Source organism: Serratia sp. 22264 (assembly GCF_052045345.1).
In the GTDB taxonomy this organism is placed as follows: domain Bacteria; phylum Pseudomonadota; class Gammaproteobacteria; order Enterobacterales; family Enterobacteriaceae; genus Serratia; species Serratia plymuthica.
This window is the reverse complement of sequence record NZ_JBQEOY010000007.1, coordinates 109,935-167,605: the sequence shown is the minus strand read 5'-3', so window position 1 is coordinate 167,605 and position 57,671 is coordinate 109,935. Positions and strand designations below refer to the sequence as shown.

At 57.9% G+C, this 57,671-nt stretch carries 51 protein-coding genes (2 of these 51 cut by a window edge); 31 read left to right on the top strand and 20 right to left on the bottom strand.

The genetic code is table 11. The annotated features are described in order from the left end of the window. The 4 genes from ACTJJ1_RS21160 to ACTJJ1_RS21145 all read left to right on the top strand — a co-directional run. Positions 1–736, top strand: partial view of a PqiB family protein gene (locus ACTJJ1_RS21160; protein WP_440835159.1) — the final stretch only. 914 nt of this gene lie to the left of the window's left edge; the window shows 736 of its 1,650 coding nt (coding positions 915–1,650); its start codon lies off the left edge, out of view; it ends in the stop codon at positions 734–736. Beyond that, positions 733–1,326, top strand: a complete 594-nt coding sequence (locus ACTJJ1_RS21155) for a PqiC family protein (RefSeq protein ID WP_421414397.1) — start codon at positions 733–735, stop codon at positions 1,324–1,326. The genes ACTJJ1_RS21160 and ACTJJ1_RS21155 overlap by 4 nt, the downstream gene beginning before the upstream one ends. Before the next feature lie 560 nt (positions 1,327–1,886). Then, the gene (locus tag ACTJJ1_RS21150; RefSeq protein ID WP_004951518.1) at positions 1,887–2,177 is read left to right on the top strand and encodes a hypothetical protein; all 291 of its coding nucleotides are present in this window, start codon (positions 1,887–1,889) and stop codon (positions 2,175–2,177) included. 70 nt (positions 2,178–2,247) lie between these two features. Further along, complete coding sequence (locus tag ACTJJ1_RS21145) at positions 2,248–3,153, top strand: arginase family protein (protein ID WP_440835156.1); 906 nt, start codon at positions 2,248–2,250, stop codon at positions 3,151–3,153. A gap of 5 nt (positions 3,154–3,158) precedes the next feature. On the opposite strand, the gene ACTJJ1_RS21140 is transcribed toward ACTJJ1_RS21145, so the two are convergent. Next, the gene (locus ACTJJ1_RS21140) at positions 3,159–3,581 is read right to left on the bottom strand and encodes an Lrp/AsnC family transcriptional regulator (RefSeq protein ID WP_004951514.1); all 423 of its coding nucleotides are present in this window, start codon (positions 3,579–3,581) and stop codon (positions 3,159–3,161) included. 134 nt (positions 3,582–3,715) lie between these two features. Here ACTJJ1_RS21140 and ctlX point away from each other — a divergent pair, with 134 nt between their 5' ends. Continuing rightward, on the top strand, positions 3,716–4,642 hold the full coding sequence (gene ctlX / locus ACTJJ1_RS21135) for a citrulline utilization hydrolase CtlX (RefSeq protein WP_440835153.1): 927 nt from the start codon (positions 3,716–3,718) through the stop codon (positions 4,640–4,642). A gap of 12 nt (positions 4,643–4,654) precedes the next feature. On the opposite strand, the gene ACTJJ1_RS21130 is transcribed toward ctlX, so the two are convergent. The 9 genes from ACTJJ1_RS21130 to ACTJJ1_RS21090 all read right to left on the bottom strand — a co-directional run bounded on the left by ACTJJ1_RS21130 (position 4,655) and on the right by ACTJJ1_RS21090 (position 13,551). Beyond that, entirely contained in the window at positions 4,655–5,266 is a 612-nt protein-coding gene (locus ACTJJ1_RS21130; RefSeq protein ID WP_062789831.1) for a helix-turn-helix transcriptional regulator, read from the bottom strand. Between the two features lie 2 nt (positions 5,267–5,268). After that, positions 5,269–6,903 (bottom strand): Wzy polymerase domain-containing protein, encoded by a 1,635-nt coding sequence (locus ACTJJ1_RS21125; RefSeq protein WP_440835151.1) that lies wholly within the window; start codon positions 6,901–6,903, stop codon positions 5,269–5,271. A gap of 24 nt (positions 6,904–6,927) precedes the next feature. After that, complete coding sequence (locus ACTJJ1_RS21120) at positions 6,928–7,455, bottom strand: fimbrial protein (protein WP_440835149.1); 528 nt, start codon at positions 7,453–7,455, stop codon at positions 6,928–6,930. 10 nt (positions 7,456–7,465) lie between these two features. Beyond that, entirely contained in the window at positions 7,466–8,410 is a 945-nt protein-coding gene (locus ACTJJ1_RS21115) for a fimbrial protein (protein WP_004951500.1), read from the bottom strand. Continuing rightward, positions 8,388–9,002 carry a fimbrial protein gene (locus ACTJJ1_RS21110; protein WP_166729185.1) on the bottom strand — a complete coding sequence of 205 codons (615 nt, stop codon included), beginning with the start codon at positions 9,000–9,002 and terminating at the stop codon, positions 8,388–8,390. Before ACTJJ1_RS21110 ends, ACTJJ1_RS21115 begins: the two co-directional genes overlap by 23 nt. An 11-nt stretch (positions 9,003–9,013) precedes the next feature. Continuing rightward, positions 9,014–9,760, bottom strand: a complete 747-nt coding sequence (locus ACTJJ1_RS21105) for a fimbrial biogenesis chaperone (protein WP_440835146.1) — start codon at positions 9,758–9,760, stop codon at positions 9,014–9,016. A 22-nt stretch (positions 9,761–9,782) separates the two neighbouring features. Beyond that, the gene (locus ACTJJ1_RS21100; RefSeq protein ID WP_440835144.1) at positions 9,783–12,284 is read right to left on the bottom strand and encodes a fimbria/pilus outer membrane usher protein; all 2,502 of its coding nucleotides are present in this window, start codon (positions 12,282–12,284) and stop codon (positions 9,783–9,785) included. A gap of 98 nt (positions 12,285–12,382) precedes the next feature. Then, positions 12,383–12,934 carry a fimbrial protein gene (locus ACTJJ1_RS21095; RefSeq protein ID WP_004951489.1) on the bottom strand — a complete coding sequence of 184 codons (552 nt, stop codon included), beginning with the start codon at positions 12,932–12,934 and terminating at the stop codon, positions 12,383–12,385. Between the two features lie 86 nt (positions 12,935–13,020). Then, a complete protein-coding gene (locus ACTJJ1_RS21090; protein WP_004951488.1) occupies positions 13,021–13,551 on the bottom strand; it encodes a fimbrial protein in 531 nt (176 codons plus the stop codon). Between the two features lie 764 nt (positions 13,552–14,315). On the opposite strand from ACTJJ1_RS21090, the gene ACTJJ1_RS21085 reads away from it, so the two are divergent. The 5 genes from ACTJJ1_RS21085 (at position 14,316) to fetB (ending at position 17,842) form a co-directional block, all read left to right on the top strand. Then, entirely contained in the window at positions 14,316–14,729 is a 414-nt protein-coding gene (locus ACTJJ1_RS21085; protein ID WP_122289964.1) for a hypothetical protein, read from the top strand. A gap of 2 nt (positions 14,730–14,731) precedes the next feature. Continuing rightward, positions 14,732–15,895 (top strand): FKBP-type peptidyl-prolyl cis-trans isomerase N-terminal domain-containing protein, encoded by a 1,164-nt coding sequence (locus ACTJJ1_RS21080; protein ID WP_440835141.1) that lies wholly within the window; start codon positions 14,732–14,734, stop codon positions 15,893–15,895. A gap of 21 nt (positions 15,896–15,916) precedes the next feature. Further along, positions 15,917–16,198, top strand: a complete 282-nt coding sequence (locus ACTJJ1_RS21075; protein WP_020439943.1) for a FaeA/PapI family transcriptional regulator — start codon at positions 15,917–15,919, stop codon at positions 16,196–16,198. Between the two features lie 206 nt (positions 16,199–16,404). Beyond that, complete coding sequence (fetA, locus tag ACTJJ1_RS21070; RefSeq protein ID WP_197929295.1) at positions 16,405–17,082, top strand: iron efflux ABC transporter ATP-binding subunit FetA; 678 nt, start codon at positions 16,405–16,407, stop codon at positions 17,080–17,082. After that, entirely contained in the window at positions 17,069–17,842 is a 774-nt protein-coding gene (gene fetB, locus ACTJJ1_RS21065) for an iron efflux ABC transporter permease subunit FetB (protein ID WP_006328625.1), read from the top strand. The genes fetA and fetB overlap by 14 nt, the downstream gene beginning before the upstream one ends. Positions 17,843–17,883: 41 nt before the next feature. Here the strand turns inward: fetB and ACTJJ1_RS21060 are convergent, their stop codons facing one another. Beyond that, positions 17,884–18,720: a TIM barrel protein gene (locus tag ACTJJ1_RS21060; protein ID WP_202291003.1), complete on the bottom strand. Its 837-nt coding sequence runs from the start codon at positions 18,718–18,720 to the stop codon at positions 17,884–17,886. A 31-nt stretch (positions 18,721–18,751) separates the two neighbouring features. Beyond that, complete coding sequence (locus tag ACTJJ1_RS21055) at positions 18,752–20,194, bottom strand: sugar porter family MFS transporter (protein WP_004951469.1); 1,443 nt, start codon at positions 20,192–20,194, stop codon at positions 18,752–18,754. Positions 20,195–20,752: 558 nt separating this feature from the next. Between ACTJJ1_RS21055 and ACTJJ1_RS21050 the strand changes: the two genes are divergently transcribed. Together ACTJJ1_RS21050 and iolB are read left to right on the top strand one after the other, a co-directional pair. Continuing rightward, positions 20,753–22,258 carry a CoA-acylating methylmalonate-semialdehyde dehydrogenase gene (locus tag ACTJJ1_RS21050; RefSeq protein WP_004951467.1) on the top strand — a complete coding sequence of 502 codons (1,506 nt, stop codon included), beginning with the start codon at positions 20,753–20,755 and terminating at the stop codon, positions 22,256–22,258. Positions 22,259–22,372: 114 nt separating this feature from the next. Continuing rightward, positions 22,373–23,194: a 5-deoxy-glucuronate isomerase gene (gene iolB, locus ACTJJ1_RS21045; RefSeq protein WP_330764322.1), complete on the top strand. Its 822-nt coding sequence runs from the start codon at positions 22,373–22,375 to the stop codon at positions 23,192–23,194. Positions 23,195–23,236: 42 nt separating this feature from the next. Here the strand turns inward: iolB and ACTJJ1_RS21040 are convergent, their stop codons facing one another. Together ACTJJ1_RS21040 and ACTJJ1_RS21035 are read right to left on the bottom strand one after the other, a co-directional pair. Further along, a complete protein-coding gene (locus ACTJJ1_RS21040) occupies positions 23,237–24,073 on the bottom strand; it encodes a MurR/RpiR family transcriptional regulator (protein WP_004951463.1) in 837 nt (278 codons plus the stop codon). Between the two features lie 197 nt (positions 24,074–24,270). Continuing rightward, complete coding sequence (locus ACTJJ1_RS21035) at positions 24,271–26,199, bottom strand: bifunctional 5-dehydro-2-deoxygluconokinase/5-dehydro-2-deoxyphosphogluconate aldolase (protein ID WP_004951462.1); 1,929 nt, start codon at positions 26,197–26,199, stop codon at positions 24,271–24,273. Between the two features lie 86 nt (positions 26,200–26,285). On the opposite strand from ACTJJ1_RS21035, the gene ACTJJ1_RS21030 reads away from it, so the two are divergent. Genes ACTJJ1_RS21030 through iolE form a run of 5 tightly spaced genes read left to right on the top strand, consistent with a single transcriptional unit; the run spans position 26,286 to position 31,560 of the window. Further along, positions 26,286–26,633, top strand: coding sequence for a hypothetical protein (locus tag ACTJJ1_RS21030; RefSeq protein ID WP_440835136.1), 348 nt, complete (start codon positions 26,286–26,288; stop codon positions 26,631–26,633). A 48-nt stretch (positions 26,634–26,681) separates the two neighbouring features. Further along, positions 26,682–28,622 (top strand): 3D-(3,5/4)-trihydroxycyclohexane-1,2-dione acylhydrolase (decyclizing), encoded by a 1,941-nt coding sequence (iolD, locus tag ACTJJ1_RS21025; RefSeq protein WP_004951460.1) that lies wholly within the window; start codon positions 26,682–26,684, stop codon positions 28,620–28,622. A gap of 48 nt (positions 28,623–28,670) precedes the next feature. Continuing rightward, entirely contained in the window at positions 28,671–29,684 is a 1,014-nt protein-coding gene (locus tag ACTJJ1_RS21020; protein ID WP_004951458.1) for a Gfo/Idh/MocA family protein, read from the top strand. 38 nt (positions 29,685–29,722) lie between these two features. Beyond that, positions 29,723–30,607, top strand: coding sequence for a sugar phosphate isomerase/epimerase family protein (locus ACTJJ1_RS21015; RefSeq protein WP_440835133.1), 885 nt, complete (start codon positions 29,723–29,725; stop codon positions 30,605–30,607). Positions 30,608–30,663: 56 nt separating this feature from the next. Beyond that, the gene (gene iolE / locus ACTJJ1_RS21010) at positions 30,664–31,560 is read left to right on the top strand and encodes a myo-inosose-2 dehydratase (RefSeq protein ID WP_006328609.1); all 897 of its coding nucleotides are present in this window, start codon (positions 30,664–30,666) and stop codon (positions 31,558–31,560) included. Between the two features lie 61 nt (positions 31,561–31,621). On the opposite strand, the gene ACTJJ1_RS21005 is transcribed toward iolE, so the two are convergent. Then, positions 31,622–32,800 (bottom strand): P1 family peptidase, encoded by a 1,179-nt coding sequence (locus ACTJJ1_RS21005; protein WP_440835131.1) that lies wholly within the window; start codon positions 32,798–32,800, stop codon positions 31,622–31,624. Further along, a complete protein-coding gene (locus ACTJJ1_RS21000) occupies positions 32,793–33,314 on the bottom strand; it encodes a GNAT family N-acetyltransferase (RefSeq protein ID WP_440835129.1) in 522 nt (173 codons plus the stop codon). The genes ACTJJ1_RS21005 and ACTJJ1_RS21000 overlap by 8 nt, the downstream gene beginning before the upstream one ends. A gap of 389 nt (positions 33,315–33,703) precedes the next feature. Between ACTJJ1_RS21000 and ACTJJ1_RS20995 the strand changes: the two genes are divergently transcribed. The 4 genes from ACTJJ1_RS20995 to gntK all read left to right on the top strand — a co-directional run bounded on the left by ACTJJ1_RS20995 (position 33,704) and on the right by gntK (position 37,950). Further along, positions 33,704–34,399 carry a pirin family protein gene (locus ACTJJ1_RS20995; protein ID WP_004951443.1) on the top strand — a complete coding sequence of 232 codons (696 nt, stop codon included), beginning with the start codon at positions 33,704–33,706 and terminating at the stop codon, positions 34,397–34,399. Between the two features lie 149 nt (positions 34,400–34,548). After that, the gene (gntR, locus tag ACTJJ1_RS20990) at positions 34,549–35,544 is read left to right on the top strand and encodes a gluconate operon transcriptional repressor GntR (RefSeq protein WP_006328604.1); all 996 of its coding nucleotides are present in this window, start codon (positions 34,549–34,551) and stop codon (positions 35,542–35,544) included. A gap of 385 nt (positions 35,545–35,929) precedes the next feature. After that, positions 35,930–37,246, top strand: a complete 1,317-nt coding sequence (gene gntT / locus ACTJJ1_RS20985; protein ID WP_004951440.1) for a gluconate transporter — start codon at positions 35,930–35,932, stop codon at positions 37,244–37,246. Between the two features lie 173 nt (positions 37,247–37,419). Beyond that, positions 37,420–37,950 (top strand): gluconokinase, encoded by a 531-nt coding sequence (gene gntK / locus ACTJJ1_RS20980; protein WP_004951437.1) that lies wholly within the window; start codon positions 37,420–37,422, stop codon positions 37,948–37,950. A gap of 45 nt (positions 37,951–37,995) precedes the next feature. On the opposite strand, the gene ACTJJ1_RS20975 is transcribed toward gntK, so the two are convergent. Beyond that, a complete protein-coding gene (locus ACTJJ1_RS20975) occupies positions 37,996–38,589 on the bottom strand; it encodes a YhgN family NAAT transporter (RefSeq protein WP_004951434.1) in 594 nt (197 codons plus the stop codon). Between the two features lie 239 nt (positions 38,590–38,828). Here ACTJJ1_RS20975 and asd point away from each other — a divergent pair, with 239 nt between their 5' ends. From asd to glgP, 6 genes are all read left to right on the top strand, one after another. Then, a complete protein-coding gene (asd, locus tag ACTJJ1_RS20970) occupies positions 38,829–39,932 on the top strand; it encodes an aspartate-semialdehyde dehydrogenase (RefSeq protein ID WP_004951431.1) in 1,104 nt (367 codons plus the stop codon). Positions 39,933–40,442: 510 nt separating this feature from the next. Next, entirely contained in the window at positions 40,443–42,629 is a 2,187-nt protein-coding gene (gene glgB, locus ACTJJ1_RS20965; protein WP_004951427.1) for a 1,4-alpha-glucan branching enzyme, read from the top strand. Beyond that, a complete protein-coding gene (gene glgX / locus ACTJJ1_RS20960; protein WP_440835125.1) occupies positions 42,626–44,608 on the top strand; it encodes a glycogen debranching protein GlgX in 1,983 nt (660 codons plus the stop codon). The genes glgB and glgX overlap by 4 nt, the downstream gene beginning before the upstream one ends. 15 nt (positions 44,609–44,623) lie before the next feature. Beyond that, positions 44,624–45,901 carry a glucose-1-phosphate adenylyltransferase gene (gene glgC, locus ACTJJ1_RS20955; protein ID WP_004951423.1) on the top strand — a complete coding sequence of 426 codons (1,278 nt, stop codon included), beginning with the start codon at positions 44,624–44,626 and terminating at the stop codon, positions 45,899–45,901. Between the two features lie 116 nt (positions 45,902–46,017). Continuing rightward, positions 46,018–47,451: a glycogen synthase GlgA gene (gene glgA / locus ACTJJ1_RS20950; protein ID WP_122289988.1), complete on the top strand. Its 1,434-nt coding sequence runs from the start codon at positions 46,018–46,020 to the stop codon at positions 47,449–47,451. A gap of 142 nt (positions 47,452–47,593) precedes the next feature. Further along, positions 47,594–50,041 carry a glycogen phosphorylase gene (glgP, locus tag ACTJJ1_RS20945; protein ID WP_020439938.1) on the top strand — a complete coding sequence of 816 codons (2,448 nt, stop codon included), beginning with the start codon at positions 47,594–47,596 and terminating at the stop codon, positions 50,039–50,041. A gap of 193 nt (positions 50,042–50,234) precedes the next feature. On the opposite strand, the gene glpD is transcribed toward glgP, so the two are convergent. The 3 genes from glpD to glpG form a co-directional block, all read right to left on the bottom strand. Continuing rightward, on the bottom strand, positions 50,235–51,743 hold the full coding sequence (gene glpD, locus ACTJJ1_RS20940; protein ID WP_004951411.1) for a glycerol-3-phosphate dehydrogenase: 1,509 nt from the start codon (positions 51,741–51,743) through the stop codon (positions 50,235–50,237). 264 nt (positions 51,744–52,007) lie between these two features. Then, a complete protein-coding gene (locus ACTJJ1_RS20935) occupies positions 52,008–52,766 on the bottom strand; it encodes a DeoR/GlpR family transcriptional regulator (RefSeq protein WP_004930797.1) in 759 nt (252 codons plus the stop codon). A 36-nt stretch (positions 52,767–52,802) separates the two neighbouring features. Further along, positions 52,803–53,639, bottom strand: coding sequence for a rhomboid family intramembrane serine protease GlpG (gene glpG / locus ACTJJ1_RS20930; RefSeq protein WP_006328580.1), 837 nt, complete (start codon positions 53,637–53,639; stop codon positions 52,803–52,805). 407 nt (positions 53,640–54,046) lie between these two features. On the opposite strand from glpG, the gene rbsK reads away from it, so the two are divergent. The 4 genes from rbsK to ACTJJ1_RS20910 all read left to right on the top strand — a co-directional run. Continuing rightward, positions 54,047–55,258 (top strand): ribokinase, encoded by a 1,212-nt coding sequence (gene rbsK, locus ACTJJ1_RS20925; RefSeq protein ID WP_004951403.1) that lies wholly within the window; start codon positions 54,047–54,049, stop codon positions 55,256–55,258. Positions 55,259–55,313: 55 nt separating this feature from the next. Then, positions 55,314–56,237 (top strand): dihydrodipicolinate synthase family protein, encoded by a 924-nt coding sequence (locus ACTJJ1_RS20920; RefSeq protein WP_440835122.1) that lies wholly within the window; start codon positions 55,314–55,316, stop codon positions 56,235–56,237. 96 nt (positions 56,238–56,333) lie between these two features. After that, positions 56,334–56,816 (top strand): YhcH/YjgK/YiaL family protein, encoded by a 483-nt coding sequence (locus ACTJJ1_RS20915; protein ID WP_020439936.1) that lies wholly within the window; start codon positions 56,334–56,336, stop codon positions 56,814–56,816. Beyond that, a protein-coding gene (locus tag ACTJJ1_RS20910; protein WP_325987423.1) for an MFS transporter crosses the window boundary here: on the top strand, positions 56,813–57,671 show its 5' portion. It continues 434 nt past the right edge of the window; only the first 859 of its 1,293 coding nucleotides appear in the window; it begins with the start codon at positions 56,813–56,815; its stop codon lies off the right edge, out of view. The genes ACTJJ1_RS20915 and ACTJJ1_RS20910 overlap by 4 nt, the downstream gene beginning before the upstream one ends.

Sequence of the window (57,671 nt, the reverse complement as noted above, 5' to 3'; positions counted from 1 at the left end):
TGCGGCGGTCGAGTTCTCCAGCATCAAGATTGGCCGGGTGGTCTCGGTCGATCTGGATTACAGCCCCCAAGGCTACCGTTTCCCGTCGGTGGTCGGTATCGAGGTTTACCCGAACCGGCTTGGCAACGTGTTGAGCAAGCTGCCGAAGCAAAATCGGGGCCTGGAGCAAGAGACGGCGGCGTTTACCCGCGATCTGGTGGAGCACGGCCTGCGCGCTCAGGCCACGCCGAGCAACCTGCTCACCGGGCAGCTTTATATCTCGCTGGATTTTGTACCCAATGCCGCCAGGGTGCCGTTTGATATTCATGCCCGCCCGCTGGTGCTGCCGACCATCAACGGCGGTTTCGACCGGCTGCAGGAGCAGATCGCCAGCATCGTCAGCAAGGTGGATAAAATGCCGCTGGCGTCGATTGCGCAGAACCTGAACGCCACGCTGGCCGGGGTGGATAACAGCCTTAAGCAGGTCAATGGCCAGACGTTGCCGGCGGCGAATCAATTGCTCAGGCAGATGAGCCAAACGGCGCAAACCGCACAAGATCTGCTGGCGGAAGACTCGCCGCTGATGCTGACGTTTAGCCAGTCTTTACAGGAAGCGCTACGCGCCCTGCGTGCGGTACGCAACCTGGCTGACCAACTTGATCGCCACCCCGAGTCGCTGTTGCAAGGCCGAACTGAGGATCCCCCTCTGCCCAATCCAGGCAGCCATGACTCTTCTCTGCAAGGTTCGAAAAAATGATGTCACCGTCGCGGCTTTGTTTTTTGATGCTTATGGTTTCGCTGACCGCCTGTTCTTCCCCGTCGGTGCATTACCACACGCTGGTGGCGCCGGCAGCCGATCCGCCGCCGGTGCAGCCTGCACCCTTTCTGATTGCCGTACTGCCGGTCGGCATTCCGCCGCAGATTGACCTGTCGCAGCTGGTGGTGCGTCAGGGGCAAAGCGGCGCGCTGGTGCTGGAAAATGAACGCTGGCTCAGCCCGCTTGGCGATGAGATCCGCACCGCGCTTTCCGCCGAGCTGGCGCAGCGTCTCGGTACGCAGGACGTTGCCGGGTTGGCTAAAGCCGGGGAGACCCCCACGGTGAGAATACAGCTTGAGATACGGCGTTTTGACGCCTGGCCGGGACGAGCCGTTGAGTTAGACGCCGGTTGGAGCCTGAATGTACAGGGGCGAAGGCTGGTGTGCCGCAGCCGCCTGACGCAGGCCGTTCAGCCGGGCTATACGGCGATGTTGCTGGGGCAGCAGCAGGTTATCGGCAATCTTGCAGGGCGGATTGCCGCCACGGCCCGGCATTGGGCGATGGACGATCGGGGCCGCTGCGCGCCCTGACCACATGACCACAGGACAACTCCGCTAATCAGAGCGACAGAGACATTGTCTTGACAGTTGGATGAAATCAATGCAAAACTAAACCGTACGGTACCGTTATGTGTCGATACGTTCATCTGTGCGGATGTCATGGGAGAAGCTATGAAAAAGTGGGTTTTACTGGGCTGCGGTATCGCTTCGGTGTTTTTACTGAGCGGTTGCCTGTCCATAGGTTGGTAATGAATTGTCTGGATAAGCCGGTGGCCGGCACTGATGGGGCCACCGCTTTTTAATACCTTTTACCGTTGATGCCTGGGGAAAGAAAATGAAGAAAATGTTTGTTCTGAGCTGTATCGCCGCGGCGTTTTTATTAAGCGGCTGTATTTCCCTCGGGAAACATAGCCATCATAACCGCTCGTATTACGAGGGGGCGCAATATGGCCCATCGCAATACGACAGAGATAGCGCTTATCGCTACGAACATGGTGATTATCGAAGAAATTGACCCTGATTGACATCGCCGTCCCAGAGCTGCAGGCGGCGCGAATCACGCTGATAATCCACCTCCGTAGGGCGTAATCATGAAAACTGCGCTTCCTGAATTGAATACCCTGATCGCCACCTTCGCCGAACAACCGTTCCAGGCAAACAGCGACGATAACCTGATTCGGGCGGCAAAAGCCGCACAGCAACTTCTGCCGTTTATGCAACAAGCCGGCATCGTTGAACCCGAGCTCGGCATTGCCGCGTTTATCGCTGATTTACTGCATTTACAACACTATCTGCACCTCAATAATCAAAGTGAACATACGATTGACCGGGTGGTTCAGCTGGCGTTCCTGCACTTTGACGTCGATACGCGGCAGCCGTAGGCAAAACTCAGGCCCGGTGCAGCCGGATAGGCTAAGCTGATTTTTAGAGGGCTTATCCGGGGTATTCACCATGCATATCATTCTTGCACCTACCAATCTGGGGCTGAGCCCCTTGCGACCGGGCCATGTTCCCGGAACCTGGCGAGCGCCGCAGGCGCTGATGGCACAGGGTTTGGCGCAGAGGTTGGGAGCGGGGGCCGTCACCGAGTTGCCGCAACCGACTTATTCGCCGGCAGCGCAGCCCGGCACCCGCATACGTAACGGTTATGCGATTCGCGCTTTCACTATCGCGTTGGCCGCAGAAGTTGCTGCGGCGCAGGCGCGCGGCGAGTTCCCGCTGGTGGTCGGCGGCGACTGTTCGATTCTGTTGGGAGCGCTGGCCGGTTCACGCCGTGCGGGGCCGCTTTCGCTGGTACATATCGACGGGCACAGCGATTTTCGTCATCCCGGCAACTATGATCCGCAGCAGATGTTGGGCGCGGTGGCGGGGATGGATTTGGCGTTGGCGACCGGGCGCGGGGAACCGCTGCTGGCCGAATGGCCTGGCGTAACGGGGCCGCTGGTGCCGGAACGGCAGGTTTTACAACTGGGCGAGCGTGAGTGCCGGGACGCGGATTTTGCCTGGCCGGATATCAATCAAACGGCAATTGCGCGCATTGACGTCTTCGCCGCCAACCGGATGGGCAAAGCGGAAATTGTGCGGCAAATCGAACAGATGCTGGCCACCGAGCCGGAATGGCGCTTTTGGCTGCATCTGGATGTGGACGTGCTCGACCAAACCATTATGCCGGCGGTGGATTCCCCCGGTAGCCCCGGTATCGATCGCCTCTGGCTGGAAAATATCGTGGCGCGGTTGCTGCAAAACCCCATGTGCTGCGGCATGACGCTGTCGGTATTCGACCCCGAGCTCGATCCCGACGGCCGGTACGCGGCGCTGATAGTGGAAATGCTGGAGGCGATGTTCCGCTCCCGCTGACGGCGCTATGCCTTGTGCGTCGATAGCTGGATGCTGGTTTCGGTGTTGGAAATGCCGGCGATGCGCCGGATGCGCCCCAGAATTTTATCGAAACTCTCCAGGCTGTCGGTGCGGATCTCCAGCAGAATGTCCCACTTGCCGTTGGTGGTGTGCAGGGTGAACACCGCCGGTTCACCGCGCAGCTGTTGCAACACGTTTTGCGCCTTGGTGCCTTCCACCGCCACGCACATCCAGGCGCGAATGCGGTTATGTTCAACGCCCGGCTTCACGCGAACGGTGTAGCCGGTAATGATCCCCTGCGCTTCCAGCGCCTCAATTCTTTTTTGCACCGTAGCGCGCGAAACCCGGACCTTGCTGGCTATCTCGGTCACCGAGCTGCGGGCGTTTTCGCGCAGCAGCGCGAGGATGTGGCGATCGGTATCATTCATGGTGGCAAAGTGTCGGCTGGCGGTGGCGATTTGTAAAAATATAGAGCAATTTAGTCATTTTTCACACTGCCTGGTGTCAAATTGATTTTCCATAATAGGGTCGCGTTATTCCCCCGATCCCTGTGAGAAATATCATGCAAACCACCCAATCCGTTTTTATGATCCGGCCTTCCGGCTTTGCCGCGAATAAACAGACCCAGCACAGCAATTTTTTTCAGAAGGTCACGCAGCACCATGAACACCACGCAGCCAGGGCATTAATCGCCTTTAACGGTTACGTTGACGCCCTGCAACAGGCCGGTGTCGACGTGAGGGTAATGGATGATATCGACGGGCAGGAAACGCCGGACGCATTATTCCCGAATAACTGGATTGCGCTGCTGGGCGACGGCAGCCTGTTCACTTTCCCGATGGAAGCGGAAAACCGACGACGGGAACGCCGCCAGGATATTATCGCGCAGCTCGCCAATGATTTCGTGATTGAACGGCGTATCGATCTTTCCGCCCACGAACTGGCCGGGCGTTTTCTGGAAGGCACAGGTTCGCTGATCCTGGATCACCCGAACAAATTGGCTTATTCCTGCCTGTCGTCACGCAGCTCTCCAGAAGTGGGGCGCGAATTTGAGCGCCATTCCGGCTATAAAATTATCTGGTTCGACGCCGTAGATCGCCATAATCAGCCGATTTATCACACCAACGTGATGATGAGCGTCGGCGCGCGCTACGCCATTCTCTGCCTGGAAAGCTTGCGCAACCCGGAGCAAAAGCGCGCGCTGATCGCCACCTTGCAAGGTAGCGGCAAAACCCTGATTGACGTCAGCTACGCTCAGATGGAGGCGTTCGCCTGCAACGTACTGGAACTGCGCGCCAAAGACGGCAGCCCGGTTTACGCCATGTCGACCCGCGCCTGGGCCAGTTTTACGCCGCCGCAGCAGGCGCTGATTGGCGGCTACGCCCGGCTGGCGCTGGGGCCGATCGACATTATCGAAGATCTCGGCGGCGGGGGCGCGCGCTGCATGCTGGCGGAGATCTTTTTGCCGAAGAAAGGCGCGCTGGTCTGAGCCCGCGCCTTTTCAGTTCAGCCCCATCTGATTGAGCAGCATTTTGTTCAGCTCGGTGCTTTTGCGCACGTCCAGTTTACGCATCGCCGAGCGCTTATGGGCGCTGATGGTCTTCTGGCTGCGGTGCAGCATTCCGGCGATGGTGCAGGCGGACATGCCGGTGCTCATCAGCTTCAGCACCTTTTTTTCGCAACTGCTCAGGGCGGCGATGCGGCACTGCCGGCATTTCCAGAGGGTGCTGGCGTGCAGCGCCACCCAGGGTTGCTGGCAAAAACGTTCCAGCGCCATGTGCAGTTTGTTGCGGACGGTGGGGAGGGCGTCGCGCCGGTTAATGCTGAACAACGCTGGGTGGGCGTGCAGATAACGGGTGTCGCGATCGTCGAGGATCAGCACGATCATTTGCCGGTGGCGCGGCGTCTGGTAAGGGCTTTGGTAGCAACTGGCGCAGCCGCATGGGTCTTCCAGAGTGCGGAACACGATCTCGATCGGCTCCAGATTGCGCAGCTCGTGCAGATGTCCGCGGCGGCTCTGATTCAGGTCATGCAGATACTCTTCCAGCAGCCGCCGTAACCCCTGTTGATAAAAATTATCGCTGCACAGCAGGGTGAACCGAATATTAAGCATAGTTACTCCTTAAAACGCGCATCGTGCGGGAACAGTCGGCGCGCCTGACGGTGCAGATCCTCCGCCCGCTGCGGCTGTTGCAGCAACCGGCTGGTCACCATCAGGTTGACGTAGATATTGGCGTCCGGCCGCACGCGGATTTCATTTTCCGCCCAACGCTGGTAGCTCAGCAGCGCGGCCGGATCGCGGGTGTGCGGGTATTGCAGCAGCCGTTGCAACTGGACGTCGTAGTCGTAACGCACCTGCCAGGGCGTCGGCGTCATCACCCGGCTCATGGCGGCAAATTGTTGCAGACCGGTTTTTTCCACGGCGGTCACGATCAGGGCGCTGTGCAGGCCGTTAAGCAGGTACGGCAGCGCCAGCGCGGCCAAACCGGCGGCGAGCAGCCGCAGGGTGAGTTGCGGGCGCGGTGACAGGCGCAGGCGGCAACGCACATCGCCGGCGCGCAGAATCGCCAGCAGCAGTACGCCGTGTGCCGCGGAGAGATAAAGCGGGTACTCCACCATCATGTGCAGCAGGATCGGCAGCGCTGCCAGCCAGGGGACAGGCCGCAGCGGCAGGGCGCGGGTGCGTCGCAACAGGCGCCATAACCCCCATAAAATCAAGGCGATGCCGCTCAGGCTCAGCAGGCCGCCTTCGATGCCCCACAGCAGAATTTCGTTGTGCGGATGGCTGATGCTGACGCTTTCCATGCCGCTGCTGTGGGTGGAGTAGAAGTGATGCAGGAAGTCGTGCTGAAAGTGGCCGTAACCCCAGCCGAGCCACGGGCGTTCGGCGATCATGCGCAGCGCTTCCTGCCAGTAGGCCAGGCGGTAGAAAATCGGCTCCGCCACGGTGAGCGCCCGCGTTGCGCCGTTGAGCATGACCAGCAGCAGCCCGGCGGCTATCCCGGCGAACAGCAGCAACAGGGCGGCGGCAGCGCGGCGACGATTAAGGCGATACAGCATAAACAGTTGCAGCGGCGACAGCAGAGCGGCCGCCAGCAGGCCAACGCGTGAGGCGATCACGATCAACAACAGCGGTGCCAGCACCAGCATACCGCCTGTCAGCCATTGCACGCCCCGGTGCAGCGGGTGCCGGTTGCTCAGCAGATACAGCGCCAGCGCCAGCCCGGTAGCCATAAAGCTGGCCATCAGGTTCCACTGCTGGAAGATGCCGTAAGGGCGGTTTTTCAGGGTGTTGTAGCCCATGGCGTTACCCGGCGCCAACAGGCCGTACTGCACCAGGCCCAGCAGCGCCTCGATCACCGTCGCCGCCAGCAGTAAAATCAGCAGTCTGCGCCGCCGCAGCCGGTCGAGCGGTATCTGCAACAGCGCGAAATAGGCGGCGACGCCCAGCGTCAACCCCAACAGGCGCGGCAGAGCTTCTCCTAGCCAGGGGTTTTTCGTCCACAGCAGCGGCAATAATAAAATCAGAGCGCCCGGCACCAGCCGGTTAAAAAAGCCGGATACGGCCAATGGCGGACGGCTCAATAGCATCGCGCCGAGAATAAACAGGGCGATAAATATGCCGCCGACCAGATTCCACGGCAAATAAAAACCGCTGCCGCCGCGATTGGGCCAGTAAACATGCATGGCGATCAGGCAATAGCATGCCGCCAGCCCGAATAACCCGGCCGTTTTGTTGTTGGATATCATCACTGCTTCCTGAAGCGCCCGGCCTTATTGGTAAGCCAGCACAAAATTGGCTACCGAGCTGAATTCACCCTCGGTAATGGTTTTATTCTGTATCGCGCTGGGGTGGCCCTGCACATAGGCGGTGAAATTCAACACAGTGGCGCCGTCCTGCAATGCCACTACGCTGGTGGCCTGATTCAACGCAATATCGGCACCCTTGCTGTCAAACAGCGCGATGGCGGCGCCGTTGGTGCCGTTATTGATCGCCAGTTTGCCCGGCAGCTCGCTGTCCTCGGTGCCGCTGAAGGTGACATTGACGGATTTGAACACCGCCGTTTTGCAGTCGGTCAGTTTGATGTTGAACGGCACCGGGTTGCTGTGGCCATAGCGGTACAGGGTTTTGACGATCACGGTATCCATCTCCACCACCTGATCGGCCGATTGCGGCTCAATATTGCACGGCCGGTTCACCACGGTGCCGAAAAAATCAATTTCCTTATCGGCCGCGGTCGCGATGGCGGGAAATAAATAACCGGCGCCGCACAGCGTCGTTAAAATAATGAGTTTTTTCATTTTCCTGCCATTAAATATAGTTAATCAGCAATATGATGGTTTTACGGAAATCCCCCTCTTGCCCCTCACCGGTTGCCTGTAATGATGCTGTATAGGATTTCTGTACCTGATCGCGGCCATTCATATCGGCAAAGCTGGAAAACTGGTTGTACTTAATCCATTTAGGATTGGAATTGTCGAAAATGCGCAAGGCCGAACCGTTGTCCATATTTAAACCGGTGGCGTCGACCAATGAGCCATTTTTCACCATAAAGTTAGCGTTCAGCGCGAAATTATCGCTACAGCCGTTTTTACGGATCAGCACGGTAAAATCTTTGCTCGCCACGGTACCGGCGTTGGCTTTCCAACTGGGAATATTGCCAAAATCAACGCCTTCCGGCGTGGTCAACTCTACCGATGCCGAGCACTGGATCACCTGTATTTTGTCCATTCCGGTCAGGGTGAAGCGGTAGTTTTTGCCCGGCTTATTGTTGATGCCCTTCACGCCATCGAGCTGGAAGACCGAAATCTGGCTGGCGCCACCCGGCGTGATCTCGCCGGTTTTCTGCAAATAAACCTGATAGTTCACGTAGCCCAGTTGCTGCTGGTTTGGCTTGCGGAACATGTCGGTTTGCGCCCTGGTATTCAGGATGCCGAGATCGGTACCGTTATAAATGACGCCCATCGAAATACCGGCGGCGATCGGTTTGTTGTCCGGATTGGGGTAGAAATAAACCCATTCCCCTTGCGGTACGCTCGGGTACCCCCAGCACACCACGCCACGGCTCATCGGCTGCGAAGTCCACAACCGGCTGCCGATCGGCAGAGTTGCGGGGATCTTCAATTGACCAATGTCTTCGTTTTCTTCGGTAATGCCATTGGCGGTGTTCAGGTGGCACTCCAGCGCCTGGGCGCTGAGCGGGCCTAGCAGGCAGGCCAGCAACAGGCCGTGTTTATAAATAGACCAGTTGAACATGTACCACTCCTTGAAATTGGCTTGCCTGCGTGTATTTTTGTGTCGATTCGATCTGCGCGTTGAACCACAGGGTATTGCTGCCGGGCTGCAGGATGTAGGGGCGACTTTGCTGATTAAGCGACAGCGCGCGGCCCTGTTGATCGGTCAGCCGCAGGCCGATGCCTTGCACGCCGCCGTTGAGTTTCAGCAAGTCAGGATTATTCGCATCGCTGTCGCCGAGAAACACCAGCGTAGCGGCCTGCTCACCCTGTAAATAGAGCCGCCCGGCATCGCCGTTACGTTGGCCGGCGGGGTTATCCGCCAGCGCTTTGGCCCCCAGCAGGCAGTTGCGGAAGGAGAGGCGAAAGCGCACCGGCGTGCTGCGATCGCCTGCGTTTTGAAAATCACGCGCGCTGACCTCACCCAGATCGATGGCCTGATCCCGGCTGTCCGGCACCAGGCTGCAAGGGGCACTGAGCAGGCCACCGAAAAAACTGACGGTGCCGGTAGTGCCTTCAATCACGTCAAAAGGCGTTGCCGCCGCCGCGCTGCCGCCCAACAGCAACACGCCGAGCAGCAGAGGCCGCAGGTGGCGACCGGTAGATTCAGCCATGCGGTATCTCCTTATTTTTTCGCGTCCGGCGCGGCGGTGCAGAGGGTGCCGTTGCACTGGAACCGCAGCTCGGGGTGGCCGCCGTAGTCATTGATGTAGGTGACGACAAAGCTGCTCAGGCCGTTGTCGCGCAGCTTCACGCTTTCGCTGGATTTCGGTTTCAGCATCACGGGTTCGAAGTCGTTTATCGCGCCGCCGCCCTGTTTCTGCGGCTGGCGGGTGATACCGGTCAGGGTGATATAAAACGGCGTGGGGTTTTCGATGGTGAACCCACCGGCGCTTTTACGGAACACCAACTTCTCCTGCCACACTTCGCCTTTGGGCGCGACGATGGCCTTCGGCCGGTAAAAAAGCTTGATCTGGGTCTGCAAAGCCAGCTGCATCACGTTGGTTTTGCTGCTTTTCGGTGGGATTTCACGCAGATTGAAATAGAACACCGATTCGCGATCCTGTGGCAGGTGGTCGGCCTCCGGGGTCTTGGTGATGCGCACTACGCTACGTTCGCCGGCCTCTACCCGCTGCAACGGCGGCAGCACCACCAGCGGCGAGGTGATTTTCTGATGCTGTTCGTTTTCCAGCCAGGATTGCGCCAGGAAAGGCAGCTCCTTGTTTTCGTTAACGATATTCAGGCTGATGGATTTCGCGTCACCGACGTAGATGGCGCGGGTACGATCCAGCGATATCGCCGCATGGGCGGCGGGAATGGCGGTCAGCAGCGCCAGGCCAATGGTTGCTGTCAGATTTTTGTTCATATTCATCAACTCGTTAAAATGTTACGGATTACAGTTTGGCGCAGGGGAGCAGCAACTGGTCCAGCGGCTTGGCAGCGCCCGGTATCACGATGCGGCACTGGCGCTGGCCCTCCCAGGCGACGTCCAATTTTTCCTGCGGTTGCACACCGGTCAGATAAACCGACCCACCGTCGTTCACCACCGCCACTTCGCGGCCTCGTTCGCTCAGCACCGTAGCGCCGAACGGCGGTTCGCTGCCGTCGGCCAGTTTGATGGTGGCCAGCAGCTTGCTGCCTTTCACTACCTCAAAGTGGCGATAGCCGATGGCTCCTTCGGTCAACGTGCCTTGCACCACCGAACGGGTGGCTTCCACGTCGTCAGCCAGCTTGTTGACGTCGATGCGGGTATCGGTGTTGTAGTAGCTGGTGATGTCGGAAATCACCGCCAGCCCGAACCGGTTGCTGTAGGCGCGGCCGTTGTTGATCGGCACCCCGGCGATACCGTCGGTATCCAGCATCATCCGGCTGCCGCCATTGCTGGCGTTCTGGTGCGCCGCTATACCGTACCGGGTAGCGGTGATACCGCTGCGGAAAGTACCGCCGACGGAGGAGTAGCTGTCTTGTTGGTACGAAGCGTTGGCGTTGAGTGAGCCGAACGAGGCGTTATGGGTGTAGTAGCCGCTGGTCAAGGTTTTGCCGGACTGGTTAAAGCCGCCGCTTAGCTGCCAGGTGTTGTTCGGATCGGTGTAATCGTTGTAGGACGCAGTTTGCGTCACGTCGCTGTTATTGGTCTGCAACGCGTAACCCATGCGGCGATGATCGCCAATCGGCACGGTGAAATTCAGCATCACGCTGTCATCGGTGCGCCCTTGATAGGTCGAACGGTAGGCCGACAGCGAGGCGGTGATGTTGCTGATGTTACCGACGTTGAACAATTTGCTGGCGGACAGCCCGTAGCGATCCTGCGCGCGCTTGTCCCAATAGGTTTGGTGCGAATAGGTCAGGTAGGCGGTGATCGCTTTGGCGCTGTCTTCCGCCATAAAGGTTTTGCTGGCGGTGATGGTGTACAGCTCTTTTTCACGACCGCTGTAGCGATCGTCATAGTCGCTATAACGCGCCTGCAGATACTGCGACATGCTCATGAATTTGCGCTGCGAAAAACGGTAGCCTGCGAAGGTGATCTGGCTATTCAACTCGTCGAAACGCTTGGCGTAGTTGACCTTGAACGACATGCCGCTGGCAGTCGGCTGGTCTGGCAGACGAGCGATTGACTGCGTCATGTCCACCGACATGGCACCGAAGATATTCAGGTCGCGGCCCAGACCGAGCGCCCAGGCGTTGTAATCGTCGCCAAGCAAGGCGCCGCCGTACAGTGACCAGGCACTGGTCAGCCCCCAGGAAAAATCGCTGGCGGAGAACAGCGGCCCTTGCGTGCGGTGATCGTAAGCCGAGGGTTTGCCCAGGGCGACGTTGTAGCGTACATAGCCGGGGCGGGTCAGATAAGGGATGGTGGCGGTATCGACCTGGAAGGTGGAGACGCTGCCGTCCTGTTCTTCAACCTTCACGTCCAGCCGGCCACGTACCGAACTGCTGAGATCCTGGATCACAAACGGCCCGGCAGGCACGGTGGTTTCGTACAGCGTGCGGCCTTCCTGGGAAACGGTGATTTTGGCGTTGCTCTTGGCGATGCCGCGCACTTCCGGAGCATAGCCCTGCAGGTTCGGCGGCAGCATGCGTTCGTCGCTGGCCAGATTGATGCCGGTAAAGCGATAGGAATCGAACACGTTCGAGTCGAGATAAATTTCGCCGAGCGTCAGTCTGGCTGCTTGCATTGGCAGCGCGCGATAGGCGTAGATCTGGTTCCAGTCAAAGCCGCTGTCGCGTTGGCCGGCCTGCTGGTTGTAATTGGCCTGATAATCGGCGCGCAGGCGCCAGGCGCCCAGGTTGGCACCCAGGGTGCCGTAGCTGCTGAGATTTTCCGACGTGTTGTTATTGTGACTCTGCTTGCCGACCTGGCCGCTGAGGCTGTAATCCAGCAGCAGGCCGGGAATGCCGTCGTCCCATTGTTCAGGCGGGGTCCAGTCCGGATCGGAATATTTCATCCATGCCTGCGGGATGGTGATCGTCAGTACTCCGCCGCCGATGCGATCGGAAAGGGTCGCCCCTTTGATCCCGCTGATATCGGCGCACTGGTTGTCGTGCCACAGGATGATTTTTTTGGCGGCTTCTTCTTTCAGCGCCATTTTTTCCACCAGATCCGGCGGCAGACAGGCGCGGGATCGGTCCTTTTTATCCGCTGACGGATAATACTGGATGCGGCGCTGCGGCAGGGTTTTCTGGTTGATCTTGATATCCAGCAGATAGGTGCCGGGCATGACGTAATCGGCGTCGGAAAAACGCGATAAATCCACTTTGCTGCGATCGCCGATATCCAATACGTCAGTATTGAATTCCGTGGCGGAAAAAGCCGAATGCGCCCAGAGGAAAGATAGAATGACGGTAAGGGGTCTTTTTTTCCGTGTCAGTAATGACGTCATAGAATAATCACTCATGGCAAATCCGCGCCCAATAGCAGGTCATCCTGTACGACCTGAATACGTAATACGTGATGTCATTCGGTACCTGATGCCGGTACCCGCCTAACGCGGCGTTACAGATAAGACAGAGTGAATTTCGCCAACGAGCTGAATCCGCCGGCTCGGGCCTTATCAGGGTGAATGCGTAATCGGGCACCGAAGCGCAGCGTATTGTCGCCGGCGACGATCTGGTAATCCGCCGTGGTGGTGCCCAGCGGGATAGGGGTACCGGCTGCGGTCAGCAGTTCAATGGCCACGCCTTGCGCTTCGCCGTAAACGCCCAATAGCTCGGGATCCCGGCTGTCTGCGGTGCCGTCGAAGGTGACGGTAGCCGCGCGATAAATAAAGTCGGGCTTCACGACGCTTGCCAGTTCACAGTTCACCAGTTTGATCTCAAAGTTGCGGTGGCTGCCGATCAACGCCGGCTGTGCACCCAATGCCGCGTCGGTCATGGAGATCAGCCCGAAATCAATGGTTTGGTCGAGGCTTTCGCCGGCAATCCCACAGGGGGTCTCGACGATCTCGCCGCCCAGGCTGACCGTGCCGTGACCCTGATTTTTCGCCGTCGCCTCTGCGCTGCAAACGCTGAGCGCGATAAGCAGTGCGCCCCAAATTCGGGTTGTCATGCTGGCGTCTCCCTGTTGCCGTCTCTGTCTCGTTACCTAATCCGTACAGGTAAAAGCGGGGACGCCGAATGGCGCCCCCACGGGGATTACAGGTAAGCCAGGGTGAAGTTCGCCACGCTGGTGAATTCGCCTGGGACCACGGCGGCAGACGCGCTGCTGCCTTGCAGGTAAGCGGAGAATTTCAGGGAGTTGTTGCCGTCGTTCAGGCCCTGACCGTCGGTCGCGGTGCCCAGCTCAACGTCTTTGGAGTGCAGATTGTCATAAATCACGATGCCGGCACCGCTGGCGGAACCGCTCAGGGCCAACAGCTTGGCGTTGTCAGGGTCTGGCGTACCGGTGAAGGTCACTTTGACGTTTTTCATGGTGGTCAGCGCGCAGTCTTTCAGCTCAATGCTGAACGGCTGAGATTCGGACTTGCCTTGCTTAGCCAGCAAACGGCTGCTGATCTGGCCCATTGGCACTGTCTGATCGGTAGATTCCGGCGCTACGCTGCATGGCGCATCGATGATTTCACCGGTAAAAGTCACTTTACCGCTGCCCTGGTTAGATGCGGCGTGAGCAACAGATGCGGAAGCGAAAGCAATCATGGTTGCCAGCATTAATTTATTCAGTTTCATTTCTCAAGTTCCTGTAGAGAGTATTTAAATAAAAAGAAAAGCACATCTAAATCCCCCACGACGCCGGCAACATCATGTCGCCGGCCTCGAAGTTGGAGCCAGATCCTTTTGCTCTGGGCAATACGCCACCCTCCGTTATTTTCTCAGCAATAACGAAAGTTTTTGGAAGGCGTAAAAACGCATTCCATTAAAATGAAAATATGAATATCACCCTGGCGTCTTGGTGAGAATATTCTTGCAAATAATAGGCGTTGTTGGGAATAGCTTTTATTAAGTTAGGTCAAATACAGAATATAAAACCAAAAGGAAAAAGAAATATATATAATTGAAAATCAATAGATCGTATACAACTATTATTCAGAATAAATGACTATATAATTGGCGATGTGCGAGATTTTAGATCGCCAGATATGCCGTTGACACTACAATTCACAATATTGTTTTGATAATATCGCCATCAGACAGCAGATGATGAATTGCGGCCGTTAATCGGCGGTGAAAAGTTAACTCATTGTTTTAAAAGACAGGTAAAACGATATTGCTGGCTTGGAAGGCGGCTTTCAGACATAACGGCGGCGGTAATTTCTTTCGCGGCATTAACAAAAAAATAACAATATCGACGCGTGCCGGATTATTATCGGTACAGGCTGATATTGCGCGTTTTTTGTTATTTAACTCGTTCGGATTAATCCAAAACGGTGAGTTCTCGCTGGGCGCCGCGACATAATAATGACCTAAGTGATAATTAAGGGATGATAAACGGAATGATTACCATAATTAATGATTCAACTCGCCGATCCGCCGTCGCTTTGGCGGCGCTGATAATGACAGGTTTAATGTTGTCGGGCTGTGCGGGGAAGAATGGCGCGGGCGTTAGCGCCGTGAAAAAAGTCTCACAGAATAATCCTAATGAAAAGACTGATGAGCAGCGCATCGTACTTTGTCAGCAGCGGGTGAATTCACTTAAGAATATTAATCCACAAAGTTACCAGAAACGGATTGCTTATTTTAACGGACTGCTTGCCAACGCCTCCGGATATGCCGGTATTCGCAGTCATGTCGATGAAAGTACCCGTAAGGCTATAGACGCGCTTTATAAATATAAAACTGAAAAGTTCTGTGCCGACGTCGAGCATGAGCTGATGTCCGATCTGTCCAGCCGGGTGGAGAGCCTGTAGCCATGAAAAAGTGCGCGGAAGGAGCCGCAGCCTTTCTGTCGTTGCTGGTGGCAGGCAGCGTGTTGGCGGCGGGCAAAACGCCGGCCGATGACGGCATTCCCGCGTTGCTGAAATTTGCCGAGCAGCAGCAGGTGGCGGCCCCGGCCCCCTCAGTGGCAGAAAAGGCGCCGCCGGTTACCGTCAAACCCAAGCCCGGCACTGTGCCGCGAGGGGATACCGCCCGGCTGACGACGCTGAATCAGACCCTGCGTCAACAGGCCGAGGTGATTCAGCAGCAGGCCGAGACAGTTCGTCGGCTGGAGCGGCAACTGGCGATTCAAGCCGCCGAGCCGGTGGTCAGTGTGCCTGAGGTTGTCGATATCCGGCCGCTGGCGGCAGCGCTGAAGGGTATCCGACGGGCCATCGCGCCGCCGCCGGATCTGCTCGCCATGGCGGCATCGTTGGCGCGGCAACAACGGATAGTCGGAGAACAAAAACAACGGCTACAGCAGCTCGGCCGACAGTTGGCGCAGTTGCAACAGCCGCCGGCGCTGGTCAGCGATGCAGATAAACAGGCTTACGCCGCCGGAGTTTCGCTGGGGCGCGACATCCTGCAACTGCAGGAGCAAAACCGGCAACTGGGTATTGAAGCCGATCGGCCGCGTTTGCTGGCGGGCATCGCCGATACGCTGAACGGTCGGCTACGGTTGGACAACGCCGCCATCGACGGCGCGCTGCAAGCCGCAGACCGCGCTTTGCAGCAGGCTCATCGGCAACGGCAGCAGACCTTGCAGCAGGACGGTAAAGCCTATCTTGCCGATTTCGCCACACGGCCGGGGGTTCATAAGGACGCGCTCGGGTTCTATTACCGCGTGGATTACGCCGGCAGTGGGCGGATAGGTGCGGGCGACAACGTCAGCGTCGTGGTGCGTGAAAGCTTGCCCGACGGCACGGTGATTAAGGATATGGAGCCGGCCGGTACGACTATCACGCTACCGCTGGCGCAATACCCGCCGCTGTTTCGCGCAGCTATCGGCAAACTCGACAAGCACGGGTCCATTACTCTGGTAGTGCCACCGGAGCTGGCATATGGCGAGAAGGGCAGCCCACCCGCCATTCCGCCAGGGGCCACCATGATTTACGCCCTGCGCGTGGCCGACGTGCTGCCGCCGGATAAGGACAGGTAAAAGTAACCCCAGGAGGACGTGATGGCGAAGGCGCCGATAACCTATGAAATCAGGAAGTCGCATATGCTAAACGTGTTACGAAAACTGTGTATGGAACGCGCGGCGGGAACAGAGAGGCACCACCCGCCACCGCCGGAACAGTGGCCTAAAACAAGGGAGCTGGCAGACCAATGCGGCGAGAATATTTACACCACACGCACGCTGTTGTTGGCGTTGGAAAAAGAGGGAAAAGTTCGTTGTACCCACCGCAGCATCAATAATTCGTTACGCTGGTATATTTGTACGTCGTCCCAAAAAGCGTAATGCCTTTTCTGTCTGAAATGTTGGACTTTCTTTCACAGCGCATCATGATAAGGCTGAGGGATGACAATTCCCTCAGCCCTGTTGTTCGTCGCCGGGCGCACTGCCCTGATTGGGGATGAGCGAGCAGGCCGCCTGCTGCAACTTGAAATCCATAGGGTATACTTGCCGGCTGATTGAAACGCGTTTTATGGCGATGCGGATATATTATGAAGGAAAGCAAAGAAATACTTTTATTGGATGATATTCATTATCAAATAGACGATCAGGTTATTTTGGATTCCGTCTCTTTCGGCCTAAAACAGGGCGAATTCAAACTGATTACCGGGCCGTCCGGCTGCGGAAAAAGCACCTTGCTTAAAATTGTGTCTTCGCTGATCGATCCGACCCGCGGAAAAATTATCTTCGACGGTAAGCCCATCACCGATATGTCGCCGGAGGCATACCGTCAACAGGTCTCTTACTGCTTTCAGACTCCGGCGCTGTTTGGCGATACGGTCTATGACAATATTGCGCTGCCTTACCTGATCCGTAAGCAAAAACCGGACGAGCAAAAAATGAAAGCCGATCTGGCGCGTTTCGGGCTGGCGGAAAATAAGTTGAAAAAAAGCGTTAACGAATTATCGGGCGGGGAGAAGCAGCGTATTTCCTTGATCCGCAACCTGCAGTTTATGCCCAAGGTGCTGCTGTTGGACGAAATCACCAGTGCGCTGGATGAAGAAAATAAACGTAACGTCAACGAGATTATTCATCAGCTGGTATCGCAACATGGCGTAGCGGCGTTGTGGGTCACGCACGATAAAGATGAAATCAAACATGCGGACGATGTGATTACCCTGAGCGCCCACGGCGCACGGGCACAGGAGAAAACCGATGAACCAGCATAATATCACCAATGAATCTTTAGGGTTGTCGATGATACTGGTGGTTATCGCTATTTTGATCAGCCATAAAGAAAAGCTGGCGCTGGAAAAAGACATTATCTGGAGTATTTGCCGCGCGGTAGTGCAGCTGATTATTGTCGGCTACGTGCTGAAATACATTTTTGACGTGAACAACGCCATTCTGACGGTGTTGATGGTGCTGTTTATTTGTTTTAACGCCGCTTATAACGCGCAAAAGCGCAGTAAATATATTGAGCATGCGTTTATTACCTCATTTATCGCCATTACCACGGGCGCGGTACTGACGCTGGTGGTGTTGGTGCTGACCGGTTCGATAGAGTTTACGCCGATGCAGGTGATCCCGATTTCCGGCATGATCGCCGGCAATGCCATGGTGGCGGTTGGGCTGTGTTACAACAATCTGGGGCAGCGTTTCAAAGGCGATCAACAGAAGATTCAGGAGATGCTCAGTTTGGGCGCGTCGCCGAAGTTTGCCTCGACGGCGTTGATCCGCGACAGCATTCGCGCGTCGTTGATTCCGACGGTCGATTCCGCCAAAACCGTCGGGCTGGTCAGCCTGCCGGGCATGATGTCCGGTTTGATCTTCGCGGGCATTGATCCGGTCAAGGCGATCAAGTACCAGATCATGGTCACCTTTATGCTGCTTTCCACCGCCAGCCTGTCGACCATTATTGCCTGCTATCTGGCCTACCGTAAGTTCTATAACGCCCGCCATCAGCTGGTGGTCAGCAAACTGAAGTAGCGTTGAAAAAACGGCCTCCGAAGAGGCCGTTATGCTCTCTGCTACCCTTGCAGCAGGGCGATGCTCTGGCGGATTTCACGTTCTATATCCGCCTCTGACCAGCTATCCAGTTGCGAAGAGAACGGCTCGAAGGCGTAAATGCCGGTATAACCTAGGCGCTCCAGATTCTGCACCTGCTTTTTGCTTTCCAGCCGATCTTGGTCGCTCAGCATGATGCGTTCTTCGTCGCTGAGCGCGCTTTTGCTTAGCGGGTCTTCCACCCCGGAAAGGTGCACCAGGCCAATGCCATCGATGTTAATCTGCGCATCAAACTCGGGCTGCGCCACCTCGCTTAAATAATGGTGGAAGGTATCCAGCACGATTTTGTAGGGCGCGCCGGAATCCCCGATCAGCGACTGCGTCAGCAGCGACGAGCGCAGTGAACTGATGCCGAAGCCCAGCGGTTCGACATAGCCCTGCACGCCGTATTGTTTAAACAGCGGGGCCAGCAGCTTCAGGGCCGCCAACGTATCCGTCTTTTTCTGCTCTTCGCTGCGGCGATCGTCCGCGCTGCAATGCGGGCACAGTACCAGCGCCTTGCTATGGATGGCCTGGGCTTGCGACAGCAGCGCCTCGGCGTTTTTCAGCAGTGCGCGCTCGTCGTCCAGCAGGTTAAACCTGCCAAGGGCGTTGATAGTGATGATCTCGATGCCGTATTTTGCCGCCAGCGCATTGAGTTGCTCATTGCTCAGGCTGTCGGTCACCTTGCCGCTCGGCATATCGTTGCGCAGCTCAACTTTGCTGAGCCCGCACTTTTTCACCAGACGGAAAAAGGACTCCAAATCGAGATTCGGCGCGATCTTGCGGTTGATGCAAAAACGCTCTGGCGCAATGGTCATGATGCATTACTCCTGAAGGGGTTGAGAAAGCTTAGGGCTTGCCGTCTTGCAACGGCACCGGCTGTGTTTCGGATAAGGGCAGGCGATAGCGTTTCGCCATCACCACGTCTTCCATTTTCTCGAGGGAGACGCCCCGGGTTTCCGGGATATAACGGCTGACAAACCAGTAACTGAACAGGCAGCACGCCGCGAAAATCCACATCGGGAAGGCGCCGTGGAACTGGGAGAACAGATACGGATTGTCGTTGATCATCGGGAAGGTTTGCGAAACCACAAAATTGGCCAGCCACATGCAGCCGACGGCGATGCTCATGCCCTGCGACCGCATGCGGTTGGGGAAAATCTCCGACACCAGCACCCAGGCGCCGACGCCCCAGGACAACGCGTAAAACACCATGAAGAACAGCATGCCGAACAGCGCGAAATAGCCGGTAGCCTCGGTATACAGCGCATAAGAGGTGATCAGCAGCCCGGCGATGACCCCCAGCGTGCCCCAGCGCATCAACGGGATACGGCCCATGCGATCCATCAGCATGGCGCCAATCACCGAGCCGACCAACTGCATCACGCCAATCCAGATGGTCTGGAACAGCGCTTCCTGCGCATTCTCGGTGACGGTTTTCAGCACCACCGGCGCGTAATACATCATGACGTTAACGCCGGTGACCTGTTGCAGCATGGCGATCATGCAGCCGACAAACAGAATGAAACGCACGCGCTTGTCGGCGTAGCTGAGTTTTTGCTTGCTGGATTGTTGATCCTGCCGTATCGAGTCCTTGATCTCCCTCAGTACGTTTTTGGCATGCTCGGCGTTAGAGACGCGGGTCAGCATTGCCAGCGCCTGATCGTCACGGCCGACCATCACGCTCCAGCGCGGGGATTCCGGAATGATGAACACCAGAATGCAAAACAGGATGCAGGGAAGCACGCCGGAGGCGAACATCCAGCGCCAGCCCATCTCCACCAGCCAGGCTTCGCTGGCGATGCTGGCAATCTTGAAATTAACGTAAAAGATCACGATCTGGCCGAACACGATGGCGAATTGCTGCATGCTGAGTGCGCGGCCGCGCATGTCTTTCGGTGACACTTCAGACATGTACATCGGTGAGACGGTGGCGGCGATACCCACAGCCAGCCCGCCGATAATGCGGTAAATGACGAACCAGGTGAAGGTCGGTGCCAACGAGGAACCTATGGCCGAGACGGTGAACAACAACGCCGCCAGCATCAGGGCCTTCTTGCGGCCATAACGCCCCGCCAGCGGCCCGGCGGCAAAGGCGCCAACCACGCAGCCGATCACCACGTTGGATACCGCCCAGCCGGTTTCGGCCGGGCTGAGGTCGAAATAGGTTTTCAGGGATTCGATCGCGCCGGAGATCACGGCGGTATCGTAGCCGAACAGCAGGCCGCCCAGAGCGGCGACCCCGCAAATTTTCATGATGTAGCCGGTATTGCGCTTACGCTGATATGACATTTATTGCTCCGATTTTTATCCTGGCTTCTGCCCGCATGTTGCGTGGTAGGTAAAGGGGGGCAGAAGAGTGAACCGTGCCTGTCATCAAGGCGGTGATATTTGTGCAGTTCTTCCTTAAACAAGAACATTTATTTCATAATTAGTGAATAATGAAATATTGATTTTTAGATCCAGTTCAAAAAAAACCGCAAACGGACAGCCGACGTTGCCGAAAGATTTACGTGCGCCCGGCGCCGTTGCGTTGACCGACTGCCGCTATTTTTCTGTATAAAAGTCAGTGGTCATTGCCGCCCACCGCCGGGCAAGCCGGTGGCGCGTTTTTTTACCGCGATGCAATGACCCTGTATGACGACAGGGTAAAATTGCGACCTTCCGCACTAAAAACAAAATTTCTAAAATAATTTATTTGAAACTTTTTTTTCAATGAAATAGAGTTTGCTTTATCCGGTCAGGATTTAGCCTGCTTGCGGGCATGAGCTGGCAGTGTGATTCAAACGCCACGGCGTGCGGCAGCCCCGCATGCGGCCAGGCGACAGCGGACTTAAAAGAGGGTGAGACATGAAAACCGTGGGTAACTTTATTGGCGGGCAGGAGTGCCTGAGCAGCAGCAATCAAACCGTCGACGTGCATAACCCGGCTACCGGGCAGGTTGAACGTCGCGTCACGCAGAGCACCGCCGCCGAGGTGAAACAGGCCATCGATGTCGCCCATCAGGCGTTTACCGATTGGTCGCGCACCACGCCGCTGCGCCGTGCGCGCATCATGTTCAATTTTAAGGCGCTGCTGGAACAGCATCGCGAAGAACTGGCGCAGCTTATCGTCAGTGAACACGGCAAAGTCTATTCCGATGCGCTGGGCGAACTGACCCGCGGCCTGGAAGTGGTCGAGTTTGCCTGCGGCATTCCGCATTTGATCAAAGGCGAATATTCGCCGGACGTCGGCAGCGGTGTCGACAGCTTCTCGCTGATGCAGCCGCTGGGCGTGGTGGCGGGCATCACCCCGTTCAACTTCCCGGCGATGGTGCCGATGTGGATGTTCCCTATCGCGATCGCCTGCGGCAATACCTTCGTCCTCAAGCCGCCGGCGCTGGTGCCTTCGGCCTCGGTGCGGCTGGCGGAGCTGCTGAAAGAGGCCGGCCTGCCGGACGGCGTATTCAACGTGGTTCATTGTTCTAATGAAAACGCCGCCCAGCTGTGCACCGATCCGCACATTCAGGCGGTGAGTTTTGTCGGCTCGTCGGCGGTGGCGGAACACATCTACACGACCGCCAGCGCCCACGGCAAGCGGGTACAAGCCTTTGGCGCAGCGAAAAATCAGGCCATCATCATGCCGGACGCCGATCTGGACGCGACCGTAAATGCCCTGATGGGCGGCGCGTTCGGTTCTGCCGGCGAGCGTTGCATGGCACTGCCGGTGGCGGTGGTGGTGGGTGACGACACGGCCGACAAGCTGATCGCCAAGCTGAAACCGCTGATTGCCCAGTTGCGCGTTGGCCCAGGGATTCAGCAGGGCGGCGAAGAAAACGAAATGGGACCGCTGGTGTCTTCGGCGCACCAGAAGAAAGTTTTGGGTTATATCGATCTGGGTGTGGAAGAGGGCGCAACGCTGGTGGCCGACGGCCGCAACTATCAGGTAGCGGGCTACCCGGAGGGCTATTACGTTGGCGGCACTCTGTTTGACCACGTGACCTCCGACATGCGCATCTATCGTGAAGAGATCTTCGGGCCGGTGCTGGGCATTGTCCGCGTACCGGATTACCAAACCGCCATCAACACGGTGAACAGCCATGAGTTTGGCAATGGCAGCGCCATTTTCACCAGTAACGGCCACTATGCGCGCCAGTTCGTGCAGGAAGTGCAGGCCGGCATGGTGGGGGTTAACGTGCCGGTGCCGGTCCCGATGGCGTTTCACAGCTTCGGCGGTTGGAAGCGCTCGGTGTTCGGCGCCCTGAACGTGCACGGCACCGACGGCGTGCGTTTCTACACCCGCATGAAAACCGCCACAGCGCGCTGGCCGACCGGGCAGCAGACGGTGTCGGAATACAGCATGCCGACGCTGGGCTAATCCCCGTACCGACAGACCAGGGCCGTTACTTCATTGGAGTGACGGCCGCTGCATTTGTAACGCTATAGGTTAAACGCTATAGGTTAAACGCTATAGGTTAACAGGAGAATAATCATGTCCTCATTGCTCGCCAAATGTCAGCAGCCGAACGCCGAGGGTCGCATCCAGCACGTCACCCCAGAGAATGCCGACTGGCGCTTTGTCGGGTTCGATGTCTATCGCCTCGAAGCCGGCCAGACGCTGCAATTGGAAAGCGGCGATAAAGAGCTGTGCCTGGTGCTGGTCGCCGGCATTGCCTCCGTCGCCACCCTGCGGGCGGAATATCCGCATATCGGCAAACGCATGAGCCCGTTTGAGCGCACGCCGCCTTATGCGGTCTACGTGCCGCATCACGACAAGATTACCGTGCGGGCGGAAAGCGATTTGGAGCTGGCGGTGTGCAGCGCACCGGGCAAAGGGCATCTGCCGTCGCGCCTGATTACGCCGGCGGATGTGGGCGTCGAGCGGCGCGGCAAGGGGCGCAATCAGCGTTTGGTGCACAACATTCTGCCGGACAGCGAACCCGCCGACAGCCTGCTGGTGGTGGAGGTGTACACCGATGAAGGCAATACCAGTTCATACCCCAGCCACAAGCACGACCAGGAGGATTCGCCGGATGAAACCTATCTGGAAGAAACCTACTATCACCGCATTCAGCCTGAACAGGGCTTTTGTCTGCAGCGAGTCTATACCGACGATCGCGAACTCGATGAGTGCATGCCGGTGTATAACCGTGACGTGGTCAAAGTGCCGCGCGGTTACCACCCGGTGGCGACGCTGGCCGGTTACGACAGCTACTATCTCAACGTGATGGCCGGGCCGGTGCGGCTGTGGAAATTCACCTGGGAAAAAGACCACGCCTGGATTAACAGCGACGGTTATCCGGCGGCGAAATAAGCGTTATCAGGCCCGGCATGCCGGGCCTGATGTTATTCAGCGTTATTCGTCTTTGGCATTATTCAGCGCCAAGGATACCGCCAGGGTTTGCGCCAGACACATTGAGGCGACCTGCGAGCGGAAACCGTCCACCTGCGCTTCGCGCACCACAAAGCACACGTCGCTGAAGGCGGCCAGCGGGCTGACCTGGCTGTCGGTGATGGCGATCTGTTGCGCGCCGCGTTTGGCACCCAGTTCCACCAGCTCCAGCGCTTCTTGCGCATACGGCGAGTAGCTGATGGCAATCACCACGTCTTTGGGTTTCACCATGCTCAATTGCTCGGTGAACATGCCGCCCAACCCGTCGATCAGGAACGCCCGGCGTTCAAGGTGGCGCAACGCATAGGTAAGGTAGGAGGCGACGCTGAAAGAACGGCGCAGGCCAATCACGTAGATGTTCTCGGCGTTGTTCAGCAGTTCAACGGCACGGTCCAACTGCTCTGAGCTGGTTTGCATCGCCAACTGTTGCAGCGCCTGAGCGTTGACCATGGTGAACACGTTGAGAATTTCCGCCGGTTTTTCCGGTGCGACGTTGCCGTCGGTCGAGGTCTGGCGAAACAGGCGGGCGCGTTCGGTGTAGTTGACCGTTTCTTCCATCAGGTGCTGGCGAAAAACCTGTTTCATTTCGTTGAAACCGCTAAAGCCAAACGCGTTGGCGAAGCGGATCAGCGTGGAAGGCGGGACGCTGGCCTGGGCGGCAATGGAGGCAACGGTATCGAAAGCAATGCTGTTACTGTTATCCAAAATGTAACGCGCCACCTGTTTCAAGCGCTTGCTTAGCGTTTCATAACGGTGGCGAATCTCGTCCTGTAACAGCGAAAGTTGAGTTGGGTTGTTCATCCATTCGGCTCGCAGTGGGGGCTAAGGCGTATCGGCCTGACGCCTGAGTTGTTGACAGGCCATTCTAACAGATGGAGCGGAAATTTCATTTCATCTAAAAGCGATTTATTCGATTGCAAGTTGCGTTACTTCACAGAAAATCGGCAAAAAAATCCCCTTAAAGCGGCGAAAATCGCTGTAAGGGGAGCCTTTGTCGATTAATTTGCGTCGTGGCCGGGGCGATATTGGCGCCAGAAACCGATCAGCGTCAGGTATTTTTGTTTCACCTGTTCGATTAAGCCGGCGTCATCCAGTTCGCCCTGCAACCAGCGGCGTGAGGGCTGGCCGAAAATGGTGCGGCCAACGGCAAATCCTTTCACCCAAGGTGCATCGGCAGCGGCGGCGAAGCCGGCCTTCAGCGTTTCCTCCGGGGAATCCAGCCCCAGGATCAATACGCCACGGCAGAAGGGATCGTTAGCCTCGATCAACGCGCCGACCTGCCGCCAGTTCTCGGCACTCAGCGGCGGCAGTTTCCACCAGTCCGGCTTCACGCCCAACCGGTAGAAATGTTGCAGCATGTCCAGATAGTAGCGCTCGTCTTTGTCGGCGTTGCTTTCCGGCAAAATCACCTCGAGCAGCAGCTCGTGGCCCGATTTACAGCAGCCGCGATAGACGTCGCCGATCAGTTCATCCTGTTCGCGGCGCAGTTCTGCGGCGTCATGCGGATGGTAAAACACCAGGCATTTCACTACGTGTTCCTGCGGCCAGTCGATCAGTTGCGAGCCGATATTGCCGTGCTCCAGCCGCAGCGGGCGCGAGCTGGGCAGCTCGACCGGCCGGCCAATCCACCAGCCCTGGCCGGTGATTTCGTTCAGCGCCGCCTGGCCGTAAGTGGTGTCGGCCAGAATGCCGCTGTTGCCCTGCAGCCCGGCATCTTCTGCGGCCCGTTGCGCCGCCGCCAGCAGCAGGGTTTTCAATTGGGGGATACGTTCTTCACTGACGTTGGCTTCGCGCGCCATATCCGCCAGTTGCTTGCGGTGATCGAAGGCGAACACGCACAGTTCGGGCCACTGTTTTTTGCGGGTCGTTACCCGATGCAGATGGTTGAGCCGCGGGTCGCGGTCCGGGCGTTTCACTTCCCGTTCGCGTTGCAAATAGTCATCCAGCTCCAGTTTGGTGGGCATCGCCGGTGCGCAACCGTGGCGCGAAACCACCAGCGCACCGCAGGCGTTGGCATAGCGGCAGGCCTGATCCCAGCCTTCATCGTTCAGGTAACCGCGCAGCAGGCCGGACATAAAGGCATCGCCGGCGCCCAGCACGTTCAGTACCTCGACCCGTACGCCGGAATGCAGTTTGACCTGCTGCCAGTCGGCGGCGATCTCGCCTTCGAAGACCGAACAGCCCTGCGCTCCTCGTTTGCAGACCAGCGTGGCCTGGGTAGCTTTGCGTACATTGCTCAGCGCGGTCAGCGTGTCGGTGCTGCCGCCGGCAATGTGAAACTCTTCTTCGGTACCGACGATTAAATCAAAGTGGTGCAGCACTTCTTGCAGTTCGCGGGTCACCTTCTCGGATTCGACAAAGCGGGTTTCACCGTCGCCCAACGAGGTCAGGCCCCACAATACCGGGCGGTAGTCGATATCCAGCGCGGTACGCAGGCCGTGGCGGCGGGCGTACTCCAGCGCCTTCAGCACCGCAGCGCGGGTGTTCGGGTGCGACAAATGGGTACCGGTAATGGCCAGCGCGCGTGACGACGCAATATAGGATTCGTCGATATCGTCCGGCGTCAGAGCCATGTCGGCGCAATTTTCACGGTAGAAAATCAGCGGGAAGGTTTCCTGATCCTTGATACCGAGGATCACCAGGCCGGTCAGGCGCTCTGGGTCGACGATCAGGCTCCGGGTGTCGGCGCCGACGCGTTGCAGCTCTTCGCGCAGGAAGCGGCCCATATGCTCGTCGCCGACGCGGGCCAGCATGCCGGACTTCAACCCCTGAATGGCGGTGCCGTAGGCTACGTTGCCGGAAGAGCCGCCGAGATACTTGGAGAATGTGCTGGCATCTTCCAGGCGTGCGCCGATCTGTTGTGCATAGAAATCGACGGCGATACGCCCGAGACAAATGACATCAAGTTGTTTTTCTTGTGTAGCCATACCCGTTTCCTTCTGTATTAAGCCAAACCCCGACTGCGAAGCATATTTTGGAGTATGAGGAATAAAAATTTCAATTTCAAGATTGAATGAAATTTACACCCCAAAAATGTGATGCATTTAAAAGCGTGATGAAAGCGGGGATGCAGGGGGCAAAAACCGCGCTCTGCCTGAGAGGAAAACGTGCTGCAACGGGTGTTGATGCTTGCGCGTTACAGGCCGATGGCACCGGGTGCACAGGCGGGTTTGACGCGGTTGGGATGGGGCCGCGCCGACGGGAAAGGGCGGCTAAGTCGGTGAATTCTAAAGGCATGGATGAAATGGGGTTTTCATCATTATGCGATCTTTATCGCAAAATGAAATGTTTCTTCTGTAATGTGATTTTATGGAAAATATATTTGTTTATAATCGCTTCACGTTTCACGTTGTCGGTTTAGTGAGCGGCACCGCTGGAAAGCCATAGGCATAATGTAGAGGGTGGAGAAATGGGCAAGATCAGATTAACCATGGCACAGGCGCTCGTCAGGTTCCTCGACAACCAGTATCTGCTGGTCGACGGCGTGGAAACCAAATTCGTAAAGGGCATCTTTGCGATTTTCGGTCACGGCAACGTCCTTGGCCTGGGGCAGGCGCTGGAACAAGACAGCGGCGAATTGGTGGTGCACCAGGGGCGCAATGAGCAGGGCATGGCCCATGCGGCGACTGGTTTCGCCAAGCAGAAGCTGCGTCAGCAGATTTACGCCTGCACCTCTTCCGTCGGCCCCGGTGCCGCCAATATGATCACCGCCGCCGCGACAGCTACCGCCAACCGCATTCCTTTATTGCTGCTGCCGGGCGACGTCTATGCATCGCGCCAGCCGGACCCGGTGTTGCAGCAGATCGAACAGTCCTACGATCTCAGCATCAGCACCAATGACGCTTTCCGCGCGGTCAGCAAATACTGGGATCGCATCGTGCGGCCGGAACAGCTGATGAGCGCCTGCATCAACGCGATGCGCGTGCTGACCGATCCGGCGGAAACCGGCGCGGTCACGCTGTGCCTGCCGCAGGACGTACAGGGCGAAGCCTATGACTACCCGGACTACTTTTTCCAAAAGCGCGTACATCGGCTCGATCGCCGCCCGGCGACCGAAGGCATGCTGGCGGATGCGCTGGCGCTGTTGACCGCCAAACGCAAACCGCTGCTGGTGTGCGGCGGCGGGGTGAAATATTCGCAGGCCGGGCAGGCGCTGCGCGAGTTTGCCGAACGTTTCCACATTCCGTTTGTGGAAACTCAGGCCGGTAAAGGCACCGTGCCTTCCAGCCATCCGTTTAACCTGGGCGGTATCGGCGAAACCGGCTGTCTGGCGGCCAATACGCTGGCCAAACAGGCCGACCTGGTGATTGGCGTAGGCACCCGTTACACCGACTTCACCACGTCGTCAAAATGGCTGTTCCAGCATTCGGATGTCGATTTCCTCAATATTAACGTCAGCGGTTTTGACGCCGGCAAACTCGACGGCGTACAGGTGCTGGCCGATGCCCGTGCGGCACTGGTCGCCTTGAGCGCCCTGCTGGCGCAATCCGATTACCGTGCCGGCTGGGGCGATGCCATTGCCGAGGCGCGCAGCGCGCAGCAGCAGGAAACCGCCCGCGTTTATGCGGTGGAATACAGCGGCGAAGGCTTTGTGCCGGAAATTGACGATCATCTCGATCGCGACCGTGTCTTCGCCGAATTTATCGAACAGACCGACTCGCTGCTGACCCAAAGCCGGGTGCTGGGCGTGTTGAATCAACACCTGCCGCAGGACAGCGTGATCGTCGCCGCCGCCGGCAGCCTGCCGGGCGATTTGCAGCGCGTGTGGCACAACCACGGCGAGCACGGTTATCACGTGGAATACGGCTATTCGTGCATGGGCTACGAGGTTAACGCGGCGTTGGGGGTCAAGCTGGCCGAACCGCAGCGCGAGGTGTATGCGATGGTCGGTGACGGCGCCTTTATGATGCTGCATTCCGAACTGGTCACCTCGATCCAGGAAGGCTGCAAAATCAACGTGGTGCTGTTCGACAACATGACCAACGGCTGTATCAACAACCTGCAGATGGAACACGGTATGGACAGCTACACCACCGAATTCCGCTTCCGCAACCCGCAGGGCGGCAAACTCGACGGCAACTTTGTGCCGGTCAATTTTGCCATGCTGGCGGCGGCCTACGGCTGCAAAACCTACAGCGTCACCACCGAACAACAACTGATCGACGCGCTGGCCGATGCCCGCCTGCAGAAAGTCTCCACCCTGCTGGACATCAAAGTGCTGCCAAAAACCATGGTGCACAAGTATCTCAGTTGGTGGCGCGTGGGCGGCGCCCAGGTTGCCGACAGCGAAAAAATTGTCGCCGTGGCCCGCAAGCTGCAGGAAAACATCGATAAGGCCCGCGATTACTGATTACCCAGACCTGGCGTCTGCCGCAACTATTTGAAGAGGATAACGAAGATGACATTGAACATTGGGGTTATTGGCACCGGCGCAATCGGTCGGGATCATATTCGCCGTTGCAGCAAAGTGTTGCAGGGCAGCCGCATCGTGGCGGTCAACGACATCAATCGCGACAACGCCGCCAAGGTTGTGAGCGATCTGAAGCTGGACGCGAAGGTGTATGACAACGGCCATGACCTGATCAAGGCGGCGGACGTGCAGGCGGTGCTGGTCACCTCCTGGGGCCCGAGCCACGAAGAATTTGTGCTGGCGGCCATCGCAGCCGGCAAGCCGGTGTTCTGCGAGAAGCCGCTGGCGGTCACTGCACAGGGCTGTAAAAACATCGTCGAAGCCGAAGCGAAGCACGGCAAACGCCTGGTGCAGGTGGGCTTTATGCGCCCTTACGATCGCGGCTACCGCGCGTTAAAACAGGTGCTGACCAGCGGCCAGATCGGCGAGCCGCTGATGCTGCACTGCGCGCACCGCAACCCGACCGTCGGAGAGGCCTATACCACCGATATGGCGATTACCGACACCTTGATTCACGAGATCGACGTGCTGCGCTGGCTGCTGGATGATGACTATGTCTCGGTGCAGGTGGTATTCCCGCGTAAAAGCCCCAAGGCGTTCCCGCACCTGAAAGATCCGCAGATTGTGCTGTTTGAAACCGCCAAGGGTACGCGCATTGACGTCGAAATCTTCGTTAACTGCCAGTACGGCTATGACATCCAGTGTGAAGTGGTGGGGGAAACCGGCATCGCCAAACTGCCGGAGCCTTCGTCGGTGCAGATGCGCAGCGGCGCCAAACTCTCTACCGAGATCCTGACCGACTGGAAAGACCGCTTTATCGACGCTTATGACGTTGAGCTGCAAGGCTTTATCAACGACGTGCTGGCCGGGAAACTGACCGGGCCTTCCGCCTGGGACGGCTATGCGGCCTCTGTGACTGCCGATGCCTGCGTGGCCGCGCAGCTCAGCGGCGAGATTGTGCCGGTGACCCTGCCGCCGCGCCCGGCATTCTACAACCACTAATGGGCTGACCGCCGTACCCACGTTTAAGAGGAATGACCATGAAGATCGCTTTTGATGTTGATGTCATCAGGGACCTGGGCATCACCAAAATGGTTCAGCAGGTAGCGGACTGGGGCTATCGGTATATCGAACAGTCGCCGCACCCGCAGATCAATCCGTTCTATAAGCATCCGAAAGCCGGCCGCGAGGTGATGGCGGAATACAAGAACGCGCTGAAAGCGACCGGCGTGGAGATATCCTCGTTTATTGTGGTGTACCGCTGGTCCGGCCCGGGCGAAGATCGCCGCCAGGCGGCGGTCAAAAACTGGCGCCGGATGATAGAGATTGCGGTGGAAATGGGCGTGCAGGTGATCAACACCGAGCTGGCCGGCAACCCTAATGAGCCGGAAATTTGCGAGGAGCTTTGGTATCGCTCAATGGAGGAGCTGCTGCCGATCATTGAGCGCGAAGGCATTCGCATGGAGATCCAGTCTCATCCGTGGGATTTCTGCGAACTGAGCAACGAAACCGCCGACATGGTGAAATCGCTGCGCAGCGACCACGTCAAGTACCTCTACAGCGTGCCGCACAGTTTCTATTACGACAAAGGCCAGGGTGACGTGGCTGGCATGCTGAAATATGCCGGCGACGATCTTTCCCACGTGCTGATCGCCGACACCATGAACCACACCAAACACTGCCGCTATATCGTCAACCCGCCGGGGGTGGACGCTGCCGTGCACCAGCACGTGGGTATTGGCGAAGGCGAGGTGGATTTCGACGCCCTGTTCCAGGCCCTGCGCGATATGGAGTTCGCCAACCGCAACTTTAAGGTCGGTGGCGAATCGATCATCTGCACTTCGCTGTTCGGCTACCCGGAAAAAATGAAAAGCCAGGCAGTGGCGACCAGAGAGCGCATCGAGAAAGAGCTGCTGGGCAAATAACCTTTTCGGCGCGTCGGCTAATTCCGTTGGCGCGCATCCGATTATTGAGGCTGAACATGAACAAAGACAACGTGAAACTGGCCATCGCGCCGATCGGCTGGACCAATGACGATATGCCCGAACTGGGCAAAGAGAACACTTTCCAGCAGTGCGTCAGTGAAATGGCGCTGGCCGGTTTCACCGGCAGCGAAGTCGGGAGCAAGTACCCGCGCGATCCGGCGGTATTGAAGCCGATGCTGGATATTCGCGGTATCCAGATCTGCAACGCCTGGTTCAGTACCTTTTTTGCCGACGGTCAGAAAGAAAAAACCATCGATGAATTTATCAACCATATGAATTTCCTGCATGCGATGGGCGCCAGGGTGATCGGCTGTTCCGAGCAGAGCAAGAGCATCCAGGGCACCACCAAAGGGGTGTTCGAAGAGAAGCCGTATTTCAGCGACGAAGAGTGGCAGCGTGTGGCCGATGGCTACAATGAGCTGGCGAAAATTGCCGCCGACAAGGGGATGCAGGTTTGTCTGCACCACCACATGGGCACCGGCATCCAGACTACCGCAGAGATTGACCGCTACATGAGCATGGTGAATGACGATGTCTATCTGCTGTTTGATACCGGCCACGCTTACTACTCGGAAGGCAGCCAGCAGGCGATGATGGCGATACTGGAAAAGTATCTGCCGCGCATTAACCATGTGCATTTGAAAGACGTGCGTGACGAGGTGGTGGCGGAAGTGAAGGCCAATAAGCTGAGCTTCCTCGACGGCGTGAAGAAGGGCACTTTCACCGTGCCGGGTGATGGTGTGATCGACTTCCGTCCGGTGTTTAAACTGCTGGATGAGCGGGGCTACAAGGGCTGGATGGTGGTGGAGGCCGAACAGGATCCGGCGCTGGCCAACCCGTTTGAATATGCGGTGAAGGCGCGCCGTTATATCAAGGAGACCGCCGGCATTTAATCGAGCCGGGATTTGCCAGGGGCGCCTGAGCCATCAGAGCGCCCCTTTTTATTGGGCAGGATTAGGCGAGGGTTTTCCAGGTGGTGACCTGGCTGCCGGGCCATGGGGTGGCGGCGTAGACGCCACGGGCGATCGCCCGCGCCAGCGTGTCTGCCGCCAACGCGCCAATTTGCAGCACCGCCAGCTCGCGGCTGCCTTGAACCTCGCGCTTGCCGGTGGACAAGGCAAACACCACGTCGCCGTCGAACGGGCTGTGCAATGGGCGAATGGCGCGCGCCATGCCGTCTTGTGCCATGATCGCCACGCGTTTCAACTCCACCCGGGTCAGCGCCAGATCGGTGGCGATGCAGGCCAGGGTGGTGTTTTTCCTGCCGCCTGTCGGCTCGGTGGGCATCCAGTCTTCGCCCTGGCCATGCAACTGCGCCAGCGCCGCCGCGCCGCCGTTGCCAAATTCGCCGTTGATTTCATAAGGCGTGGCCCAGAAGGCACGGCTGCCTGGCGCGACCACCGAACCCAGACTGTTGACCGCCACCAGCGCGCCGACGGTAGCGCCGTTAGCCGCCACGATGGAAGCCGAGCCGAGGCCGCCCTTCAGCTTGCCCATGTCGGTCATGGCGCCATAGCCTGCGCCCACGGTGCCGAGCGGGAAGTCGTGGCCCGCTTTGCCGGCCGCTTCTATCCCCAGTTGGCGGTAAGGCGGCTCAAGCTGCCAGTTTTTATCGCCCGCGTTGTTCAGATCATACAGGCAGGCGGTAGGTACGATGGGGGACACCGGCACGCCGGGAGCCGGCCGCAGGGCATAGCCGCGGCCTTGTTGCCCCAGCCAGGCCGCGACGCCGTCCGCCGCCGCCAGCCCGTATACCGAGCCGCCGCTCAGCACCAGCGCATCGACGGTTTGCACCAGGTTATCTTCCCCCAGCGCGTCGGTTTCACGGGTGGCAGGGCCGCCGCCGCGCACGTCGACGGCGGCGATCGCCGGGCTATCCGGCAGGATAACCGTGGTGCCGGTGCGTACCTGGCTGCTCTGGGCAACGCCGACCTTCAGGCCGGGCACGTCGGTAATCAGATTGCGGGCGCCGGTCCGCACGGCGGGAGAGGTTGGCATGGCGGCCCCTAAAAAGGTGGTGGGAGAAAGGATGCCGATGGCACCCGTTACGCAGGCCAGCGTCTGCACAAAAGCGCGGCGGCTGACGTTTAAGGGCCGGTTAACCGGCCCTGATTCATTTTCAGTATCACTCATGATGCGCTTTTTTCCGCTGCTCGCTGCGAAAGCGCGCCATATGATGAGAATCTACCAACTCGCCATCGCGCATGGCATAAGCGCGGCTGGTACCTTCAATTTCAAAGCCGAACTTGCGGTAGAGCGCAATGGCGGCCTGATTGTCGGCAAATACCGTCAGTTCGATGCGTTCGATGGCCGCCCAGTTGTCGCAAAGGTCGATCATCGCCTTCATCAGGCTGCTGCCGACGCCTTTGCCGTGGTAGCGCGTATCCACGCCAATGCCGAAGGTCGCCACATGGCGACGGCGTACATGCTGGTCCAGAATTACGCTCAACTGGCCGACGATCTGCCCGTCGATACAGGCCACCAGATTGTGGGTGCCGGGGCTAAGGTTGGCGAGGCGCTTGTGCCATAGCTCGGTTGAGGGTAGCGGGAGCTGTAGCGTGTCACGATAGACCTGCGGTTGAGAGTAAAGCTGATGTAAGGCTTGTGCATCTGCCGCTTCTACGTGACGAACTACGATTTCACTCATTACGCTACTCCTGCTGCTTACCGGTTGAATAACCTTTGAATTTATCCGTTTATCCGGACGAGTCAATATTATTCCGGATGGGGAAAAATAACGCTTTACAGGTGCGAATGATAATGATTATTATTGCGATGCGTTCCGGGGAGAGCATCGCCTTTTTGATACTCTTCCTGCGAAGGCACGACATTGCTCACATTGCTTCCAGTGTTACTTAGCCAGCTCGGGTGCTGGCTTTTTTTTTGCCTGTTTTTACCCCCTTCACGCCTTCAACAACTCCGCTGAAAATAGCTTCGCCACTCCATCTAATTTTTTGAACAGAGGGATGAGTTTTTTACGCTTTCTTATTCTGCTGCCGGGACTAGACTGTAAAAAAACATTGAGGAGAGTTGAATATGATTTATCTACGTAAAGCAGAAGATCGCGGTCATGCCAATCACGGTTGGCTGGATAGCTGGCATACCTTCTCATTTGCCAACTACTACGATGCCGATTTTATGGGGTTCTCGGCGCTGCGGGTGATCAACGAAGACGTGATCGACGCGGGGCAGGGTTTTGGCACTCATCCGCATAAAGACATGGAAATCCTGACCTACGTGCTGAGCGGCACGGTAGAGCATCAGGACAGCATGGGCAACAAAGAGCAGATTCAAGCCGGCGAGTTCCAGATCATGAGTGCGGGCACCGGGGTGCGCCACTCGGAATACAACGGCAATAAGGATCGTCCGCTGCATCTGTACCAGATTTGGATTATTCCTGATCAGGTCGGGCTGGAGCCGCGTTATGAGCAACGTATGTTCGATGCGCCGCAGGGCCGCCAGTTAGTGCTGTCGCCGGATGCGCGCGAGGGTTCGCTGAAGGTGTTCCAGGATATGACTTTGTCACGCTGGGCACTGAACAAAGACGAGCAGTCGACGTATCAGATCGAGGCCCAGCGCCGCGTTTGGATCCAGGTAGTACGCGGCAAAGTGGTGATCAACGGTCAACAGGCCGGCACCAGCGATGCTTTCGCGGTGTGGGATGAAGCCGAGCTGTCGATTCAGGCGGATGAAGACAGTGAAATCCTGTTGTTCGATCTGCCGCCCGTGTGATTAAGCGGTAAATTGTGATTAAGCGGTAAATATCAAGGGCTCACGCGGTGAGCCCTTTTTGCATTCGGCCATCCGGCAACCAACAATATCGGCCCCGGTTTTTTTTTGCTAAAATGAACGCCCTTTCACGGTTAGCCAGTTCATTGATAATGAAGAAAAAACGGCCGGTACTTCAGGATGTTGCAGACAAGGTTGGCGTGACCAAGATGACGGTGAGCCGTTATCTGCGTAATCCCGATCAGGTTTCTGTCGCCTTGCAGCAAAAAATTGCCGTCGCGCTGGATGAGCTGGGCTACATTCCCAACCGTGCGCCGGATATCCTTTCCAACTCGACCAGCCGCGCCATTGGCGTACTGCTGCCGTCGTTAACCAACCAGGTGTTTGCCGAAGTCTTGCGCGGTATCGAGAGCGTGACCGATGCGCACAATTACCAGACCATGCTGGCGCACTACGGCTATTTGCCGGAGCGTGAAGAGCAGCGTCTGACCTCGCTGCTGTCTTACAATATCGACGGCCTGATCCTGTCCGAACGCCACCATACTCCGCGAACCCTGAAGATGATCGAGGTAGCGGGCATCCCGGTGGTGGAGCTGATGGACTGCGTGTCGCCGTGCATCGATCTGGCGGTGGGCTTCAATAACTTCGAAGCCGCGCGCCAGATGACCCAGCAAATCATCGCTCGCGGCCACCGTCACGTGGTGTATTTCGGCGCACGTCAGGATGAGCGCACCATTATCAAACAGCAGGGCTATGAGCAGGCAATGCGCGAGTCCGGTCTGGAGCCGTACAGCGTCATGACCGCGCGTTCGTCGTCCTATTCCGCCGGCGGCGAACTGCTGCGTCAGGCGCAGCGCGACTATCCGCAAATTGACAGTATCTTCTGCACCAACGATGACCTGGCGATTGGCGCCACCTTTGAGTGCCAGCGTCAGGGGTTGTCGATCCCCGATCAGATGGCGATTGCCGGTTTCCACGGCCACGATATCGGTCAGGTGATGGTGCCGAAACTGGCGAGCGTGCTGACGCCGCGTGAAAGGATGGGGCAAATCGGCGCCGAGCGTCTGCTGGCGCGGTTGCGGGGTGAAACCGTCTGTCCGCGCATGGTAGACGTGGGTTTTACCGTAATTCCCGGCGGCAGTATTTGATCGTTTTCAACTAATCCCATTTTGAACCACGCGCCGTTCGGCGCGTTTCACTTCCTGCCTGTGCGCTTGCCGCTTATTGCTGCCGTAAGTTTGATCTCTATCCCAGAACGCGAATTTTAGTCGTTTACCCGATTCCGTCACTCGTGTTGTTACCGGTATCATGATACCGGTAACAACGAGGTCAATGACCGTGCAGGGGCGCAGCATGCCGCGGCCGCACGGAGCGGGGCGAGTAAATCGCCCCCTGCAAGCAGGGACAGAACCTTTGACTCAGTACCACCTACAGCTCGCCTTCTGACACCGGGGAAGAGCCTGAAAATACAACAAGCGCACGCTTTACGGTCTAGGGTAAAGAGAGTCGCGATAAAAGGGTTGGAGAAAAATTATGCCATTAGTGATTGTTGCAGGCGGCGTGGCGTTGCTGCTGCTGCTGATGATTCGCTTTAAGCTGAACGGCTTTATCTCTCTGGTTTTAGTCGCACTGGCGGTAGGTATCGCACAGGGCATGCCGGTGGATAAAGTGATCGGCTCCATCAAGGCCGGCGTTGGCGGCACGCTGGGCAGCCTGGCGTTGATCATGGGCTTTGGCGCCATGCTCGGCAAGTTGCTGGCGGACTGCGGCGGCGCTCAGCGCATCGCCACTACGCTGATCGACAAGTTCGGTAAAAAACACATTCAATGGGCGGTGGTGCTGACCGGTTTTACCGTCGGTTTCGCGCTGTTCTATGAGGTCGGCTTCGTGCTGCTGCTGCCGCTGGTATTCAGCATCGCCGCCTCCGCCCGCGTTCCGCTGCTGTACGTTGGCGTACCGATGGCGGCTGCGCTGTCGGTGACCCACGGTTTCCTGCCGCCGCACCCTGGCCCAACGGCGATCGCCACCATCTTCCATGCCGACATGGGGAAAACCCTGTTGTATGGCACGCTGCTGGCCATCCCGACGGTGATCCTGGCCGGCCCGGTCTACGCCCGCTTCCTGAAAGGCATCGACAAGCCGGTGCCGGAAGGCCTGTATAACCCGAAAATCTTCACCGAAGAAGAAATGCCAAGTTTTGGCATCAGCGTTGCCACTTCTCTGGTGCCGGTGATCCTGATGGCACTGCGCGCAGTGGCCGAAATGGTGCTGCCGAAGGGCCATACGCTGTTGCGCTTTGCCGAGTTCTTCGGCGATCCGGTGATGGCGACGCTGATTGCGGTGCTGATCGCTATCTTCACCTTTGGTCTTAACCGTGGCCGCACCATGGATGAAGTGATGGGCACCATCACCGACTCGATCAAAATTATCGCCATGATGCTGTTGATCATCGGCGGCGGCGGCGCGTTCAAGCAGGTGCTGGTCGACAGTGGCGTAGAGAAATACATCGCCGGCCTGATGGAAGGCAGCAACGTCTCGCCTATTCTGATGGCGTGGTCCATTGCCGCCGCGCTGCGTCTGGCGCTGGGTTCCGCCACCGTGGCGGCGATCACCGCCGGCGGCATCGTCGCCCCGCTGATTGCCACCACCGGCGTCAGCCCGGAGCTGATGGTGATCGCGGTCGGTTCGGGCAGCGTGATTTTCTCTCACGTCAACGATCCGGGTTTCTGGCTGTTCAAGGAGTATTTCAACCTGAGCATTATGGAAACCCTCAAATCCTGGTCGGTGCTGGAAACCATCATCTCGGTTTGCGGCCTGGTAGGCTGCCTGCTGCTGGCGACGGTCGTATAATTTAGCGGTTACCTTTCAAGCTGCGGCCGCCTGGCGGCAGCTTGAAATTCATAGGATATCCTGAGGCTATCGGGTGCCCTGCGCGGCACCGGGCATCATTTTGAGTTTGGGGCGCATTGGGCGGTGCAATCCACCGCACAAACCTGCGTGAGTCCCCATAAGGGCATGAGATTATGAGCAATCCGCAACACCACGTATTTATTTTGATGGGCGTTTCAGGCAGCGGTAAATCCGCCGTCGCCAGCGACGTTGCCCACCAGGCCCATGCCGCGATGCTGGACGGCGACTACCTGCACCCGCGCGTCAATATCAACAAAATGGCTTCCGGGCACGCGCTGGACGATAACGATCGCGCCCCGTGGCTGACGGCACTGAACGACGCCATTTTCGCTATGCAGCGCACCAATGACGTGTCGCTGCTGGTGTGTTCGGCACTGAAAAAAAGCTACCGCGACCGGCTGCGCGAGGGTAACAGCAACCTGCATTTTATCTATCTGAAAGGGGATAAGGCGGTGATTGAAGAGCGTTTGAAACAGCGCAAGGGGCATTTCTTCAAGCCGCAGATGCTGGTTTCTCAGTTCGCGACGCTTGAAGAACCGGGTGCGCAGGAGCAGGACGTGCGGGCGATTGACATCAACCAGCCGTTGGATGGCGTGGTCGCCGATACTTTGGCTTATATTCGCAGCGTCGCAGCCCCGCAATAACCGGCTGCGTCATGATACCGGCGCCGCCAGGCGCCAGTATGTTCACTACAGTTTCATGTAAGCCCGCACGCCGTCCAGGAACATTTGGGTCGACAACATCACCAGAATCAACCCCATCAGCCTTTCCAGCGCGCTGACCCCTTTGCTGCCCAGCAGGCGCAGGAACAGGTTCGACATCAGCAATATCGCAGCGGAGATACCCCAGGCAATCAGCAGCGCCACCACCAGATGCGAAATCTGGTTCGGATACTGGTGCGAGAGCAGCATCAGTGCCGCCAAAATCGAAGGCCCTGCCACCAACGGGATCGCCAGCGGCACCAGGAAAGGCTCTTCACCGGCGGAAAGCCCGCTGCTGTTGCCTTCCTGCGAGGGGAAAATCATCTTGATGGCGATCAGGAACAGGATAATCCCACCGGAAATGGACACGGTCTCGGTACGCAGGTTGAGGAACGCCAGAATTTTCTCGCCGGCAAACAGGAAAATCAGCATCAACAGCAGGGCGATCAACAGCTCACGAATCAACACCATCCGCCGGCGGCGCGGTTCCAGGTGCTTGAGCACCGACATGAAAATCGGCAGGTTGCCCAGCGGATCCATGATTAAAAACAGCAATACCGTGACTGAAATCATCTCTGTCATTATTACCTCAGAATTAAAAAAACACGCCGTCCGTCCCGACGGTGCACAGGCCATCCCCGAGGGCTTTCAAGCATTGATAACAAAGCTGCGGCTTGAAAGACTGCGGGTATATAAGAAGGATTGCTGAGAATCGCTCACCCATCGAATAAATTCACTTTGCGCCTGCGCTGACATTTTGTAAGGTGGAGAGATATTGCACACAACTCTAAGCAGTCATCCTCCAAGGTAGGACAGTTATTATGAAAAACGTTGGTTTCATCGGTTGGCGCGGAATGGTCGGCTCCGTACTCATGCAGCGCATGACGGAAGAGCGCGATTTCGACGCCATTCGCCCGGTCTTTTTCTCCACTTCGCAGCACGGTTCTGCGGCGCCGGCATTCGGCGGCCAGCAGGGCACGCTGCAAGATGCTTACGATGTTGACGCGCTGAGCGCGCTCGACATTATTATTACCTGCCAGGGCGGCGATTATACCAATGAAATCTACCCTAAGCTGCGTGAAATCGGCTGGCAAGGGTACTGGATTGACGCGGCATCTTCTCTGCGCATGGGGGATGACGCGATTATCATCCTGGATCCGGTCAACCATGCGGTGATTCAGCAGGGTCTGGACAAAGGCATCAAGACCTTTGTTGGCGGTAACTGCACCGTCAGCCTGATGCTGATGTCGCTTGGCGGCCTGTTCGCCAACGATCTGGTGGAGTGGGCTTCCGTCTCCACCTATCAAGCGGCCTCCGGCGGCGGCGCACGCCACATGCGTGAACTGCTGACCCAAATGGGCATGCTGCATGCCGACGTGGCGAAAGAGCTGCAGGACCCGGCTTCGGCCATTTTGGATATCGAACGTAAAGTCACTGCGGCTACCCGCAGCGGCAAACTACCGACCGATAACTTCGGTGTGCCGCTGGCCGGCAGCCTGATCCCGTGGATCGACAAACAGCTCGATAACGGCCAGAGCCGCGAAGAGTGGAAAGGCCAGGCGGAAACCAACAAGATTCTGAACACCTCCAGCGTGATCCCGGTTGACGGTTTGTGCGTGCGCGTTGGCGCGCTGCGTTGCCATAGCCAGGCGTTCACCCTGAAGCTGAAAAAAGACGTTTCGCTGCCGGAAATCGAACAGATGCTGGCGACCCACAATGACTGGGTGCGGGTGATCCCGAACGATCGTGAGCTGACCATGCGTGAGTTGACGCCGGCTGCGGTTACCGGGACGCTGAACACGCCGGTCGGTCGCTTGCGCAAGCTGAATATGGGGCCGGAATACCTGTCCGCGTTCACCGTGGGTGACCAACTGCTGTGGGGCGCGGCAGAGCCGCTGCGCCGTATGCTGCGCATCCTGCTGTAAACCTGAACTGAACTTCCCGGGGGCTGGCTTCTTTCAGCCCCCCAAAGCCTTATTTTCCGCTTTTCACCCTGTCTTGGCACGCTATGGACGAAGTTGCTGCCAGGGGAGATGTTCGTGCCGATAACCGGCTTTCCTCCCGGCAGGCAGTAGCGCAACGGCGCTGCGGGCTGGCAGTTTTCTTAATGAATGATTTTCCATGCTAATACGGCACTGTTTTTGACAGACATTGGCTATGCTTAAAGCGTTGGCGAATACATTTTCACCAACGCTGAAAAGATGACTAAAAATAAGCATAAAGAGCGGAAATTCAGGTCGGCAAGCTGAAGATTGATCAATAACCGACCGCAATCACGCTTTAGATACCGAATGAATTGCATGATAACCAAAACGGCTATGGATTAATCATTTACCCAATGGATGTCAACTCGCGGCCTGCAAGACGGCGATCTGGACGGTGATGGGTAGACGCAGCCTCTTATAAATCATGCTCTTAATCTAAGGAAGAAGTCTATGCCTGTACTTCCCGATCGTGACGTGATTGATCAGCTTTTCTCCGGCAACTTTGCCGATCCTTTCTCCCTGTTGGGTATGCATACGGTCGATAATAGCCTGCAGGTCCGTGCGCTGCTGCCTGATGCCAGCGAAGTCTGGTTGCTGGAGCAGCAAACCGGCAAGCGGGTGGTGCAGTTGGCCTGCGACGATGCCCGTGGCTTTTTCAGCGCTACCGTCCCGCGCCGGAAAACCCCCTTCCGTTATCAACTGGAGGTCCGCTGGCAAAACCACCGGCAGATCGTCGACGATCCCTACCGTTTTGGCACCTTGTTGCAGGATATCGACGGCTGGCTGCTGGCGGAGGGGACCCACCTGCGGCCGTATGAGCGGCTGGGGGCGCATCTCGCTACGCTTGACGAGGTAGAAGGCGTCAGCTTTGCCGTCTGGGCGCCCAATGCTCAGCGCGTTTCGGTGGTGGGAGAGTTCAACTTCTGGGACGGTCGCCGCCATCCCATGCGCCTGCGCCGTGAAAACGGTATCTGGGAGCTGTTCCTGCCCGGGGTGAAAGCCGGGCAGCTGTACAAATACGAAATCATCGATTGCTATGGCAACACCCAACTGAAAGCCGATCCTTACGCCTTTGAAGCGCAGATGCGACCGGATACGGCTTCCCTGGTGACGCCACTGCCGGAGGTGGTGGAAAATACCCCGGAACGCCAACGCGCCAACGATTTTGATCGGCCGATCTCCATCTACGAAGTGCATCTGGGGTCGTGGCGGCGCCACACCGACGACAATTTCTGGCTCAGCTACGGCGAGCTGGCGGTGCAGTTGATCGATTACGTCAAAGACATGGGATTCACCCATATCGAGCTGTTGCCGATTAACGAGCACCCCTTCGACGGCAGTTGGGGTTATCAGCCGTTGGGGCTTTACGCCCCGACCCGACGTTTCGGCACGCCGGCCGATTTCAAAGCCTTTGTGGCGGCGGCGCACCGGGCCGGCATCAATGTGATCCTGGACTGGGTGCCGGGGCATTTCCCCAGCGACGCCTACGGTTTGGCGAATTTCGACGGCACCGCGCTGTATGAATACGCCGACCCGCGCGAAGGCTTCCATCAGGACTGGAATACGCTGATCTACAACTATGGCCGCAATGAGGTACGCAACTACCTGGCGGGCAATGCCCTTTACTGGATGGAACGTTACGGCATCGACGCTCTGCGCGTCGATGCCGTGGCCTCGATGATCTACCGCGATTACAGCCGCGCCGAAGGCGAGTGGGTGCCGAATTATTACGGCGGCAACGAGAACCTGGAGGCCATCGCCTTCCTGCGCTACACCAACCAGACCGTCGGCAAGGAGCGGCCCGGCGCGGTGACGCTGGCGGAGGAATCCACCGATTACCCGGGGGTCACGCTACCGCCGGACGCCAATGGGTTGGGGTTCCACTACAAATGGAACCTAGGCTGGATGCACGACACGCTCGACTACATGCAGTGCGATCCGGTACACCGCAAATATCATCACAATCAGATGACCTTCGGCATGCTGTACGCCTACACCGAGAACTTCGTGCTGCCGATTTCCCATGACGAAGTGGTGCACGGCAAAAAATCGATTCTCGACCGCATGCCCGGCGACGCCTGGCAGAAGTTCGCCAACCTGCGCGCCTATTACGGTTTTATGTGGGCGCATCCGGGCAAAAAACTGCTGTTTATGGGCTGCGAGTTTGCCCAGGGGCGCGAATGGAATTTCGATACCAGCCTCGACTGGCATCTGCTGGAAGGCCTGGACGGCTGGCATCACGGCGTGCAGCGGCTGGTGCGCGATCTCAACCACTGCTATCAGCAGCAGGCGCCGTTGTATGAGCGTGACTACCGTCCGGACGGCTTCGAATGGCTGGTGGTGGACGACCACGACAACTCGGTGTTTGCCTTTGCCCGTTACGACTCGCAGGGCAACGAGCTGATCGCCGTCAGCAACTTTACCCCGGTGCCGCGCCACCACTACCGCATCGGTATCTCCCGCCCCGGCGAGTATCGGGAAATCCTTAATACCGACTCGCACCATTATCACGGCAGCAATACCGGTAACCAGGGCCGCGTGGTGTCGGACCCGATCGGCAACCACGGCCGCGAGCATTCGATTAGCGTGACCGTACCGCCGCTGGCGACGATCTACCTGCTGCGGGAGGCGCAATGACTGAGCTGACGCCCGGCATCGCCGCGCCTCTCGGGGCGCATTATGACGGTAGCGGCATCAACTTTACCCTGTTTTCCGCCCACGCCACCGGCGTGGAACTGTGCCTGTTCGACGGGCAACAGCGCGAGGTGCGTTTGCCTCTGCCGGCGCGCAGCGGTGATATCTGGCACGGCTATCTGCCGGGCGGCAAACCGGGCCAGCGCTACGCTTACCGGGTGCACGGCCCGTTTGATCCCGCGCAGGGGCTGCGGTTTAACCCTAACAAACTGCTGCTGGATCCCGCCGCGCGCGCGGTCGAGGGGCCGGTGGCGGACGATCTGGAACTGCATGGCGGCTACGACCGGCCGGACCCGCAGGACAGCGCAGAGGTAATGCCGAAGTGCGTGGTCATCGACGAAGCCTACGATTGGCAGGATGATCGCCCGCCGGCCACGCCGTGGGGCAAAACGGTGATTTACGAAGCGCACGTGCGCGGCCTCACTCTGCTGCACCCGGATATCCCGCCGGTGCTGCGCGGCAGTTTCGCAGCTCTCGGGCATCCGGTGATGATCGCCCATTTCAAGCGCCTCGGCATCACGGCGCTGGAACTGCTGCCGGTACAGCAGCATAGCTCCGAGCCGCGTCTACAGCGTCTCGGGCTGATTAACTACTGGGGATATAACGTGCTGGCGCCCTATGCGCCGGATAACCGTTATTGCAGCCTGCGCACCGACATGACGCCGCTGCGTGAATTTCGCGATGCGGTGAAGGCGCTGCACAAGGCCGGTATCGAGGTGATCCTCGACGTAGTGTTCAACCACAGCGCCGAGCTGGACATGGACGGGCCGACGCTGTCGCTGCGCGGTATCGATAACCCGGAGTATTACTGGCTGACTCCCGACGGGGGATACGTTAACGACACCGGCTGCGGCAACACGCTGCGGTTGGATAAACCGCAGGGCGTGGCCTGGGTGATGGACTGTCTGCGTTTCTGGGTGAGCGAATGTCATGTCGACGGTTTTCGCTTCGATTTGGGTAGCGTACTGGGACGCACCCCGGCGTTCGATCGCGATGCGCCGCTGTTCCAGGCGATGCTGGCGGACGATTTGCTGTCGCGCTGCAAGCTGATCGCCGAGCCGTGGGACATTGGCCCCGGCGGTTATCAGGTGGGCGCTTTTCCGGGGCGCTTCGCCGAGTGGAATGACCATTACCGGGATGATATGCGTCGCTTTTGGCTGCAGGGCGATTTGCCGCTTGGCCAGTTTGCCCAACGCTTTGCCGGTTCCAGCGATTTGTTCAACCAACGCGGGCGTGCGCCGTACGCCGGCATCAACATGCTGACCGCTCATGACGGGTTTACCCTGCAGGATCTGGTCAGTTTTAACCGCAAGCACAACCAGCTTAACGGTGAAGGCAACCGTGACGGCAGCGACCATAATTTCAGCTATAACCACGGTGTTGAAGGCCCGATTGCCGACGACGCCATTGTGCAACGCCGCAGGGCCAGCCGGCAGGCGCTGCTTGCCACGTTGTTGCTGTCCCAGGGGACGCCGATGCTGCTGGCCGGCGATGAGCATGGACACAGCCAGCAGGGGAACAACAATGCCTATTGTCAGGACAACGTCATCACCTGGCTCGACTGGGCCAAGGCGGATGACTCGCTCACCGCTTATACCGCAGCGCTGATTCACCTGCGCCGGCAGATCCCCGCTCTGCAGCAAGACCGCTGGTGGCAGGAGGGCGACGGCAGCGTGCAGTGGCTGAACGCCCAAGGGCTGCCGCCTGCGGCGCAAGAATGGGAGCAGGGAGATTTGCAATTGCAGATCCGCTTGTCGCAGCGCTGGCTGGTGGTGGTTAACGCCACGCCGCAGCCGGTGGAGATGAGGTTGCCTGCGGGCGATTGGCAGGTTGTCGCCCCTTTTACTCAGGAAGGACCGCAGGCGGTTTTACCCGCCTGGAACCAGGCTGCGCACTCGATTTGCGTGCTGGTACAGAAATAATAAAAGGAGTCAGCTATGGTTAGGTTTGAAAATAAAGACCCCCTGATGTTGGCGCGCCAACTGCCGATTAAGTCCGTTGCTCTGATTCTGGCCGGCGGCCGCGGTTCGCGCTTGAAAGATTTAACCTCAACCCGTGCCAAGCCTGCCGTCCACTTTGGCGGTAAGTTCCGCATCATTGATTTTGCCCTGTCGAACTGCCTGAACTCGGGTATCCGCCGTATCGGCGTGATCACCCAATATCAGTCCCATACTCTGGTGCAGCATATTCAGCGCGGCTGGTCGTTCCTCAATGAAGAGATGAACGAATTTGTCGATCTGCTGCCGGCCCAGCAACGCCTCAGTACCGAGCATTGGTACAAGGGCACGGCGGATGCGGTGTACCAGAACCTGGACATCATCCGCCGCTACGATGCCGAGTACGTGGTGATCCTGGCGGGCGATCACATCTACAAGATGGATTACTCGCGCATGCTGATCGATCACGTCGAAAAGGGCGCGCAGTGCACGGTCGCCTGCTTGCCGGTGCCGCGCGATGAGGCCAGCGAATTCGGCGTGATGGAAGTCGATGAGAACGATCTGATCCTCGAGTTCCTGGAAAAACCGAGCAATCCGCCGCCAATGCCGGGTAACCCGGAGATGTCGCTGGCCAGCATGGGGATCTACATCTTTAACGCCGACTATCTGTTCCAACTGCTGGAAGAGGATATGTCGACCCCCGGCTCCACCCACGATTTCGGCAAGGATCTGATCCCGAAAATCACCGCTCAGAAAGCGGCGTGGGCGCACCCGTTCACGCTGTCTTGCGTCACCTCCAACCCCGATCTGCCGCCGTACTGGCGCGACGTAGGCACGCTGGAAGCTTACTGGCGCGCCAACCTCGATCTGGCCTCGGTGACGCCGGAACTGGACATGTATGACCGCGCCTGGCCGATCCGTACCCATATGGAGCCGCTGCCGCCGGCCAAGTTCGTGCAGGACCGTTCCGGCAGCCACGGCATGACCATGAATTCGCTGGTGTCCGGCGGCTGCATCGTCTCAGGTTCGGTGGTGGTGCATTCGGTGCTGTTCCCGCGGGTGCGGGTGAACTCGTTCTGCACCATCGACTCTACCGTATTGCTGCCGGACGTAAACGTCGGCCGTTCCTGCCGCCTGCGGCGCTGCATCATTGACCGCGCCTGCCACATTCCCGAGGGCATGGTGATTGGCGAAAACGCCGATGAAGACAGCAAACGCTTTTATCGCTCGGAAGGCGGCATTGTGCTGGTGACGCGCGAAATGCTGTCAAAGTTGTGAGTTAAGGTTGTCGGCGGAACGATGATACCGCCGCCTTGTGAATGGACTGATGGCTTGCAAAACGCGGAATTTACAACAGCGGCAAGCCTGCTTCTTTGCCGACTTCAGGAGTGATAATGCAGGTTTTACACGTATGTTCTGAAATGTTCCCTCTGTTGAAAACCGGGGGGCTCGCAGACGTGGTTGGCGCATTACCGGCGGCTCAAATTGCCGAGGGCGGCGACGTTCGGGTGCTATTGCCCGCTTTTCCTGACGTGCGTAATGGTATACCGGACTCCGTGCTGGTGGCGGAAATCGATTCGTTCGCCGGCCGGGTCGGCCTGCGCTACGGTACCTATCATGGCGTGGGCATCTACCTGATTGACGCCCCCTGGCTGTATGACCGGCCAGGCAGCCCTTATCATGACCAGTCGATGAATGCCTATTCCGACAACCATCGGCGTTTTGCCCTGTTGGGCTGGATCGCCTGCGAGTTGGCCAAGGGGTTGGACCGCTACTGGCGGCCGCAGGTAGTGCACGCCCATGACTGGCACGCCGGCCTGGCCTGTGCCTATCTGGCGGCCAACGGCCACCCGGCTCGTTCGATTTTCACCGTGCACAACCTGGCCTATCAGGGGCTGTTCTCCTCCCATCACGTGGCTGAACTGTGGCTGCCGCCTTCGTTTTACAACGTTTACGGCCTGGAGTTTTACGGCCAGATGTCGTTCCTGAAAGCCGGGCTGTATTACGCCGACCATATCACCGCCGTCAGCCCGACCTACGCGCGGGAAATCACCCGGCCGGAGTTCGGTTGCGGCATGGAAGGGTTGTTGCAGGAACGCCAGCGGCAGGGGCGGTTGAGCGGCATTCTTAACGGCGTGGACGACAATATTTGGGATCCGTCCCACGATCCGCGATTGACCGCCCGCTACGATGCCGAAGATTTGAAGAACAAGACCAAGAACAAGCTGCACCTGCAAAAAGCGATGGGCCTGAAGGTGGACGAGTCGCTGCCGGTGTTTGCGGTGGTGAGCCGCCTGACCAGCCAGAAAGGTCTGGATCTGGTATTGGAAGCGCTGCCGGCATTGCTCGAGCAGGGGGGCCAACTGGCGCTGTTAGGGGCCGGCGATGCGGTGTTGCAGCAGGCGTTTCTGGCCGCCGCCGCCGACTATCCGGAACAGGTTGGCGTACAGATTGGTTATCACGAGGCGTTCTCGCACCGGATTATCGGTGGGGCCGATGTGATCATGGTGCCGAGCCGTTTCGAACCTTGCGGGCTGACCCAGCTCTACGGCCTGAAATACGGCACGCTGCCCTTGGTGCGCCGCACCGGCGGGCTGGCGGACACGGTGGTGGACTGTGCGCTGGAGAATCTGGCCGACGGCACCGCCAGCGGATTTGTGTTTGATGATTGTGATGCCGCCGCACTGGGCAACGCTATCCGGCGCGCCATGGTGCTGTGGAGCAGGCCAAAGCATTGGCGTCACGTACAGCGCCACGCCATGAGCGTGGATTTTGGCTGGCAGATTGCGGCAAAGGATTATCTGTCGCTTTATCAACGGTTGTTATAGTCGTAATACGGGTGTCTGGTTAGCTTGCATGCAGCAAGCATCCGTACTTGTAGGTTGTAGGGGCGCAGCATGCTGTGCCCATATTCAGCGGGGCGTTGATATTCCGAAGAATATGGCGCCCCCTTCAGGGGATAGAAAAGCTATGACTTCACCGATTAGTTACACCTCACCCACGGTCAGTGTTGAAGCGCTGAAACATTCCATCGCCTATAAGCTGATGTTTATTGTCGGCAAGGATCCGGCTATCGCCAACCAGCATGACTGGCTGAATGCCGTGCTGTTTGCGGTGCGCGATCGCATGGTGGAACGCTGGCTGCGTTCCAACCGCGCCCAGCTTTCCCAGGATGTGCGGCAGGTCTATTACCTGTCGATGGAATTCCTGCTCGGACGCACGCTTTCCAACGCGCTGTTGTCGATGGGGATTTACCAGGATATCGATGACGCGTTGAATGAAATGGGGCTGAGCCTCGGTGAATTGCTGGAGGAAGAGAACGATCCGGGGCTGGGCAACGGGGGGTTGGGGCGGTTGGCGGCCTGTTTCCTCGATTCGCTGGCGACGCTGGCGCTGCCGGGACGCGGCTACGGCATCCGCTACGAATACGGCATGTTCAAGCAGAACATCGTTAACGGCCAGCAGATGGAGTCACCGGACTACTGGCTGGAATACGGCAACCCGTGGGAGTTCCCGCGCCACAACACCCGATACAAGGTGCGCTTCGGCGGGCGAATTCAGCAGGAAGGCGCCAAGGCGCGCTGGCTGGAAACCGAAGAGGTGTTGGCCATCGCTTACGATCAGGTGATCCCCGGTTTTGATACCGACGCCACCAACACGCTGCGGCTGTGGAGCGCCCAGGCCAGTAACGAAATCAACCTAGGTAAATTCAATCAGGGGGATTATTTCGCGGCGGTTGAGGATAAAAACCACTCGGAGAACGTATCGCGCGTATTGTACCCGGACGACTCCACCTATTCCGGGCGCGAACTTCGGCTGCGGCAGGAGTATTTCCTGGTGTCGGCCACGGTGCAGGATATCCTCAACCGCCACTGGACGATGCATAAAACCTTCGACAATCTGGCGGACAAGATTGCCATTCACCTGAATGACACTCACCCGGTGTTGTCTATCCCCGAACTGATGCATCGGCTGATCGACGATCACAAGTTCAGTTGGCTCGACGCCTGGGCCGTCGTGGAACGGGTATTCTCCTACACCAACCACACGCTGATGAGCGAAGCGCTGGAGACCTGGCCGCTGGACATGATCGGCCGGATCCTGCCGCGTCACTTGCAGTTGATCTTCGAGATCAACGATCACTTCCTCAAGCACGTGCAGGAAGTGGTGCCGGGCGACAACGAGCTGCTGGCGCGGGTGTCGATCATTGACGAGACCAATGGCCGCCGGGTACGCATGGCGTGGCTGGCGGTGGTAGCCAGCCATAAGGTCAACGGGGTTTCCGCACTGCATTCCGAGCTGATGGTGCAATCGCTGTTTGCCGACTTTGCGCGCATTTTCCCCGATCGTTTCTGCAACAAAACCAACGGCGTCACGCCGCGCCGCTGGCTGGGGTTGGCCAACCGGCCGCTTTCCGCCGTGCTTGACGACAGCATTGGCCAGACCTGGCGCACCGATCTCAGCCAACTGAGCGAGCTCAAAGCCAACATCGATTTCCCCAGTTTTCTGCAGGCGGTTCAGGCTGCCAAACGGCAAAACAAGGAGCGGTTGGCGAAGTACATCGCCAAAACCCTGAATGTGGTGGTCAACCCGGATGCGTTGTTCGATGTGCAGATCAAACGCATTCATGAGTACAAACGGCAACTGCTCAATGTACTGCACGTGATCACGCTGTATAACCGCCTGTTGCAGGATCCGGAGACCGAGCGCGTGCCGAGGGTCGTGATCTTCGCCGGCAAAGCTGCGTCGGCCTATTATGCGGCTAAGCAGATCATTCGCCTGATCAACGATGTGGCGAAGGTGATCAATAACGATCCGCGCGTGCACACCCAGTTGAAGGTCGTATTTATTCCGAACTACAGCGTCAGTCTGGCGCAGTTGATCATTCCGGCGGCGGACCTTTCCGAGCAGATCTCGCTGGCGGGCACCGAGGCGTCGGGCACCAGCAACATGAAGTTCGCCCTTAACGGCGCGCTGACCATCGGCACGTTGGACGGCGCCAACGTAGAGATGCTGGAGCATGTGGGTGAAGAGAACATCTTTATCTTCGGCAATACCGCCGAGCAGGTGGAAGAGTTGCGCCGCAACGGCTACAACCCGCATCTGTACTATGAGCAAGATCCCGAACTGCATCAGGCGCTGACCCAGATCGCCACCGGCGTATTCAGCCCGGAGGAGCCAAAGCGCTACAGCAATCTGTTTGATTCGCTGGTGAATTTGGGCGATCACTACCAGCTGCTGGCCGATTACCGCAGCTATGTGGATACGCAGGACAAGGTGGATGAGGTGTACCGCAATCAGGATGACTGGACGCGGCGGGCGATCTTGAATATCGCCAACATGGGGTATTTTTCTTCCGACCGCACCATTCAGGAGTATGCGGACGAAATCTGGCACATCAAACCGATCAAGCTGTAATGCAAAAGGGCCGGATATCCGGCCCTTTGAGAATGTTGACAAAGTTCTTTGCAGATAAAGGGTTTACTTTGACTGCTAATGAAGCAAAGGATGAGCTCTTCTGCTTTACCCCAAAGGTTCGAAAACCACGTTTTTCGGACCTTTGTCGCTAATCTGAAGGGCCGGATATCCGGCCCTTTTCATCTTCAATGGCTCAGGAAGCCAGAGAGAGCGTTTTCGTTTTCGTGTGTTGCGCCAGCCAGGCTTTCACCCGCGCCTGCTGTGCATCATCCAGCCACATGCCCAGTTTGGTACGGCGCCAGATGGCGTCTTCCAACTCGACCACCCACTCTTTCTCTACCAGGTAGCGTAGTTCGGCTTCATACAGGCCGTGGCCAAACTCTTCGCCCAGATCGCTGAGGCCGTTGGCATTCGCCAGGATCAGCTCGCTGTGGCTACCGTAGGTGCGGGCGTAGCGGCGCGCCAGGGATTCCGGCAACCAGCCGTGTTCGCGACGCAGTTTGGCGGCATAGCTGTCGCGATCGCCACCGATGTCGCCGCCGGGCAGAGAACCGTTTTTGGTCCACGCCGGGCCGCAGCCAGGGTAGTAATGCGCCAGTTTTTCCATCGCATGTTCAGCCAGCTTGCGATAGGTGGTCAGTTTACCGCCGAACACCGACAGCAGCGGCGCTTTGCCCTGCTCGTCATGCACGTCCAGCGTGTAGTCGCGGGTCACCGCCTGTGGCGAATCAGACTCGTCATCGCACAGCGGACGCACACCGGAGTAGGTCCAGACGATGTCGTCACGGCCCAACTGCTTCTTGAAGTGGTCGTTGTACACTTTCAGCAGGTAGTCGATTTCGTTATCGTCGATCTTCACGTCTTTCGGATCGCCGTGGTATTCCACGTCGGTGGTGCCGATGATCGAGAATTCGTCATTCCACGGGATCACGAACACGATGCGGTGGTCTTCGTTTTGCAGAATATAGGACTGCGGCTGATTGTGAGCGCGCGGCACCACAATGTGGCTGCCTTTGATCAGGCGGATGCCGTACGGGGATTTCAGCTTCAGGCCGTCGTCAAAGAAGTGTTTCACCCAAGGGCCGGTGGCGTTGACCAGGCCCTTGGCGCGCCAGGTAAAGGTTTTACCGCTGTCGACGTCAACCGCTTCCACCATCCACAGGCCGTTTTCACGCCATGCGCGGGTCACTTTGGTGCGGGTGCGCACTTCGCCGCCGCGTTTTTCCACTTCCTGCGCGTTCAGCACCACCAGACGAGCGTCGTCGACCCAGCAGTCGGAATATTCGAAACCGCGCTTCAGTTCAGGCTTCAGTACCGATTCTGGTCCAAAGCGCAAACTCTTGCTGCCCGGCAGGCTGGTGCGTTTGCCCAGGTGATCGTACAGGAACAGGCCGATGCGGATCATCCAGGCCGGGCGCAGATGCGGCTGGTGCGGCAGGCGGAAACGCATGGGGAACGCGATGTGCGGCGCCAGCTTCAGCAACACTTCACGCTCGGCCAGCGCTTCGCTCACCAGGCGGAATTCGTAGTGTTCCAGGTAGCGCAGGCCGCCGTGGATCAGTTTGGAACTGGCGGAAGACGTAGCGCAGGCCAAGTCTTGCGCTTCCAGTAGCAGTACGGACAGCCCGCGCCCGGCAGCATCTGCTGCGATGCCGGCACCGTTGATGCCGCCACCGATAACGATCAAGTCTTTGGTTTCCACGTCAACTTCCTCCAGATGTTCGAAATAGCTCTTTCATGTTCGTTTTCGCTCATGATTGTAATCAAAAACCAACAAACAAGCCAAGACTTAACCAAACAAAAACATTTAGGCGTGATAGAGGTAACAGTTTGGTGATAGTAGTTATACAAAGAAAAGGGATATTCCGGCTGGCAACGCCGGGCTCAGTAGGCTGAGCCCGGGTAAAAACGGCGGGGTGACGGCGCGGCAGGCTGCGCCCATTGGGTTAGACGAGAAGGGCGGAGATCAGCACAGCTCCAACTGCACGTCGTACTGTTCGATGATTTTCATCACGCTTGGCGGCGGTAACTGGTCGGTAAACAGGTAGTCGATCAGGTTCATATTGCCGAGGTTGACCATCGCATTGCGGCCGAATTTGGAATGGTCGGTCACCAGCATTACGCAGCGCGAGTTTTCGATAATTGCGCGTTTGGTGCGCACTTCATGGTAGTCGAATTCGAGCAGCGAGCCGTCCATGTCGATGCCGCTGATGCCGAGAATGCCGTAATCGAGCCGGAACTGGGAGATAAAATCCAGCGTGGCCTCGCCCATGATGCCGCCATCGCGGGTGCGCACTTCGCCGCCGGCCAGGATCAGGCGGAAATCTTCCTTGGCGGTCAGCAGGGTGGCGACGTTCAGGTTATTGGTCACCACGCGCAGGTTTTTGTGGTTCATCAGCGCGTGAGCGACCGCTTCCGGCGTGGTGCCGATGTCGATAAACAGCGTGGCGCCGTCGGGGATCTGGCTGGCGACGCGCTGGGCGATACGCGCTTTCTCTTCCGACCACATCACTTTGCGATCGTTATAAGCGGCATTGACCGAGCTGGAAGGCAACGCAGCGCCGCCGTGATGGCGCTGAATTTTGTTCTGATCGGCAAGGTCATTCAAATCGCGGCGAATCGTTTGCGGACTGACGTCAAAATGTTCGACCAGTTCTTCCGTACTGACATAACCTTGCAGGCGCACCAGCTCGATAATTGCGTCATGACGCTGTGTTTGCTTCACGATAATCCCCTAAAACGCCTGGCTTGTACCTGGCTGTTATTGTTCGTTGTGCGCGCGATGACGCGTGTCCCAAAATGCCATCAATAACCCTAACACTAAACCGGCCACGTGTGCCGCGTTAGCGATCGACATTCCTAAAATATCGAAATACCCGGCCACCAGCCAGAGCACCGAAAATACCATCAGGCCGCGCGGCAGCATCAGGCCGCGTTCCGGTGCCCGTTCGCCGCTGAGCCAGCTGTAGCCCATCAGCGCATAGACCACGCCGGACAGGCCGCCGAACAACGCGCCGCTGAACAGTGACTGCGCCCAACCGCTGAAGAAGGCCGATACCACCGCCAGCACGAACAGCTTGCCGGTGCCGAGGCGTTTTTCCAGCGGGCCGCCGAGATACCACCACCACAGCAGGTTAAAGGCGATGTGCAGCAGCGAAAAATGCAAAAACGCGTGGCTGACCCAGCGCCACAGCTGCGGGTATTGGCTGCTGTCCTGCGGCCAGGAGAGCCAGTACATCACGGTGTCATCGCCCATCGCCTGCATCAGGATATACACCGCAATGCACAGCACCATCACGCCCAGCGTCAGCGGCCCGGCCTTGCTGCGCAAGGTTTGCAGATAGGAGTAGCCTGGGTAGTGCAGATCGGCGCCGGTGTTGCCGGTTTCCCAACTGGCGGCCTGATAGCGGCGGTTGAGCGGATCGACCAGGAACTGCTGCAACTCGTGCTGCACCTGATCCAGATGGCTGTCGTCAGCCAACCAGATTTCCGCCGCCTCGCCGGTATTGTGCACGCTAAGTTCAATGCCCTGTGTCGCCATGTAGTCGACAAAGGCCTGAGCCAGGCGGGGGTTGGATACGGCGATTACTCGAACCATAGATATTCCGTTTCATATACCCGTCGCCTTTCAAGCCTCGGCGTTGTTGGCTGCTCACCCCAGTCGCTTACCTGAGTATGCTCCGGGGGATTTACACCCTTGCCGCCTGGCCGCAGCTTGAAATTCATAGGGTAAAGATAAGTTGGACCGTCGGTTTGCCGCCGACGGCGTTGACGGCTGATTATACCGTTGAAATCTTGAACGCAGGCAAGGGATCTGCGAAAAACCAGTAAAAACACCCACTAACGGGCCTGTGGCGGCTTATCAATCCCGCGGTTTTCCCGCTATGGGCCGGCGAATATTGCAGCGATTTTTGTTTACTTCCGTTTAGCCCTGCAACATATGATCACAGTCACTTTTTAACCACCGGGGGTCCCTTACTCTCAAAAACAGGTGCTGAGGTGACTATGTTTCTCGAAGAACGACGCAATAACATTCTGGATTATCTGGATAAATATGAACGCGTTAGCGTGGCGTACCTGGCCACGTCTTTTGCGGTGACCAAAGAAACCATCCGCAGCGATTTAAACGTGCTGGCGCAACTGGGGTTAGTGCAGCGCTGTCACGGCGGCGCGATAGTCATCCGCCGCAGCCTGCAGGCCAAATTAATTACCGAAACCGACGGCACGTTCGAAGTGCTGTTAAGGCGCCTGGAAAGCCAGAAAAGAAAGGTGCAGGAGCCGGAGAGAGGAAAAAACATGCGAGGCAAGGTCTGTATTCTGGGGTCATTCAATGTCGATATCGTCGCCAGAGTGGCGCGCTTTCCCAAAGGCGGCGAATCGCTGCTGGCGCTAGGCAGTACGCTCGGCCCCGGCGGCAAGGGGGCCAATCAGGCGATGGCCGCCAGCCGGGCCGGCGCTCAGGTGCATTTCGTGTCCAAAGTGGGCAAAGATCAGTTCAGCCAGTTCGCTTTCGACCATCTCTCTGCGTCGGAAATCCACTCGTTCACTTTATACCAATCGGAAACCGAGCCGACCGGCAACGCCATCATTTATGTTTCGCAGCAGGACGGCGAGAACATGATCGCCATTTATTCCGGCGCCAATAAAACCATCACCGACGAAGAAGTGGCTGCAATCGCCCCGGAGCTGGCCGGCGCGGAGGTTCTGCTGGTGCAGCTGGAGAATAACTTTAACGCCACGCTGAACGCGATGAAGCTGGCCAATGCGTTGGGGATACGGGTGATCCTCAATCCTGCGCCTTACTCCGCCGACGCGCTGCAATGCCTGGAATATGTCGATGTGATCACCCCGAATGAAACCGAGGCCTCGCTGCTGTCCGGCGTGGAGGTCACGGATTTGAACAGCGCCAAAGAGGCGGCGCAGCGTATCGCCGCGCTGGGCGCCCGACGGGTCATCATCACCATGGGAGCGCGCGGAGCGATGATCCTCGAAGGTTCTCAGTTCCAGCATATTCCCGCATTCCCGGCGTTGAGCGTCGATACCACCGGCGCGGGAGATGCGTTCAACGGCGCCTTCGCCGCGGCTATCGCCACCGGGCAAACGATTGCCCAGGCGGCAACCTATGCCGCCGCCTTCGCGTCACTGGCGGTGGAAAGAGAAGGGGCGTCCAACATGCCGCAACATCAACAGGTGGTGGCTCGTCTGAGCCAGCGCTGATCCCTAATCAAACAACACCATTGTCTGCCGCGTCAGCGCGGTGTGAGGAGCAAAAATGAAGAACATCGAGGGCATTGTGCCGGTAATGCTAACGCCGTTTACCGCTCGTAACGAGATCGACTATCCGGGTCTGGCGCGCCTGATCGACTGGTATTTGCAGAGTGGCGTCGATGCGTTGTTCGCCGTTTGTCAGTCCAGCGAGATGCAGTTCCTCAGCCTGGCGGAACGGGTCGAGCTGGCGCGTTTTGTGGTGCAGCGGGTAGACGGCCGGGTGCCGGTTATCGCTTCCGGCCATATCAGCGACGCGCTGGAGCAGCAAATTGAAGAGCTGCAGGCGATGGCGCAAACCGGCATCGACGCGCTGGTGCTGGTGACCAACCATCTTGACCCGCAACGCCAGGGCAGCGCGGCATTTTTCGCCACGCTGGACAGCCTGCTGGCGGCGTTGCCGGCTAGCATGCCGCTGGGCCTGTACGAATGCCCGGCGCCTTATCGCCGTTTGCTGAGCGATGAAGAGCTGAGCTATTGCGCCAACAGCGGCCGTTTTGTCGTGCTGAAGGACGTCAGTTGCGATCTGCCGACCGTGACGCGTCGGGTGGCATTAACCGCAGGGACGCCGCTGAATATCATCAATGCCAACGCCGCTATCGCCTGGCCGGCGATGCAGGCCGGCTCCAAAGGGTTCAGCGGGGTGTTCACCAATTTCCACCCGGAGCTGTACCACTGGCTGTATCACCACGGCGCGCAGCGGCCTGAGCTGGCGCAGGAACTGGCGACCTTCCTGTCGTTGGCGGCGGTCACGGAGACGCTGGGTTACCCGAAAAACGCCAAGATCTATCACCAGCGTTTGGGCACTTTCGACAGCGAGCTGTGCCGGGTAAATCAGGACGACGTGCTGGAGAAATTCTGGGGGCTGGGTGTGCTGCTGGATCAAATCCGCAGCGGCACCGGGTTCTACCAGCAAAAAATTGCCGGTTAAGGCTGTGCGGGAAGATGGCGACATCCTCCCGCGGTTCAACAACACCGCTGTACCTACTACACCCGCTAAAACTATCACTACACGGGGAACACCATCATGATGCTTTGCGATCTGCAGGACTGGGCGCGGGAAAAACACGCGTTTCATCCGATTATTCACCAGGCCATCGCGTTTATTGAACGCACTGATTTTGCCACGCTGCAACCCGGTAAAATCGACATTATTCCCGGCAAGATGTTTTGTCTGTTGCAGGAAATGAGCACCGTGCCGGCGCAGCAAATGCGCCCTGAGTCGCACTTTGACCACGTTGACGTGCAGTACCTGTTGCAGGGGGAAGAAACCATCGGCGTGGCGCGCCGCCGGGGCGATGAACCCGTGGCGGAAGAGCGGCGCCACCACGACATCGTGTTTTACCAAAAGGTGCAAAATGAAATGGCGGTCCCGCTGCTGCCAGGCACCTTTGCGGTATTTTTCCCGCACGATCTGCATCGCCCTTGCTGTCAAACCCACGGTGAGTGTTTTATCCGCAAAGCCGTGATCAAAATTCACCTCAGCCTGTTTACGGAGCCGCAATCATGAAAGAGGCGACTTCTGCGCTGCATGCATCGGCCGCCGCACCGGCGGCGCCGATCTCCCGTTTGCGCTGGGGCATTATCCTGATCCTGTTGATTGCCGCGGTGGTGAACTATCTCGATCGCGCCAACCTGAGCATCGCCAATACCACTATCGCCCGGGAGTTTGGCTTTTCCTCGACCGAAATGGGCCTGCTGCTGTCGGCGTTTTTGTGGCCTTACGCGCTCGCCAACCTGCCCGCCGGCTGGCTGGTGGACAAACTGGGGCCGAAGAAAATGTTTTCCTGGGCACTGGGGTTGTGGTCGGCATTTACCGTGATGGCGGCGTTCGTCAACAGCTACTCGATGTTCTATGGCCTGCGGATGCTGCTGGGCGTATCGGAATCCCCGTTTTTCACGTCGGGGATCAAGATCACCCATCGCTGGTTCTCGGAGAAAGAGCGTGGCCTGCCTACGTCGATCATCAACACCGGTTCGCAGATTGCCAACGCCATAGCTCCGCCGATCCTCACCGTGCTGCTGCTGACCCTGGGCTGGCGCGGCATGTTTATCGCCATTGGCCTGGCGGGCATTCCGCTGATGCTGGCCTGGCTGAAGTTTTACCGTGATCCGACGGCGCGGGAAGAGGCGATGATCCACGCCGAAAAACGTGCGGCGGCAAAAGCCGTCAACCAGGCGCAGGGAGGGAGCTGGGGTTCGCTGTTCCGCCATAGAACGACCTGGTTCATGATTTTGGGCAACTTTTCCATCATGTTCACCATCTGGGTTTACCTGACCTGGCTGCCGAGCTACCTGGAGAATTCGCTGGGCTTTAGCCTGAAGCAGACCGGTTGGATCGCCTCGATCCCGTTCTTTGCCGGCA

Bases quoted from the DNA above. Each gene is read 5' to 3' on its own strand.
- ACTJJ1_RS20975 (WP_004951434.1), bottom strand. From the start codon at position 38,589: ATGACAGAGATGATTTCAGTCACGGTATTGCTGTTTTTAATCATGGAT.
- ACTJJ1_RS21075 (WP_020439943.1), top strand. From the start codon at position 15,917: ATGGCGAAGGCGCCGATAACCTATGAAATCAGGAAGTCGCATATGCTA.
- glgA (WP_122289988.1), top strand. From the start codon at position 46,018: ATGCAGGTTTTACACGTATGTTCTGAAATGTTCCCTCTGTTGAAAACC.
- ACTJJ1_RS21000 (WP_440835129.1), bottom strand. From the start codon at position 33,314: ATGAGTGAAATCGTAGTTCGTCACGTAGAAGCGGCAGATGCACAAGCC.
- ACTJJ1_RS21110 (WP_166729185.1), bottom strand. From the start codon at position 9,002: ATGGCTGAATCTACCGGTCGCCACCTGCGGCCTCTGCTGCTCGGCGTG.
- ACTJJ1_RS21145 (WP_440835156.1), top strand. From the start codon at position 2,248: ATGCATATCATTCTTGCACCTACCAATCTGGGGCTGAGCCCCTTGCGA.
- ACTJJ1_RS21035 (WP_004951462.1), bottom strand. From the start codon at position 26,199: ATGGCTACACAAGAAAAACAACTTGATGTCATTTGTCTCGGGCGTATC.
- glgB (WP_004951427.1), top strand. From the start codon at position 40,443: ATGCCTGTACTTCCCGATCGTGACGTGATTGATCAGCTTTTCTCCGGC.
- fetA (WP_197929295.1), top strand. From the start codon at position 16,405: ATGAAGGAAAGCAAAGAAATACTTTTATTGGATGATATTCATTATCAA.
- gntR (WP_006328604.1), top strand. From the start codon at position 34,549: ATGAAGAAAAAACGGCCGGTACTTCAGGATGTTGCAGACAAGGTTGGC.
- ACTJJ1_RS21015 (WP_440835133.1), top strand. From the start codon at position 29,723: ATGAAGATCGCTTTTGATGTTGATGTCATCAGGGACCTGGGCATCACC.
- ACTJJ1_RS20995 (WP_004951443.1), top strand. From the start codon at position 33,704: ATGATTTATCTACGTAAAGCAGAAGATCGCGGTCATGCCAATCACGGT.
- ACTJJ1_RS21085 (WP_122289964.1), top strand. From the start codon at position 14,316: ATGATTACCATAATTAATGATTCAACTCGCCGATCCGCCGTCGCTTTG.
- glgP (WP_020439938.1), top strand. From the start codon at position 47,594: ATGACTTCACCGATTAGTTACACCTCACCCACGGTCAGTGTTGAAGCG.
- ACTJJ1_RS21020 (WP_004951458.1), top strand. From the start codon at position 28,671: ATGACATTGAACATTGGGGTTATTGGCACCGGCGCAATCGGTCGGGAT.
- rbsK (WP_004951403.1), top strand. From the start codon at position 54,047: ATGTTTCTCGAAGAACGACGCAATAACATTCTGGATTATCTGGATAAA.
- ACTJJ1_RS21055 (WP_004951469.1), bottom strand. From the start codon at position 20,194: ATGTCATATCAGCGTAAGCGCAATACCGGCTACATCATGAAAATTTGC.
- ACTJJ1_RS20915 (WP_020439936.1), top strand. From the start codon at position 56,334: ATGATGCTTTGCGATCTGCAGGACTGGGCGCGGGAAAAACACGCGTTT.
- ACTJJ1_RS21100 (WP_440835144.1), bottom strand. From the start codon at position 12,284: ATGAGTGATTATTCTATGACGTCATTACTGACACGGAAAAAAAGACCC.
- ACTJJ1_RS21050 (WP_004951467.1), top strand. From the start codon at position 20,753: ATGAAAACCGTGGGTAACTTTATTGGCGGGCAGGAGTGCCTGAGCAGC.
- gntK (WP_004951437.1), top strand. From the start codon at position 37,420: ATGAGCAATCCGCAACACCACGTATTTATTTTGATGGGCGTTTCAGGC.
- ACTJJ1_RS21080 (WP_440835141.1), top strand. From the start codon at position 14,732: ATGAAAAAGTGCGCGGAAGGAGCCGCAGCCTTTCTGTCGTTGCTGGTG.
- ACTJJ1_RS21060 (WP_202291003.1), bottom strand. From the start codon at position 18,720: ATGACCATTGCGCCAGAGCGTTTTTGCATCAACCGCAAGATCGCGCCG.
- glpG (WP_006328580.1), bottom strand. From the start codon at position 53,639: ATGGTTCGAGTAATCGCCGTATCCAACCCCCGCCTGGCTCAGGCCTTT.
- glgC (WP_004951423.1), top strand. From the start codon at position 44,624: ATGGTTAGGTTTGAAAATAAAGACCCCCTGATGTTGGCGCGCCAACTG.
- ACTJJ1_RS21005 (WP_440835131.1), bottom strand. From the start codon at position 32,800: ATGAGTGATACTGAAAATGAATCAGGGCCGGTTAACCGGCCCTTAAAC.
- iolB (WP_330764322.1), top strand. From the start codon at position 22,373: ATGTCCTCATTGCTCGCCAAATGTCAGCAGCCGAACGCCGAGGGTCGC.
- ACTJJ1_RS21115 (WP_004951500.1), bottom strand. From the start codon at position 8,410: ATGTTCAACTGGTCTATTTATAAACACGGCCTGTTGCTGGCCTGCCTG.
- glgX (WP_440835125.1), top strand. From the start codon at position 42,626: ATGACTGAGCTGACGCCCGGCATCGCCGCGCCTCTCGGGGCGCATTAT.
- ctlX (WP_440835153.1), top strand. From the start codon at position 3,716: ATGCAAACCACCCAATCCGTTTTTATGATCCGGCCTTCCGGCTTTGCC.
- ACTJJ1_RS21030 (WP_440835136.1), top strand. From the start codon at position 26,286: ATGAAATTTACACCCCAAAAATGTGATGCATTTAAAAGCGTGATGAAA.
- ACTJJ1_RS21105 (WP_440835146.1), bottom strand. From the start codon at position 9,760: ATGAATATGAACAAAAATCTGACAGCAACCATTGGCCTGGCGCTGCTG.
- fetB (WP_006328625.1), top strand. From the start codon at position 17,069: ATGAACCAGCATAATATCACCAATGAATCTTTAGGGTTGTCGATGATA.
- ACTJJ1_RS21090 (WP_004951488.1), bottom strand. From the start codon at position 13,551: ATGAAACTGAATAAATTAATGCTGGCAACCATGATTGCTTTCGCTTCC.
- ACTJJ1_RS21120 (WP_440835149.1), bottom strand. From the start codon at position 7,455: ATGAAAAAACTCATTATTTTAACGACGCTGTGCGGCGCCGGTTATTTA.
- ACTJJ1_RS21095 (WP_004951489.1), bottom strand. From the start codon at position 12,934: ATGACAACCCGAATTTGGGGCGCACTGCTTATCGCGCTCAGCGTTTGC.
- asd (WP_004951431.1), top strand. From the start codon at position 38,829: ATGAAAAACGTTGGTTTCATCGGTTGGCGCGGAATGGTCGGCTCCGTA.
- ACTJJ1_RS21155 (WP_421414397.1), top strand. From the start codon at position 733: ATGATGTCACCGTCGCGGCTTTGTTTTTTGATGCTTATGGTTTCGCTG.
- ACTJJ1_RS21040 (WP_004951463.1), bottom strand. From the start codon at position 24,073: ATGAACAACCCAACTCAACTTTCGCTGTTACAGGACGAGATTCGCCAC.
- ACTJJ1_RS21150 (WP_004951518.1), top strand. From the start codon at position 1,887: ATGAAAACTGCGCTTCCTGAATTGAATACCCTGATCGCCACCTTCGCC.
- ACTJJ1_RS20920 (WP_440835122.1), top strand. From the start codon at position 55,314: ATGAAGAACATCGAGGGCATTGTGCCGGTAATGCTAACGCCGTTTACC.
- iolD (WP_004951460.1), top strand. From the start codon at position 26,682: ATGGGCAAGATCAGATTAACCATGGCACAGGCGCTCGTCAGGTTCCTC.
- ACTJJ1_RS21125 (WP_440835151.1), bottom strand. From the start codon at position 6,903: ATGATATCCAACAACAAAACGGCCGGGTTATTCGGGCTGGCGGCATGC.
- gntT (WP_004951440.1), top strand. From the start codon at position 35,930: ATGCCATTAGTGATTGTTGCAGGCGGCGTGGCGTTGCTGCTGCTGCTG.
- ACTJJ1_RS21140 (WP_004951514.1), bottom strand. From the start codon at position 3,581: ATGAATGATACCGATCGCCACATCCTCGCGCTGCTGCGCGAAAACGCC.
- iolE (WP_006328609.1), top strand. From the start codon at position 30,664: ATGAACAAAGACAACGTGAAACTGGCCATCGCGCCGATCGGCTGGACC.
- ACTJJ1_RS21130 (WP_062789831.1), bottom strand. From the start codon at position 5,266: ATGCTTAATATTCGGTTCACCCTGCTGTGCAGCGATAATTTTTATCAA.